Below are 50,356 nucleotides of genomic sequence, written 5' to 3'. Positions count from 1 at the left end.
ACGCCCGCCCCCCCCCCCCACCCCCCCCCCCCCCCGCCCCCCCCCCCCCCCCCCCCCCCCCCCCCCCCCCCCCCCCCCCCCCCCCCCCCCCCCCACTTCCGTGAAGCGGTCGCTTGGCCGTCTTGCTGATCGTTTCAGAATGAGGTTCGAAGTCGTCTCAAACCGATGATGCTGCAGGCGAGTTGGAGCAGTGCGAGGGGGACCGGCTCGTACCTCGTAGCGGGTCCGCAGGCGTTTGAACTGGTGGAGCCAGGCGAAGGTTCGCTCGACCTGGCCGGCACCACGGGCTCGTCCTGGCCTCGTGCACTACAGGTGATCGAAGACCGCCACCACCGAGGGGTGAGCGACCCTCACCGCCGCCCGGGCCTCACGCTGCATCCGCAAGAACACGGTGGGGCGCTCGGCCTCGCAGCACCACACCCGACTCGGTGAGCAGCCGGTACACCAGTCCGTGCGACCCGCCCGCGCGCGGCAGCAACGGCTACTGAGCTTGAACTGGTGATGTCGCAGGCCGGTTGATCACGTCGGCGTGCTGGCCAGCCCACGTGGGTCGCACCAGGCCTCGTAGTCGAAGGATTCGGGCACGCGAAGAAGGGCTCGGGTGCGTGCCGCCCAAGTGCTGACCCAGGCATCCCCGGTCGGCATCGCCTCGTCGATCAGCCAGCTCAGGCTCGCTTCGGGCATGGTCTTGAAGCGCGTGCGCACGGCGTCGCCGGCCAGGAGGTGAGGCAGCCGAGGAAGAAGTGGCGGTGAGGGCACTTCCTGTCAGCGGCGAGGTTCAGGAACAGCGGGCCGAAGGCTGGGCGCGTGGCGATGATGTCCCAGTCCTGGGAGACCGGGGGCTGCGCTTCAGCCGCGTAGGCCCAGGCGGTCATCTCCTCGGCCGTTGGATTGGCTACATCTTCGAAGGCGGGTTCTGGGCTCGCGGCGCCTATACAAGCGCAGCAACCTGATCACTGCCAGTGGCGCGCTGATCGACGGGAGGCCGGGACGGTGGCTCGCAGGGGTTCACCGGTTCGTCCACACCGAGGGCCAGGCCCGTGCCGGCAAGGCAGCCGTCGATCACTCGTAGGTGGGCAGTTGGAACACGGTGAGCCACTCGGCGTTCGCATCGATGAACTCCCGCATGCCCGCTGTCGGGTGGAGGCGGACGTTGTCCCAGACCAGCACGATCGGCCGCCGAGCTGGATGCGGGCGCGGACGATCAGGTCGCGGAAGTCGTGCCAACCGAAGCCCTTCGGTTCGTCCTTGCGGCCCCGGTATTCGCGGATCGCGTAGATCAGCCGCGACCGTTCGCCCGGCTTGTGGCAGGCCATGCCAGCCATCGACACCCGCCCGGAGCCCCGGCCTCTCACCTTCACGACCGGGGTCTGGCCGATCAGGCCCCAGGTCCTGACGCGCGTCGGAGTCATCGACTGCCCGGCCTCGTCCTCGAAGACAATCCAGGCGTTCCGCTCCGCCGCGACGCTCTTACCCGTGGCCAGGTCTCCTTCTTCCAAACCTCGACCGCGTCGTCGTCGCGCTCGATCGCCCGCCGGGCGGGTTGCTGCCAGCTCCAGCCGTGCCGCTTGAGCAGCCGCCAGGTGCCCTCAACCATGTAGGAGACATGGAACATCCGACCGATCAGCGTCTTGATCCGCGCCAGCGTCCACCGCTGGTCCACCCACCCGTGGGCCAGCGGACCGCGCTCCAACTCACGCTCCAGTCGCGCGATCTGGGTCTCACTGAGCCGAGGCTTGCCCGGCGACCCCTTCGACAGAACCCCGGCTTCTCCGCTCTCGTGCCAGGCTCGGCGCCACCGCTCGACCGACCGCACGCTGATTCGCAGGGCATCGGCGATCTCGGCGTTCTTCTGCGCTGTCTCGAAACGCTCCACGGCCTGGAGCCGTAGCCGCTCCCGCGTGGCCCTCTCGGCGTCGGTCAGCCCGCCGCCCTGCGCGTATCTCACACCCCAGGGCTACCTGCGCCGGCACCCAGCCGCCAGGCGAACGGCACCGACATCACTCATTCAAGCTCAGTAGCGCCTTCGGGCTGTCCACCCCGCCCCTGGAGCCGTGTCGGCACCGGCAGCAACGGGCCGGATGGCCGCCCACTCCGCATCGTCATGTCCGACGGATACCGGCGCACCCGATCGGGGTGATCGGCCGCGGTGCCGTAGCTGTGCGCGAGACAATCGCACGACACGGCAGGCGAGTTGAATGGACGGGCGCGGGCCCGTACAACAACGACAGTAGGGACAGGGCCTCCGGGAACGGCTCGGAACCGGGTAGCACCCCCGAGCCACCAGGAGGCCCTGCCTCCATGCACCTACCGCCGATCGACCCACGTTCAAAGGTCGGTTGACACGGCTTCTGACAACCACCCAGGGGGTTTGAAATGGCTGTTCCATGGGAGCTCTTGATATCCACCGCAGGTGGTGTCACCGCCACCATCGTGGGCGTCGTTGCAGGCGGGGTCGTTGGGCGGCGCAGCGAGAATCGAAAGTGGCTTCAGGAGACACAGACGTCCGCGTACGAGAGGTTCCTGCAAGCTTTCGGGGCCGTCGAGATGGAGCTGCGTGAGGCGTTCCTCGAACGGCGCAGACCTGAAGTCGCATGGGGACCGTTCAATGCATCGATCCAGTCGCTGAGCCTGGTGGCGAATCCCGAGGCGGCCGCAGCAGCTATCCAGCTCTGCGATGTCATCGAGGATTTCACCATTCTCTTCCACGATCGTCAGCCGGCGGATCTTGAGGAGCTCCGACCGATCCACGCCGCTTTGGAGCAGGGGCACTTGAAGTTCGTCAATGCGGCCCGACGCTCGCTCCATCCCTCGCAGGAACGTCTCACCCAGACACTCGGCGGTCCGTCGCCCTGGCGTGGTGTCGCCTTCGTGGACCAACTCCGACAGCAGTGAGGCTGAGTAGCACACCAAGGCTCTCCGTCGGTGCTTCTCCAGGGTGAGGACGGCCCTGCTCACCACCGGCAGGTCACTCAACCAGGACCCCTGCTCGACCTACACTTTCCAAGATCGGTTGAGATACGGCTTCTCACGGCGTCCGTCGGGTCGATGGCGATACTGGCGTGGTGATGATGGATGCTACGAACGCGTTGACTGTGATCAGGTCTCTTCAGGCGCAGGGTGTGGCGGTGTGGCTCGGGGACGGCGGCTGGGGAGTCGATGCTCTCCTCGGCGAGCAGACCAGGCCGCACAAGGATGTCGACCTGATCTTGCGGGTAGACCAGGTTCAGGACGCGGTCGGGGCCTTGCGGGGCCTGGGCTTCGCCGTGGCGGAGGGTCGCCTTTCCTCGTGCTTCGTCCTGCGCGATCAGGAGGGCAGGAGCGTTGACGTCCACCCTGTGGTGTTCGACGGGGAGGGCAACGGCAATTACACGATGAAGAACGGCGAGGTGTGGGTGTACGAGGCCGCCTGGTTCAGCGGGAACGGAACCCTTCAGGGCGAGCCGGTGCGGTGCCTGACAGCGCAGGGCCAGGTGGCATGTCACACGGGGTACGAGCTCGATGACGAGGACCGCCGGGACATGGCTGCCCTGCATGAGCGGTTCGGTGTGAACCTCCTGCCCGAGCAGCGGTTTCCGGTGCGATGAAGGGAGATCACGCCGCCGTGGGGTACTCGGTCCATTCCCGGATGGACGAGTCGGGAGCGAACCGGGCCTTGCCTGGCCGAGAGGTACGCCGTCGCGGCTGTCTGCGTGTCCGCCGGCGTCGGCCGTCTTCGCGGTGGGGCTCCGGCAGGATGCGGCGAGCGCAGCACCACGACGTCGTCCTCCACTGCTTGATCACCATCAACGAGCCTCACGGCGACCCAGCCCTTCGTTCCGGGCCGGATGCTGGCGTGTTTTCGCTAGCGGCTTCCGTCATGCCGTTATAGCGTGGTGATCAGCAGTCGTGGTTCCGAAGTTCCGTTCGCCCGTGATCGCGGTCACGGGCGTTCTTGCTGTTCAGCGCCTCTCCGGACCAGGGCGATCACCTCCCGGTCGCGCAGGGTGCGTGCCCGGTTTCCCCTCAAAGGAGACAGTCATGGCCAAGGGCACAGTGAAGTGGTTCAACAGCGAGAAGGGCTTCGGCTTCATCGAGCAGGAGGGCGGCGGCCCCGACGTCTTCGCCCACTACTCCAACATCGCCAGCCAGGGCTACCGCGAGCTGCAGGAGGGCCAGAAGGTAGAGTTCGACGTCACGCAGGGCCAGAAGGGCCCGCAGGCGGAGAACATCCGCCCCGCCTGATCGCGCGCCTCGGTAAGGGCCCGGCATCCCGGCTTCGGGACGCCGGGCCCTTGCCGTCTGCCGCAGTAGTCAGCGGGCCAGAGCCGATCGGTGTCTCACCTGTTCCAAGGAGCCAATCCCGCGGCGTGGTGCGGTCGCGGGTCGTGGTCATGGCGCAGACCCTCCCCCGGGCTGCCCGTCGGCAGCCCGGTGTTTGTTGATCGCCGGGAACGGCATCTGCGTGGAAGCCGGTGTTCGAAGTGCTCCCGGTCCTTTGACGCTACTCCCCGAAGTGGGCCCCGAACCGCTTTGCCGTCAGGCACTTTGGGCGTTCAGGCACAGCGGCAGCGGCGGCGCATCAGTCCCGGGAGTGCGACCCCGGCGCCTGCCGGCCACAGAAGGACAGGTTCGGGTTCCTTACGCAGGCCGGCCAGGGCCCCGGGCGCGTTTCCGTGCGGCGCCGGGGCCCTGGCATCAACGGGTTGGTCAGCGTTCGAGGAGGGCGATGCGGATGGCTCGTTCGACGTGTAGGGCGGTGTTCTCGTGGCCTGCGGCGTTGGGGTGGACCAGGGTGGCTCGCTTGCCGGTGGGAGTGCAGTCCAGCGGCGTGCCGGGGAGCTTGACGGGCCAGTAGTTCGCGGCGTCGCCGCAGATTCCCTCGACCCACTTGGTGTCCGCGCTCTGGCAGACGTCGTGGCCCACGCTGGAGGAGTAGACGTCGACGTAGCGGTCGCCGAAGAACGACGTGACTCGCTGGATCGTGTGGTTCAGCGGCTCGAGCACGTCGTCGCGGAGCCAGTCGATGTCGGCGTGGGTGATCGGGCCGAACTCGGTGAGGGCCAGGCGGTTGCAGTCACTGGCGTCCTGCGGCAGGACGGCCGGGTAGCCGACCGTGATCACCTTGGCGTTGGGCGCGGCCTGGTGGACCTGGGCCAGCATGTTGACGTACTCGTCCTGCACCCGGGCGAGCTTGTCCTGGATGCTCTCCTCCCCCGCGGGGGGATCGGTGTAGTAGTCGCGGCAGGACTTGCCGCTCGCACCCTGCTCGAGGCACTTCAGGAGCATGCCGCCGAAGGGCAGGCTGTTGCCGCCGACGCCGATGGTGACGACGTCTGTCTGGTCGTTGAGGTGCGCCCGCTGGATCTGCGGGCTCACTGCGGGCCAGCCGGCGGCGGGGGGTTGGACCGGGCTGATGGGCTTCTGCTCGGCCGTGGCGATGTCGGCGATGGTGGCGTTGCCGCAGCTGACGTTGGTCAGGTGGACAGGGGCGCCCGGCGGGAACTCGGTGAGCTCCCGGTCGACCACGCCGGGATAGGCGTCGGAAGTGCGGTCGCAGCCGTCCCGTGAAGGGTCACCCAGCGTGGGCTGCGGGTCGCCGACGAAGACGCCGGCGGTGTACGAGTCGCCCAGCGCAGCCCACTCGTACTGATCAGCCGCACCGGCGGGACCCGAGGACACCAGTGTGGACGCCGCCAGCGCGAGCCCCACGGCCAGTGCTCGCGTTCGTAAGCGAAAGACGGAGTGTCGCGCGGGCCCTCCCGGACCGGCCGGAGTTGTCGAGCCGAAGGCAGCCGCCAGTCGGCCTTTGGATGACGGACGCATCCGCGTTCTCCCCTCACTCAAAGTAGTCGTCCGACTACGTTGTGAAGGTACGTGAGGGCAGCCAACCGGCCGGCAGGTGCGCGGGGTAAACCACCCGGGCGAATTGCCATGGAGTGACGGTCATGGTGAGTGCGCCGGGTGGCCTCCCCTGAATCCGCTGACGGCATTGCATTCGTACCGTCTCGGCGCAGCGGCGGCTGCTGACTGAACGTCAAGTCGTTGGAGGGGGAGGCAATCGGCGCGGGCTGTCACGGGCCTGCACCGGCATCGGTTCCGTGGGGAGCCGGAGCATCTGGGCGACGTGTGCCTCTTGCACAGGCACCGCTCCGCCGGTTTCTGCCCGCGGCATGGTTCTGGCATGCACCAGTCAAATCTGTCACGCTTTCACCGGCAGTCGGCGCCCCTGTCCCCAGGAGGGTGCTGGCTGACCGTACCGATCACGCAAGCACCGTCCGTGGCCGCTCCGGCGCACCCCAGCCGGCCGGCGGTCTTCGAGCAGGCCGGGATCCCGGCCGCCGCAAAGGAGAAGCGTGTGAGATCGACCCCCCACAGGGCCCTCGGCGCCGGCGCGCTCATCGTCGCCGCGCTGGCCGCCCTCTCCCTCCCCACCACCCCCGCCGCCGCCCAGCCGACCGCGCGGCACAGTGCGGCAGCGACCTGCACTCCTGCCCAGGTGGTCGCCAACGGCGGCTTCGAGAGCGGGACTTCACCGTGGAGCCAGTCCGCGTCCACGGTGATCACCAGCCGGTCGGGTGAGAGTGCCCACGGCGGCAGCAGTTACGCCTGGCTGGACGGAGTCGGCAGCACCCACACCGACACCCTCAGCCAGAGCGTCACCATCCCCGCCGGCTGCTCCACCGCCACCCTCACCTTCTGGCTGCACATCGACACGGACGAGACGACCTCGTCCGTCGCCTACGACAAACTCACCACCAAGATCGGCGCCACCACGCTGGCCACCTACTCGAACCTCGACGACGCCACCGGCTATGTGCAGAAGTCGCTCGACGTCTCCGCGTACGCCGGGCAGACCGTGACCCTGTCCTTCACCGGCAGCGAGGACTCCAGCCTCCAGACCAGCTTCGTCCTGGACGACATCGCCCTCGCCACGTCCGGCGGCACCACCCCGCCCACGACCGACGCCACCCGCACCCCCGCGGCGCCCTCCTACACGGTGAACCTCAGCAGCGACACGAGCGGCACCGTCTGGACCGGGCACGAGAGCGTCAGCTTCACCAACGCCTCCGCCACCGCGCTCGGCGAGGTGTATCTGCGACTGTGGGACAACTACCACGGCACCTGTGACGCGATGCCCATCCGGGTCAGCAATGTCACCGGCGGCACCGCGGGCGCCCTCTCGGTGGACTGCACCGCGCTGAAGATCGACCTGCCGAGTCCGCTGAACCAGGGCCAGAGCGCCACCATCGGCTTCGACCTCGGCATCACCGTGCCCAGCGGCGCCGACCGCTTCGGCCACGACGGCGCCTACAGCTTCATCGGCAACGCCCTGCCGGTCCTCGCGGTCCGCGACAGTGCCGGCTGGCACCTGGACCCGTACACGAACAACGGCGAGTCCTTCTACTCCCTGGCCGCCGACTTCAAGGTGACCCTGGACCACCCCAGCGGCCTGCTGGTCCCGGCCACCGGCACCTCGACCGACACTCCCGGCTCCAGCGGCCGCACCGTCACCACGGCGACCGCGGCCAAGGTCCGTGACTTCGCCTGGGGCGCCGGGCCCTTCACGAAGATCTCCGGCAGCTCCGCGGCGGGCGTCCCGATCAACGTCTACTCCGTCTCGGGCATCAGCTCCTCCAGTGCCCAGTCCATGCTCAGCACCGCCAAGTCGGCCGTGGACGCCCACGCCGCCCGGTTCGGTGCCTACCCTTACGGCGAGCTGGACGCGGTGATCGACAACAACTACTGGTTCGGCGGAATGGAGTACCCGGGCTTCGTCCTCGACCTGGTCAGCACCACCGCCCTCACCCACGAGATCGGCCACCAGTGGTGGTACGGCATCGTCGGCGACGACGAGTACAACAGCCCCTGGCTGGACGAGGCGTTCACCGACTACGCCACCGACCTCGCCCTCGGCAAGACGGGCAGCAGCTGCTGGAGCGGCGTCTCCTGGGCCTCCAGCGCCGAGAAGATCACGAACTCCATGGCCTACTGGGACGCGCACTCCTCGCGCTACTCCACCGTGGTCTACGGCTACGGCAAGTGCGCCCTGCACGACCTGCGCCGCGTCCTCGGTGACACCGCCATGGCCAAGCTGCTGAAGGACTACGCGGCGGCGCACTGGTACGGCGTGTCCACCACGGCCGAGTTCAAGGCCGCCGCCCAGGCCGCCACGAGCACGGACCTGACCTCCTTCTGGTCCCAGCACCGCATCGAGGGCTGACCCGGCACCATCGGGGGCTGACCCCGCACACCGGCCCGGTCACGGCCGCCGCCACCCGTGGCCGGGCCACCCACATGGACCAACCCCGGCCCGCGACGGCACCGTTGGGCGGTATCCGGAATGCGGTACCGCCCGACTGCGGGTCAGATGGATTCCGTGCGACCTTCCATATCCCCCGGCTCCCGTGGCCCGCGCCTGGCCGTCACCGCTGCGCTGACCGGCCTGCTGCTGGCCCTGTCCACCCCAACGGCCCTGCCCTTGCCCGACCCCGTGACACCCGAGCGGGGCAGCGCCTTCATGGGCATGGGCGTCCTCGCGCACGACGGCGGCGAAGCCGTCGCCGATGACGCCCTCGCCGTCCGCGCCGCCCAGACCGAGGGCGTGGACGTCTCCAGCCACCAGCGCGAAGTCGACTGGCAGGCGCTGCGGGACGGCGGCGCCAGATGGGCGTACGCCAAGGCCACGGAGGGCACCTACTACACCAACCCCTACTTCGCCCAGCAGTACGACGGCTCCTACGACACCGGCATGGTGCGCGGCGCCTACCACTTCGCAACCCCCGACACCACCGGCGGCGCCGCCCAGGCCGACTACTTCGTCGACCACGGCGGCGGCTGGTCCAAGGACGGCAGGACGCTGCCCGGTGCCCTCGACATCGAGTGGAACCCGTACGGCGACGCCTGCTACGACAAGTCTCCGAGCGCGATGGTCGGCTGGATCCGCGACTTCCTGACCCGCTACAAGGCACGCACCGGCCGGGACGCGGTCATCTACACGGCCACCACTTGGTGGGACCAGTGCACCGGGGGCTACTCGGGCTTCGGCGCGAGCAACCCGCTGTGGATCGCCCGCTACGCCACCACGCCCGGACCCCTCCCCGCGGGCTGGACGTCGTACACCATGTGGCAGTACACCGCCACCGGCAAGACGGTGGGCGACCACGACCGCTTCAACGGCACCCAGACCCAGCTGGGCGCCTTCGCGACCGGCTGACGTCCCGGCCGGTGCCGGGACGCCGTCAGCTCCGGGTGCGGAGCGCGCGGGCCGGCTGCATCTGTCCGACGTAGCGCTCGTCCGCCGCCGGGCCGAATGCGGCCGGACCCCGAGCCGTCCATCTCCCGGCCCCTGATGTTCCGGCGCCCGTTCTCGGGGTCGGAACCGGGGTTCGATCAGGGCCGTTCCCCGATGGGCCGGGGTGGTTGTGCGGCGGAGACTCATGGCCGGGCGGTGATCATCCGTCCGGCCATCACGCACCCGGAGGGCACTGACGTGAACAGCTCCGCCCGTCGCACCCGTTGGATCACCCTGGCCGCCTGCGGCACGCTGACCATGACGCTGACCGCTGCGGTGGCCGCGCCCGCGCTCGCCGTATCGGGGCCGGTGGTGACGTCGGCGCCGGCGGCCGCCACCGCGCCGTTGCCGCGTCTGGACCCGGCCGTACTGCGGGCGGCCATCGCCGGGCTGCCCAACGAGGACGTCACCGGCGCGCTGGTGCGGATCACCGGCAGGGCGGGCCACTGGTCGGGCACGTCAGGTGTCGGCGACCTGGAGAACGGGGAGGGCGTCCCGCCCAACGCGTTCATCCGGATCGGCAGCATCTCCAAGGTGTTCACCGCCACGATCGTCCTCCAGCTCGCCGCCGAGCACCGGATCGACCTGGACCGGCCCGTGCAGCAGTACCTGCCGGGGGTCCTGCCCGCCGGCCTGCCGCCCGTCACCGTGGGCCAGTTGCTCAACCACACCAGCGGCCTGCCGCGCGGCGGTTCGAGCCCGGAGTTCGGCGACGGCAGCCCCGAGTGGTTCGCCGCCAACCGGCTGAGGAGCTTCACGCCGCAACAGGTGATCGACACGTTGGCCGGTCAGCCGATGCAGTTCGCGCCCGGCACGGCCCAGCAGTACAACGGCATGAACTACTACGTCGCCGGCGTGCTGATCGAGAGGGTCACCGGCCACACCTTCGCCGACGAGGTACGGACCCGGATCGCGCGCCCTCTCGGCCTGCGCGACACCTATGTTCCCGACGCCGACGACCCCCGCCTGCCCGGCCCGCACTCCCACGGCTATCTGACGGTCCAGTCCCCCGACGGCACCACACATCGGGTCGACGTCACCGAGCAGAGCCCCTGGCCGTGGGCCGAGGGCGGCATGATCTCCACGCCCGCCGACCTCGACCGCTTCATCACCGCGCTCTTCCGCGGCCGTCTGCTCCCGCGGGCGCAGCAGGCCATGCTCTTCGAGGTCCCCGACGTCCCCAGCAGTCACAGCAGCCAGTGCCGCACGGCGGCCGACGCCGGCCGGGCCTGCATGACCATGGGGCTGATGCGGGTCACGGCGTCCAACGGCGTGGTGGTGTGGGGCAAGACGGGCTCGCGCCCCGGCTGGACCAGCGGCGTGTTCGCCACCAAGGACCTCTCCCGCAAGATCGTCTACTCGGTCGACCCGACGAACCTCAACGGGACGGAGATGGCCCTGATCCAGCGCATCGCAGCGGCGTCGTTCGGAACGTTGGTCCCGGCGAAGAACTGACGGAGAAGGGGCGAGCGTATGCCCGTCGGCGGCGGCCCGTCGGCCGCTTGAGCCCCGTCGGCCGCGTCGGCCGTGGAGCTGTGTGAGCCTTGGCAGCCGGTCAGTGGCCCGTCGGGGGCTGGATGTAGTCCTCCAGACGGGCCACGGCGAAGCCCTGCTCCTGTATGTGCTTGAGCAGGTCGGCGAACATCTGCGTCATCGTGGTGCCCTTGAGCTCCGAAGGACCGCGGAAGTGGGCCAGGATGATGTCCCCGGGATGCAGCTTCTTGCCCGGGTCCTGGTACGTCATGTTGTGGATCTGCATGGACTCGCGCCACCAGACGATCGCCCTGGGCCCGCACTCCGCCACCGCCGCCTTGGTGCTGGCGTTGTACGCGCCGTAGGGGGGCCGGAACAGCAGCGGTGCGGTGCCGTACTCCCGGGTGAGGATCTTCTGGTCCCCGCACACCTCTTCCTTCTGGCGGGCCGGCGGGACCGTGTTCATCGGCGGGTGGTGCAGGGTGTGGTTCTGGACGTGGTTGCCCAGCTCCTGCAACTGCTTGAAGTAGCCGTAGTCGGACTTGATGACGTCGTTCATCAGGAACATCGTGAACGGGACCTTCAAGTCCCGCATCATCTCGATGAACCTGGGATCCTTCTCCTGCCCGTCGTCGATGGTGATGAAGACGACCTTCTGCGACGTCGGTATGTGCGTGAGGACCGGAACCGTACCGGAGGCGGAGAGCTTCACGGGCTTGTCGGCAGGCGGCTGCGGGGCCGAAGGCAACGGCGTCAGGCCCCACTTGCGCCAGAGCGTGGCCTCGGCGGCACGCGCGGCGGCGGTCGTACCGCCGGTGGCGGAGGGCCACGCCGGTGCGGGGGACGAGTGGGCTCCCGTGCCACCACCCGCGTCGCACCCGCCCGCAGCCAGGGCCGCCACGACCACACCCGCCAGCGCTCCGCAGAGCCTGCCCCGCTTGTTGTACCGCTTCACCGTGCCCGGTCTCCCCATAACTTCCGTGCTGCCGTGCCGCACGTGATCCCGTCGGGAAGGTAAGCCCGACTGTATGTAAAGAGGATCAATGGGGGAGGTTGGTTGCTGTCACACGGTGGAGGAGTTGCTCCGGGTCTCGGGCTACAGGCCCAGGTCGAGGGCCAGGCAGGAGTAGTACTGCCATGAACCCTCCGGGTTGTACGAGGCGTTCACGCCGCCGCCCTGGTCGGCCTTCACCTCTTCGGTCATGTCCTCGAAGCGGATGCGCTCGGGAAGGCTGCCGTAGCGCGTGTGCCGGGCTGCCGCGGCGGCGTCGCCGGGGAGTTCCTTGTTCATGGCCGTACTCCGCTTCCTCGTCCGGGAATGGCGTCCGCTTGTGTCTCCGGGGCCACTGTCAGCATCCCTTCGTTTGCGTCACCTGTCAAGGCGGTGACGCGGAGATGCCGGTCGCCGGGGCGGGGCGTGGGGCATGCCGTACGAGCCGGATCAGACGGTGATGGTCTTGTACTCGGTGTAGGTGCCGAGACCGACCGCGCCGTACTCGCGGCCGATGCCGCTGGCCTTGAAGCCGCCGAAGGGGCCGTCGAAGGCGATCGGGGCACCGTTGACCGTGACGGTGCCGGTGCGGATGCGACGGGCGAACGCCAGGGCGTGCTCCTCGTCGGCGGACCAGACGCCGCCGGACAGGCCGTACTCGGAGTCGTTGGCGATGCCGACGGCGTCGTCCTCGTCGTCGTAGGCGATGACGACCAGGACCGGGCCGAAGATCTCCTCCTGCGCGATGCGCATGGCGTTGTCGACGTCGGCGAAGACGGTCGGTGTGACGTAGTTGCCCTTCTCCAGGCCCTCGGGGATCTGCGGGCCGCCCGTGACCAGCCGGGCGCCCTCCTCGATGCCGAGCTGGATGTAGGTCCGCACCCGTTCCTGCTGGTCGGGGCGGATCATCGGGCCGATGAAGGTCTCCGGGTCGTTCGGGTCGCCGACCTTCAGCGACTCCACCAGCTCCTTCAGCGCGGCCACGACCTCCTCGTACCGGTTGCGCGGGGCGAGGACGCGGGTCTGGGCGATGCACGACTCGCCGTTGTTGAGCAGCGAGCCGAACTTCAGGCCCGCGACCGCCTTCGCGATGTCGGCGTCCGGCAGGATGACGGCGGCTGACTTGCCGCCCAGCTCCAGGCTGACCCGCTTGAGCTGCTCCCCCGCGATCGAGGCGATACGGCGGCCGGCGCGGGTGGAGCCGGTGAACGCGATCTTGTCGACGTCCGGGTGCGAGACCAGGTACTCGCTGGTCTCCCGGTCCGCGGGCAGCACGCTGATCACGCCCTCGGGCAGACCTGTCCGTTCCAACAGCTCGGCCAGGAAACCCATGCTCAGCGAGTTCTCCGGGGACACCTTGAGGACCACGGAATTGCCGGCGGCCAGAGCGGGGATGATCTTCGAAGTCGCCGAGGAGAAAGGCGAGTTCCACGGGATGACGGCGGCCACGACGCCTACCGCCTCACGGCGCACCACACTGCGCACCGGCGAGGACGGGTCGGAGGGCGTCAGGGTCTCCTCCCAGGCGAACTCCTCCGCCGCCTTCAGGTAGGCGTTCGCCTGCCGCGTCAGGCCGGGCTGCCCGGCGCGGGTGAACCATCTCGCGGAGCCGTTCTCCATGGAGATCAGCTCCGCGATCCGCTCGGCGTTCTCCTCGCGCAGGGCGTTGAACCGCCGCAGGAGCGCGATCCGCTCCGCCGGCGGGGTCAGCCGCCACTCCCCCGCCTCGAAGGACGTCCGTGCCGCGGCCACCGCGCGGTCGACGTCCGCCGGGTGGGCCTGCGCCGCACGGCCGATCAGCGTCTGGTCGTGCGGCGAGGCGATGTCCAGCAGGTCCGTGGTGCTCGGCTCCGTCCAAGAGCCCCCGATGAAGAGCTTGTTGTAGGTGATCACGCGCTGCCTCTTTCCCGGCCGACTTAATTGTCACTTCAATGTAGCACTTATGCTTGATAGCTACACGCACATATGCTCATTCTGGCGATCGTCACCTGCTTGACTGGTGACGATTGAGTGTGCGAAGGTCAGCGGGCCGCACAGAGGCGGCGTGGTGGACGCGTTCGACGGAGGGGTTCGAGATGATCAACAGGCGTGCCTTCAGCAAGGCCGTCGGCCTGGGCACCGGCGCGGTCGCGGTCTCACTGGCCGGGGTGCAGGCCCAGGCGTCCGCCGCGAGCGCCACGTACCGGGCGGGCGGCAGGTCCGCTCCCACCGTGCCCGATGTCTCCCCCGGCACCCGCACGAGCTTCCCCACGCTGAAGCACGTCAAGGCGGGCGTCCTGGACATCGGTTACGCAGAAGCCGGGCCGGCCCACGGCCCGGTCGTCATCTGCCTGCACGGCTGGCCGTACGACATCCACAGCTTCGTCGACGTCGCCCCGCTGCTGGCCGACCTCGGCTACCGCGTCATCGTTCCCTACCTGCGCGGGCACGGCTCCACCCGCTTCCTGTCGCAGAGCACCCCCCGCACCGCGGAGCAGTCCGCCATCGCGCTCGACATCATCGCCCTGATGGACGCGCTGAAGATCCACAAGGCGGTGCTCGCCGGCTTCGACTGGGGCTCGCGCACCGCCGACATCATCGCCGCCCTGTGGCCCGAGCGCGTCAAGTCCCTTGTCTCGACCAGCGGTTATCTCATCACCGACCGCAAGATGCAGCTGACACCCGCGGCCCCCGCCGTCGAGCACAACTGGTGGTACCAGTGGTACTTCGCCACCGACCGCGGCAAGCAGGCCATGGAGGACGTCGAGGACCGCATCGCCCTGTGCCGCTATGTGTGGACCCTCGTCTCGCCCAACTGGAACTTCGACGACGCCACGTTCCAGCGCACCGCAGAGGCCTTCAAGAACCCCGACTACGCCGCCGTCGTCCTGTTCAACTACCGCTGGCGCATCGGCCTCGTCGACGGGGAACGCCGCTACGACCGCTACGAGGCGCTGCTCGCGGCGCAGCCCCCCATCCACGTCCCGACCATCACCCTCGATCCGGCCCTCGACCCCTTCACCGCCCCCGGCGACGGCACCGGCTACCGCACGCACTTCACCGGGCCGTACGAGCACCGCACCATCGCGGACATCGGCCACAACCTGCCGCAGGAGGCGCCCAGCGTCTTCGCCCAGGCAGTCGTGGACGCCGACCACCTCGGGAGCCGGTGATGACTCGGTTCCGGCGAGGGAACCGCCCATCTGCTGGAACACCTGAAGGGAGATCTGTCGTGGTGAGCATCGAAGGCGGACGGAAGTCAAGGGTGGGGGGTGTGATCTCAACGCTGACGGCGGGGCTCGCGCTCGGCGCGCTCGCCCTCAGCGGCACCGCCGACGGCGCGACCAAGAACACCGAGCCTGCCCGAGCCGGCGGACACGCCAAGCCCACCATCGTCCTGGAGCACGGCGCTTTCGCCGACGGATCCAGCTGGAACGGCGTCATGGCCGACCTGCGCGCCGACGGCTACCCCGTCGTCGCCGCCGCCGACCCGCTGCGCGGCCCGTCCTCCGACGCCGCCGCCCTGCGCTCCCTGCTGGGCCACATCAAGGGCCCGAAGATCCTGGTCGGCCACTCCTACGGCGGCAGCGTCATCAGCGAGGCCGCCGCCGGCGACCCCGACGTCAAGGCCCTCGTCTACGTCGCCGCCTTCCTCCCCACCCCCGGGGAGACGGCCCTGGAACTCACCGGCAAGTACCCGGGATCCACCCTTCCCGACGCCCTCGATCCCGTCACCTACCGACAGGCCGACGGCACCACCGTCACCGACCTGTACATCCAACGGTCCAAGTTCCGGCACCAGTTCGCCGCCGACGTCCCCGTCGATCAGGCCGCCCTCATGGCCGCCGCACAGCGTCCCATCGCCCAGGCCGCCCTCGAGGAGAAGGCCACCGCCGCCGCCTGGAAGACAAAGCCCAGCTGGGACATCGTCACCACCGAGGACCTCAACATCCCAGCGGCCGTCCAGCGCTTCATGGCCCACCGCGCCCACGCCCACACCACCGAGGTGGCCGCCTCGCACTCCGTCGCCGTCTCCCATCCCCACCTCGTCGCCGACGTCATCGAACGAGCCGCCCGCACCACCGTCCGCTGACCCCGCACCTCGGGTCGGCACGGGGTCGTCCACGACGGCGGTCGTCTGCCGGTGCGCGACGTGCTCAGTCCGCCAGCGCGTAGAACCGGATCGGGGAGTTCGGCTCGAAACCGATCCTCGGGTACACGGGGGCTCCGGCGGCGGTCGCGTGCAGGGTCGCCCGGGTCAGTCCCGTGGCGCGGGCGCCCTCGTACAGCGCCTTGCGTGTCACCGCCTCGCCGTACCCGCGGCGCTGCTGGTGGGGTTCGGTGGCCACGAGCACCACGAACAGGCGGCCCTGCGCCTCGACGGTCGCGGCGCACGCGACGGGAACGCCGTCCCGCAGCGCCAGGTAGGCGTACGCGTCCCGCTTCCACAGCGTGGAGCCGGCCAAGCCGTCGCGGCCGTCCTCCAGGTCGAAGCCGTAGGCGCGCGCGTTGATGTCCGCGTAGGCCCGCAGGTGTTCGTCGGTGATCACCCGCTCGAAGGTGAGATCCGGGTGGCGGGGTTCGGGGATGGGCAGCAGGTCGCCGGCCATGCCGGTGCCGGGGAAGGCGTGGACCAGGCCCGCGCGCGGCGCCGCCTGTTCCAGCGCCGCGCGCGCCTCGTCCGTGAGGAGGTCCTCGAAGAGCCACAGGAAGCCCGGCCGCCCCTTCGACCGCATGATGTCCGCGGCCTGGCCCAGGCGTTCATGCAGCAGCGCCGCGTCCGTCCCGGTCTCGGTCAGGGTGATGGCGTTCCAGAAGGCGAAGCGGCAGTCGGCCCAGCGGACGGCAAGGCCCGGCAGGTCGCGTACGTCCGCTTGCTCGTCCCTGTCGAGCACCATCGCGCGCCAGACCGTGGACAGTTGGTCCACCGATTCGACCGCGGCCGCGAGATCCTTCACCGCTGCTCCTTCACGTTGTCGTGAGTGCGCACGTCCCACGCCATCCAATGATCGGCGTCCTACGCCGTCCAATGATCGGCGTCCTACGCCGTCCAACGATCAGCGTCCTACGCCGTCCAACGATCGGCATCCGGCGGGCGTGCCGGTCGCATCGGCCATTGGCTCGCATCGGTCTTTGGCTCGCATCGGCCTGTCGGTCGGGCACGTCTGTGTGACAATTACTGCCCTACGCTCAACAAAAGAGGGGTTCTTGACAGCGGAGGTTCCACAGTCTGCGGCTAGACTCGGTGTGGTGAGAGCTGACGCAGTACGCAACATCGAGGCCGTTCTGACCACCGGAGCGCGCATGCTGGCCGCCGACCCCGGCGCGAGCATCGCGAGCATCGCCGCCGAGGCCGGCGTGGACCGGCGTACCGTCTACCGGCGTTTCGCCTCCCGCGAGGAACTGCTCGCCGCCATCTACGCATCCCGCCTCACGGCTATCGAACAGGCCATCGAGGACGCGCGGTTGCGCGAGGCCCCCGTCGCCGTCGCGCTCCACCGCTACGTCGAGAACATCATCGTCGTCAACCGCACCTGGCCCGTCGACCTCACGCGCATGCTCGCCGACGACACCGTCCGCGCCCGCCGCGACGCGGCCGTCCGCGAGGTCGACGCCTTCCTGGAGCGCGCCGTCGACGAAGGCCTGCTGCGCCCCGGCCTCCCGCCGGGGTGGGCGAGCGGCCTGCTCCCCCAGCTGATGCACCTGGTGACCCGGCAGCTGCCCGAACTGAGCCCGGGGCAGGCGGCGGACGTCGTCGTCGACACCCTGCTGCACGGCCTCGGAGCATCCTGACCCGGCAAACCGGGACTACAGCGTCGGGGCGCCAGGGCGCGCCGGGCGCGGATGGGCGGCCGGCTCAGGGGCAGGCAGTCCCGTAGACAGGTGTGTGCGGCCCTCGGGCGGCGCGGCGTCAGGGCGTCGAGGTCGCTATGGCCACGTGGCCGCTCTGGGACCGGGGAGTCTTCGCTCCCGGCTTCTTCGGGGCGATCGTGCGCGGGTCGACCGCTTCGCCCGGCGCTCCCTCGCGGTAGAGACCGTCGGGCAGGCTGTCCCGGTCGTGAGGCAGCAGGAAGAACACCCTGCGCTTGTACAGGCCGCTGTCCGGATCCGGGGAGGCGTCCTCGTCCAGCAGCGCGTATCCGACCATGCGGCCGTCGCGCGCGTACGGCGGCTTGGTGTTGCGCCGCCTGGTCTTGTCCAGAGCCTGACGGACGTAGTCGAGCCCTTCGAGGTTCTCCAGCCACACCACCTCGGCCTCGTGGATGAGGTCGCTCTCGGTCAACAGCGAACTCATGGCTGCAGCCTCTCCTTCATCGGCGTACTCCCCGGCCAGGGCCCATGGCCGGGGGTCTCTCCCTGTCGTTCCGGCCCGCGCGTCGCCGGGGAATGGGCCACTTCGCGAGGGCCACCGCATCCGGAGGCCCGTCCACCATCGTAGAGCGCACCGCGACGACGGTGTAGGCCGCGTGACGGAGTACGCAGGGCCGTGGAGGTGGTCACGGGTGCTCCAGCAGGGCGATGCCGGGGTAGTACTTCCGGCCGTTCGACTTGATCATGTCGTTTGGGGAAGCCACGCCGACCTCCTGGCGGACACGGTTGGCGAAGGCCCGGGGCGTCGCCGGCCGGATCCCTTCCCCGGCGTTGCACCACGAGCTGTACTCCGCGTAGAGCAGCCCCTGCTCCACCCGCAGATCCTTCCCCGCCTCCCCGTCACGTGTGCAGCATTCGGCGAGGAAACGCCCGATGTGGTCCTCGGTGGTGGCGTACGCCGTCGTGGCGATACGCACCCTGTCCGGGCCCTCCAGGGGGTCCCTGGTGCGCAGATAGCGCTGCGCACCCTCGATGAGCCACTGGAGGATGCCCGGCCCTTCGTCGCGGACCAGCTCGAAGGCGAGGTTGTCGATCCTGCGGTGGGCCGGGACGGTCCGGGTGAAGGGCAGCAGACGGATGCGCCGCCAGAACGCGAAGCCGCCCGTGGAGACCTCCGGACGGTGGTTGCCCAGCAGCCACAGGTGGTGGGTGGGGGTGAAGGAGAAGTAGTCCTGCCGCATGCGGCGGGCCTTGATCTTGTCGCCGCCCGTCAGGAGCCGGACACGGGCCTCGTCGAACTTGTCGTTGGGCTTCAGCTCGCTGCACACGATCAGGCGGCGACCGTGCAGCTCGGTGAGCTCGGTGGAGTGCTCCGAGAAGGCGCCACGGTCCATCAGGAAGCCGGGCGGAGCGGCGTCGGCGTAGTCCCCGAGGATCTGGATCATGATGTCGAGCAGTACGGACTTGCCGTTCTTGCCCTCACCGTGGAGGAAGGGCAGCACCTGTGCGCCCACGTCGCCGGTGATCGAGTAGCCGAGCAGCAGGTGCAGGAAGGCGATCATCTCGCGGCCCTCGTCGTCGTCCCCGAAGGTGTCGGCGAGGAACCTGTGCCAGCGCGGGGTCTCCATCGCCTGCGGGGCGACACTGGTGGCACGGGAGTGGAAGTCACGTGTGGGGTCCGGCTTGCGAAGATGGCCACTGTGCAGGTCGACCACCCCGACAGGAGTGCACAACGCGTAGGGATCGCCGTCCAGTCGGTCGGGGTCCACCGAGATGTCCGGTGACGCCTTCGCCTGGGTCAGCAGGGCCTTCAGGCCGGTGGTCGACAGCGTTCGCCGCTTGTGGTGCGCGAGTTCGCGGTCGCTGAACACTCCGCGCGGGTCGCTGACGGCCATGTCCTCCGCCATCTCCCCCGCCGCCCACAGAGCGGCCTTCTCGCCTCCCCCGCGCTTCCACCGGTAGCCGTCCCAGGCGAACCAGCCCAGCCCTTCGACATGCCGGAACTGGTCGCGGTGCATCTGCACGAACAGGCGGGCGTTTCCCCGGTCCGAAAGGGACGGAGGCAGCAACAGGGGCGAGGGCGAAGGGGCTTGCCCGAACGAGGGGACGGTCTCGTGCACGGAGCCCTGGGCAGGCAGGCGGGCGGGCCCGGCGACCACACCCGCCGACTCCAGGTCGAGCATCTGCTGAGCGGCCGCCTGCGGGTCGAAACGCGGTGTGCCTTCGGCACTGCTGCTCATGGACGTCCTTTGAGGTGGAGAGGGCGAACGGACCCTACGGCAAGGGCGTCGTCGACGATCTTTTCATTCCGGGTCTGCTGCCACGGCCGGGCGTAGCCGGCGACACGGACAAGGCGATCACGAATGGCGGCGTGGTCCAGGTGCCCCGCCCCGACGAGGCCGCCGGCTGTGTAGGCGGCTCGATTCAACTTCTCGGTGAAACCAGTCCCTTCCGGAGCGGCCGCGCATTCGGCGACGACTGCGATCAGAGGCTCGATGAGCAGCTCGGCGGAGGCGGTACGGCGCTGTCGGCGCGCCGCGGGGATGGGGGTGGGCGCGGTGCCGGTCCCGTTGTCCGTGGGGAGAGGGTGGGTCGGGACGGCGGCTGCCGAAGCGGGGGCTGTCGGAGCAGGGGCTGTCGGAGCGGCGGTGGGCCGGGGCTCGATCACGTGTCCTGTACGCCGTAGCTCGCGCTGGAGCCATTCCGGCAGGGGGGCGGGGCGGCGAGCCGTCCCCTCCGCGCGGTAGACACCCTTTGGGGTGCGGGTGCCGGGGGCCACGATGTAGCCGCCGTCGGCGCGTACGTCGACCTGCCAGGCCAGGGCTGTGTGCCGGGCCGAGCCGGTGGAACACCTGTAGCGCGTGGTGGGGTTTGGGTTGCGGTACCAGACGTGCAGGCCGCCCGAGGGGGTGCGCACTCGCAAGGTGGTCTCGTCCTCGGCGGGAGAGGTTTCACGCCGGTAGGCGGCCAGCAGCGCAAGGGTGTCGAAACCTGAGGCCAGGCCGGCCAGCTGGACCTGGGCGGGGATGACGACCCCGGGGAGGAGACGCCCCCTGTCGGGCACGGGGGCCTCGTGGGCGTCGATGTCGATGACGAGGAGGTCGGCGGGACCGCAGGCGACTCCGACTCCCGCAGCCGGGATCTCTGCCCACCAGCGCTCGATGCGGTCGGAGTCCGTCGTCGCAGAGTGGAAGCCGTGGCAGGGGCGTCCTGCGGGCAGGCAGGGGCAGGATGCGGGTTCGTGTCTACGCCCTGCGCACGCGGGGCAGTTCGCGACAGGAGTTTTCCGCCCGGGAGTGAGGGGGTGGACCGGCCAGCCCTGCGCGGCACACCAGCGGGCGACGGCTCTCGGCGACCCGGGGGCCACTCCGGCTGCACTGCTGCGGCTGTCGTCTTGGCGCGGCACAGGGATCGTCCTCGTCACTTCTCGTCTGCCCGATCACTTCACACACCTGGCACGGAGGTTGGCCCGGCCAGGGACCGAAGGGACTCTGATGCGAAAGGAGTCTAAGGCCCGCTCATCGAAAAGGCGGTGTCTCTCCGACCCGCGTGCCGTTCTATCAGCTTCGTGGTCCCTTGGGTCCCTGGGGAGGGGCGGGAGACGGCAGCAGAGGGAGCAAGGGGGAGGGACTGACGGAGGATCGGCCCGGGACCGGCCTGGGGCGAGGTTCCGGGCTGCAAGGGACCAGGCTTCGAGGGACCAAAGGGGCCAGGGACCGAGGCGCAGGGGCTGGGAAATGGGGCAGTCCCTGAGGGGGTGGCGGGTATCTGTGCAGGTCAGAGCGTTTTCCTCAGATCAGCCAGGGACTGGAGGGACTTAACTTCGCAATTATGAGCTGTAGTAGAGAGTTGTGTTGTATGCGCGCGCGTGTACGAATACATGTCTTCTCTACGTCATAATTGCGGAGTTGAGTCCCTACAGTCCCTACCAGCTCCTGCCGCAAGCCTCTGACCTGCGGAAATAGCAGGGACTGAAGGCCAGGGACCGAAAGAGCGGCAGTCCCTCGGCCCCTGCAGTCAGGCCCTGTCAGGGCTTGGGTCCCTCCCTGCTGGGGCGTTCCCGTGCGGGCCGGTCCTGCGTGTCCCCCTGGCAGGGGCCAGGGACCGAACGGCTTTGGTCCCTGGCGTTGCTTTTCCCGGGCGGACCGGGACTCTCGGCGTGCATTTTTGGACGAGCTCGGTGTGGCTTGGGCGCCCCGGCTATTACGTCGTAATAGGTCGACAGGTGGTCGTTCTCGGCTCGGCAGCGCAGAGAACAGGTGCGGGCTCTCGACGATCAGCGTCTGACCTGACGCCTCTTCCCATCCGAGGGCAGGGGGCTGAGCATGAGTCGATCACTGCACGGTCGGTTCGTGGACCGCCGACCGTCCCCTCAGGGCTGGTCTCACCACCCGGCCCCTCGATTCTCCTGCCGCCGGCAGGACCGCGACCAGATCCCTCACCCCGCTCACCACCAAGACGACGTATGCCCTCTACGGCTGGACCAAGGACAACTCGTGGTCATCGAGGAGCGTCTCCTTCACTCCGAGCGACCGGGACCGGCTCTCCCCAGGGAAAGTCCGCTACGACAAGATCTCGGACAATGGCGATGAATCGGCAGTCACTGTCCCCATGGCGGAGTTCAAAGCGAGGGCTTGCCAGAACGGGTAATGCCACGGTGGCTACGGCCAAGTGGAGGCCCTCCTCTCGCAGTGGCTGGTGTGATCACGGCGTCGCAGTCGTCCTGGACAACCCCGGTTCACCGGGCTGGCACTCGGCGTTTCGGGAAGCTGGTTACGATGCCGCGTCGTGAGGGCGCGGACGCGGTCCGCAAGGGCCAGCTGTCAGGCCTTCCGCTGGAGGACCGGCGCTTGCTGGTTACGGCGTACTGACGAACGGACTTGACGATGCGCCAGCTCGCGCCGCTGTTCGGGGTGTCGAGGGTCGGCGGGCGGACTGCATCATCGACCGCCTCGGACCGACGCTCAGCCGTCCAGCCCTGCAAGCGTTAGCCATAGGCGCCGTGCTCACTGTGGACGGCACGTTGGTCCCCACGCGCGACCACACCAGTGCCGTGCGGTCGCAGAACTATCGGTACTCCCCCAACCACCAGGTCGTCATCGACGCCGGCCCCCGTCTGCGTCGGGGAGCCGCGGACCTATTACGGCGTAATAGCCCAGCCGGGCACTCCCCCGGTGCTTTGGACCGGATGCTGATGAGGTGGGCTCGGTGTCTCAAGCTATTACGGCGTAATAGCTTGGTCTGTCTCCGCGCAGATGGGATGCGATGGAGCCGCCTTGAGCGCGCTGAGCCCGGCGCCGGCTCGAGGCAGCTGTGCCGGAGAATCGTTCTGAGCGAAGAATCGAACTGTTCGAAGAACGGTACCGGTAGGAGACGTCGCGCCTCGTGTGCGGAGGTCGGTCGTTCAGGAGTGCTGCGGATCTGCGCGGCCGTGGCGTGGCTTCCAGAGGTTGGACCCTCGCCACGGGACCCCGGCACGTTTGTCTGGACGTCAGTCGAAGGCGTCCCACGGATCGCCCCTCATTGACGTGACGTACATGTGGTGCGATCCGCAGAGCGTCTCAGGTGGCCCTCCGGAAAGGAACCACGACCCGCTCCCCCAGCTGCCCCGGGGTCAAGCGGTAGTACTTGATGTGACCGATCTTCTCCGTCTGCTCGAGCCAGCCCAGCTCGATGACCTGCTTACGCGTTCGCGAGAAGACGGGCGGTGCCATACCGACCAGCTTGGCAAGCTGAGCAGCCGTTTCCAGAACGGCACCGGAACGATCGGTCGGATGCAGAGCGTAGAGCATGACGACGAGGCGCTGGTTGGCGGTCATGCCGGCCGTGGCCTCCAGCAGCTTGAGGTTCTGCTGCCTGTCGTCGCTGGTCACTTTGCCTCCCACCGTGCTGGCGTGTTCTCGTCGAAGCCCGGGATGTCTGGTGGATTACATGATTTCACCGCTTCACGCTGTTCCACGCCTGTGCCGTGGAACGCGATGTAAGGACTGATGCGGTAGAGGTTGTAATTGCCGATACGACCACGGACGACCAGGATGCGGTGTTTGGTCAGCTTCCTGTTGATTTTCCCCACGGCATCGGTCGACATGCCCACCCGTTTGGCGATGTCCGCTCCCGTGGCCCTCAACGGCTCCATCCCTTCCGGGGAGACACCGATCCACCAGAGCACCAGGAACTTCTGACTGGGTGTGAAGGCCGTCGACTCGGTGATGGCCTCGACCCTGGCTTTGTCGACCTGCGTGTGCTTACCGGAGAAGGCGTATGGCGCATAGAGGACCGGCTCGCCCGTGTCGGCGTCGACCAGTCTGCGTGCTGCTCCCAACAGGCCCTCCGTGCATGGGTCATTGCCGCACTGTTCGTTGAAGGCAGCACCTTGAGCTGCCTTCATGAACTTAACGTACATGAGCAGGAAGTCAATCAACTCCGCCTGTCGGCCGTGTCGCGTGCGCCGGGGACACGACCCACTCACTCGGGCACTGGGGCGTGAGCCCCGTGAGACATGTACGTGACGTCAATCTACCGCTGCTGCAGAACAGTGGTACTCAGTTCCTGTGGACGTGGTGGCAGTCCCTACGAACCGTGTGGCAGTTCCTTCGACAGTGGTGGCAGTCCGACAGAACCGACTGCCACGATCTGCGGAACCGGGACCCAGTTCCGCAGATCCGCCTCTGCTGTCACAGGAACTGCCCGGCAGTTCGCACGGACTGGGGCACCGGCCCTGTTTGCGCAGGTCAGAGTGGGTTCTGCAGGTGTCGCTCTCTCTTCTTACAACCACTGCCGGACCGGGGTTCCTGTAGTGGCCTCAGGCCCGTCGAAGGCACGGACACATTGATCGGGCACCCCTTCCTCCCCTGCTGCTCCCGCACCACAGAAAGTCAGCCACGACGTGCCGGTACGGGCGCGGGCAGGCGCGCGTATGCCTCCATCAGCCCCCACCGGCCCCAGCCACGCCATCCCTTCTGTGCGGCCAGGTGGCGGGACAGCGGCTGTTGATGCCTCAGGTGCGGCACTGTGACTGCCCAGGGTGCGAGTGCCAGTCACCCGGCGCCTCACCGAACCCCGTCGGCGCGCCCGAGCCGGAGAGCGCCCCATGAGGCAGCCGGCGATCTCGGTCGTCCGGTGTGCGCCCGACGCCGAGCCTCCTCACTTATTACGCCGTAATAGGTGAGCAGATCCAGAGCATGCCGCTGTGGCGGCACGATGCCGGTCAGTGCACCAGTAGGTCGATCACGCCCGTCAGGTCCTCTTTGCCGCTGCCCTCGGTCAGGCGGCGGCGCATCAGCTCGAAGTAGGGGCTGAGCAGTTCAGGGCTGACACTCTGCTGCTCGGCGGTGCTCAGGAGAGTCGGCGTGCCGGCCACCTGCATGGCGAGGTTGGAGACGACCCCCTTGGTGTAGTCGCCGCTCCGCAGTTGGTCGGCGGTCTGGTGAACGGCCGGGGCCATCGCGACGAGCCAGTCGGCGAGCAGCGGGGCGAGCGCCGCGGGGTCGATGTCCTCCTTGCGGATCAGGGCGAAGGCATGCGCGGCACCGGCGAACATGCCGTACATGGCGCTGAGCAGAGCCACGTCGTGCAGGGCCGCGAAGCCCGCGTCCTCGCCGACGTAGGTAGTGCCGGCCGGGACGAGCAGAGTCTCCTTGTGCCGCTCGAACAGCTCTGGCGAGCCGCTGTAGAAGACGTAGCCGCCCGCTTCCGGGACGCCGATCATCGGAGGGACGGCCATGATTCCGCCGTCCAGGTAGCGGGCGCCGCGCTCGCGGGCCCACTCGGCGCGGGCACGGGCCTGGGCGGGAGTGCTGGTGGTCAGGTTGACCAGGTCCCGGCCGGACAGGTCGGTGCCGGCCAGCACCTCGTCGACCGAGGCATCGTCCAGCAGACAGACGACGATCAGGGTGTTCGCTGCGACCGCATCAGCGGCATTGGCCGCGACTCGTGCGTCCTCGGCGGCGAGAGCCGCGGCGCGGGCCGGGGTGCGGTTCCAGACGGTGAGCGGGTGACCGGCGGCAAGCCAGGTGCGGGCCAGTGCGGTACCCATCGCGCCGAGGCCCAGCAGTGTGACGGGAGTCTTCTCAACAGTGTTCTGCGTCATGCCGATTAGGCTGGTCACAGGCCCGGAGATGATCAAGTACGCACTTGGTGGTGGGTGGTTACCCCGGGGTGAGCAAGCACGTCGGAAGGGTGGGGCATGGCGACGCTGAACCGGCCGGGCACGCCAGACGGACACGTCTGCGGGATCGACACCGCGATGGAGGTGATCGGCGGCAAGTGGAAGGTGCTGATCCTCTGGGCGCTCCACGAGCACCCCTGCCGTCGCTTCGGGGAACTGCGTCGACTGCTTCCGGGGATCACTGAGAAGGTGCTGGCCTCTCACCTGCGTGAGCTGGAGGCGGACGGTGTCGTGCACCGCGTCTCCTACGAGGAGGTGCCGCCCCGCGTCGAGTACTCGCTGACCGAGGACGGCAAGCGTCTCAACGACGCACTCCAGCCGCTGGCTGCCTGGGGTCGCGACCGGCCGACCACTCGGGGGCTCGAGGAGAAGGCGGGCTAGGTTCTGTTGTGCCCCTGCTGGTCAGAGTCAGTCGTTGATGGCGGCGACCAGCAAGGTGGCTTCCAGCGGACGGCGGTTTCTCGTATCTCGAGCCCCGGCCGGAACTGCGGCTGCCATCGGCAGAACAGGTCGTAGACCCTGTCCCGCGGGCCGTATCGCTCGGCCACGTCGCGCCAGGGCGTTCCGGCGCGGATGCGCCACCGGATGCCGTCGATCAGCTGCCGCCTGCCCATATCGGCGGCCGCCCCGGTTTTTCCCGCGTGGCATCCGCCTTCACAACAGACAGACCCCCCTGGACCCCTAGGCCTAGTTGACCGGCCGCCCGTCCCGGACACCGCCTGGGGCGGGCGGAGCTATTACGCCGTAATAGCTCGAGCGACTCACGTCCAGATTGCGTCACCGTCTTGACCGGTGACGAACAGCACTGCCATGATTGCGTCACCGCCTCCACCGGTGACGCAACGAGCGTCTCTCGGTGCGGGATGTGATCTGATTTCTCGACCCAGATGGGGAGCACCAGTCATGGCAGTCAGCTACACCGCCGCCGTCGACGTCGACGGAGAGGGCCGCAACGGCGGTCACGTTCGGTCTTCCGACGGTCTGTTGGAGACCGGTCTCGCCCTGCCCAAGGAGCTCGGCGGCGCCGGAACGGCGACCAACCCCGAGCAACTGCTGGCCGCCGGCTGGGCCGCTTGCTTCCTCGGTGCCCTCCGCCGCGCCGCCACCCTGCGCAAGATCCGGCTGACCAGCACCACCATCACGGCCGAGATCACGCTCACCCACGGCGACGACGGCGAGTTCTCCCTCTCCGCGGTCCTCAGCCCCGTTCTGGGCGGCGTGGACCAGGCCACCGCCGAGGAGTTGGCGCACGCCGCCCACCAGATCTGCCCGTACTCCAAGGCCACGCGCGACAACATCCCCGTCACCATCAAGGCCGGCACGGCCTGATCCGCCGAGCGAAGAGTGAGGGCATGACATGGCCTTCGAGGCGTACGCATCCCCGTGGCAACGCACACATCGTCGTGCGGCCGCACACCTACCCCTCCCGGTGTACGCCGAGCAGCCGGCCCCGCGTGCGGACAGCACGGGGGAGTGGACATGGCCCGACGACACGCAGCTGTGGAGTTGGGCGGGGAGCGCGGTGCTGTCGGGACACGGCCCGGCGGCCTCGGCCTTCCTGTGACGGCCGGCCCGGGGCATAGCGCGCACCTTCCCCAACGGAATGAGAGCAGCGGGGAGACGGCGGGGGAGAGGGTGGGGGACCGGAGTGGGGGAGACCGTGGGCTCAGGACGGTCGCTGGGCGTTGTCCATCAGTCGGCTCTCCCACGCCCAGGCCGCGATCTCGACCCGGTTGCGGACCTGAAGCTTGTTCTGGATCGACGCCAGGTGGCTTTTGACTGTGCTCAGCGAGACGAACAGCTCGGCGGCGATCTCCTGGTTGGTGCGACCTCGCGCGATGGCTCGGGTCACTTCCATCTCGCGCTCCGAGAGCGGTTGTTTCGGCTTCGGCACGGTCGCCCTCCGGGCCGGGGCGAGGTTGCGCAGCAGCCGCAGGGTGATCGACGGAGAGATGAGGGCGTCGCCGGCGCTCGCCGCGCGGACCGCCTCAAGACAGCGGAATCCTCCGCTGCCTGAGTCCGAGGGGCCAGGAGCGAGAGCAGGGTCGGCCGTCCGAGCGGGCCCAGGTCGCGCGTGCTGGCAGCGATCATCTTCGTGGCGACCTCGGGCTGTACGTGGAGCCAACTCCCTCCGGGCTTCCGGCTGTCGGGGGTGAACCGCCTTCCGGGTTCACCAAGTGAACCAAGGTCAGAGTGTGGGCCGACTCCACCGGCCTGGTCCTGGACGACCTCGGTGCCCGGGGCGGCCTGGACTGGTCGCGGTGCATGTTCGATTCCGTCAGCGTCCGGGCCCCCAAAGAGGACAGGGCTCCGAGCAGGACCACGCCTCGCTGTGTCCGCGGACGCGGGGCAGTCGGCCGACTGCGTCGGAGCGTCCACGGGGGCGCCGTGGACGGGGGCGGCCAGCCAGTCGGCGGGTTCGGCGTCGGTCATGAGCAGCGCCTGAGCCGGGTGGGCGTCGAGTCCTGAACGACGTGGGCGCGGCCCGGGCGGCCTCCAGGAGGCCCGCGTAGAGCGTCTGCCGGCCTGGGTTCCGCAGGCCGCCCGCTCGCTTATTCGTAGACCCACAGCCGGGGGGCCACCCCTTCAGGGGTGTTCCGGGCTATACGGATGCGTGCGAGGCCTCCGGCCCCTACCGTCGAAGCAGGCGGGCCGTGAGCCAGGCGTCTGCGCTGCGCCTACTCACTTGTCAGGCTGTGGGCGGCCCATCGAGAAGGAAGCGTGACGCCATGCGTTCCCGACGTACGAGGGTAGGTGCCGCACTGAGCGCGGCCGTCGGGCTGATTCTGCTCGCCGTCGGCTGCTCCGGCACAGCGAGCGCGGAAAAACCTGCCAACAACACGCAGGACAGCGGCACCGGTGGGCCGGTCGTGCTGTCGCTGGCGACGCCGATGGGCGCGAGCGACGAGTTCCGCGCGTTCCTGCAGAACGTGAGGACACTGTCCCACGACTCGATCCAGATCTCCGCCGAGTTCAACGCCCACCATGAGGAGGGACCGGACTTCGAGGAGCAACTGCTTGCTGACGTGCAGTCCGGACGGGTCGACCTGGCCGCCCTCGGCAGTCGGGTCTTCGACATCGGTCGGGCGCCTTCCCTGGGCGCCCTGACTGCGCCGCTGCTGATCAACAGCTTCGACGCCGAGGAGAAGGTCCTCGGCGCACCGGTCGCCGAGCGCATGATCCGCGAGGTCGACGGCGACGGTCTCACCGGCGTGGGCCTGCTCCCGGGCAGCCTGCGCCGCCCCTTCGGCGCAGGGACACCCCTGCTGGGTCCGGCGGACTACAAGGGACGCACGATCGGCATCCAGGAGTCCAAGGTCGCCGACTCCACCGTTCGCGCCCTCGGAGCGAAACCGCAATGGTTCGGCGCGGGCGCCTCGGTGGCCGGTTTCGACGGATTCGAGCAACAGCTCGTCTCTGTCAACGGCAGCCGTTACGACGAAGCGGGGATGATCGGCACCTCCAACGTCGTTCTGTGGCCGCGCCCCATCGTCCTGGTCGCCAACACCAAGGCCATCGAGCGGCTCGGCGAGGACCAGCGCAAGCTGTTGCAGGACGCGGCGCGACAAGCAGTGCACGGCGCCGGCGCGGACTTGCGCGAACAGGAGCACAGGGCCCTGGAGAGCCTCTGCGCCCGGGGCCAGAAGTTCGCCGCCGCGAACCCGGCCCAATTGGCCGCACTGCGCAAGACGGTGCAGCCGGTGTACGACCAGCTCTCCCGCGACCGGCGGACCAAGGAGTACCTCGACACCGTCAGCGCCCTGGTGCGGGATGTACCGGCCGAGCCGCCCCTGTCCTGCAAGAACTGACGCCTGCGACGAAACGGCTCGGACCTCTGGGTTGGCCCCGATTCTTTCGGCCCGGGACACCGTGCAGACCTTCTGCCGCGGCAGCTACGGCGCCGCCTGGCGGGCCGGGCAGAGCGACGACCACCGGTCCGTCGAGAGCGCGGTCAGCCTCGACGGCGCGCTCGTCGGCCGGCCCACGGCCGCGCTCGGGCAGGACGGGCGGCTGAGCCTGTTCGTGGCCGGCACCGACAAGGCCCTGTGGGTGGCGGGGGCGCCCTCGCAGGGGGAACAGACGAGGCTGTGGGCGTCCCTTCCCGGCCGGTGTCACATGCTGCCGGGCCGAGGGAGGGGGCTGTCAGCGTGGGGGAGCGGCGGGGGCGGTCTTCTTGCGGGCGCGGTAGGCCTTGGCCTTGATCTTGTTGCCGCAGGACTCCATGCCGCACCACTGGCGTCGCATGCCGTGGGAGCGGTCGATGTAGATCCGGGTGCACTCCGGGTTGCCGCACTCCTTCAGCAGGGGGACGTCCGGGCCGCTGAGCAGTTCGATGGCCTGGCGTGCGACGGTCGCGAGGGCCTGCCCGGGGGTCGCCTCGTTGTGCCGGCCGGTCCTGGTGAGCTGCGGCGTCACCGGGGTCTCGCGGGCGGCGCCGTTGACGACGGTGAGCGCCTCGGCGTCGAACTCCTCACCGAGGCGGCGGTCGGTGACGAGGCGGTAGACGGCTTCGCGCACGGTGGTCGCCGCCCGGACGTCTTCGTCGTCGGCGGGCGTGATCGTGTCCACGAGTCCGGATTCCAGGTACCAGGCGTTCAGCCGTTCCGGGGTCACGAACATCTCGAACCGGGTCGAGCGGCGCGCCCGCAGGGTCGCCGCGAAGTCGAGCGCCGGGTGGCCGCATACGAAAACATGGTCGAGGTTCACGTCACCATCCTGACAGGTGACTGTCGAGGGAGCAAGAATCGTCCACGGCTCGGGCAGGAATACCTGGTCAGCCTGGTCACCTGGTCAGGCGGGCCGCCGTGCCGGGTCCACAGCCCGGCTGGGCGGGTGTCCGGCGCGGCGGCTTTCGGTCGTTCAGTTCCGGGGACAGGGGGTGCAGCTGCGGCCTGTTGACCTTCGCTTGCCGGTCCGGTCCTCTGCGCCGAGCTCACACCGCCGGGGCCCCGGTCTCCTTGAGTGTGCCGTCGGCCAGGCGCAGCCAGCGGTCGACTCCGATCGCGGCGAGGAACCGCTCGTCGTGGCTGACCACCATGAAGGCGCCCTGGTAGGAGTTGAGCGCGCTCTCCAGCTGGCCCGCGCTGACCAGGTCGAGGTTGTTGGTCGGCTCGTCGAGCAGGAGCAGGTGGGGTGCCGGTTCGGCGCACAGCACACAGGCCAGGGTGGCGCGCAGCCGTTCGCCGCCGGAGAGCACGCCGACCGGCAGGTGCGCCCGGGCGCCCCGGAAGAGGAAGCGGGCGAGCAGGTTCATCCGCTCCGCCTCGGGCCGCCGGGGCGCGAAAGCGGCGAAGTTCTCCGCGACGGTGCGGTCCACGTCCAGCAGGTCCAGGCGCTGCGAGAGATAGGCGATGCGGCCGTCGTTGCGCTTGATCTCCCCGCTGTCCGGGGTGAGGTCGCCGGTGACCAGCCGCAGCAGGGTGGTCTTCCCCGCGCCGTTCGGCCCGGTCAGCGCGATGCGCTCGGGGCCGCGGACACTCAGGTCGACGCCCTGGCCGGCGAACACCGCCCGGCCGGCGTGGTGGACCTGCATTCCCTCGCCGAGGAAGAGGTTGCGTCCGGCGGGCACGTGGGTGTCGGGCAGTTCCAGGGTGAGGCGCTGTTCGTCGCGTAGGGCACGCCCGGCCTCGTCGAGGCGGGCCTTGGCCTCGCCGACCCGGGAGGCGTGCATCGTGCCGGACCTGCCGGCGGCCTCCTGAGCACCCCGCTTCATGGTGCCGGCGAAGATGCGCGGCAGCCCAGCGTTCTTGAGGTTCTTGGCGGCGTTGCTCGCGCGGCGCTCGGCGCGTTCGCGGGCCTGCTGCATCTCCCGCTTCTCCCGCTTGAGTTCCTGCTCCGCGTTGCGGACGTTCTTCTCGGCGACCTCCTGCTCGGCGCGCACGGCTTCCTCGTAGTCGCTGAAGTTGCCGCCGTACAGGCGCAGTTCGCTGCTGCCGAGTTCGGCGATGCGCTCCATGCGGTCGAGCAGCGCCCGGTCGTGGCTGACCAGCAGCAGGCAGCCGTTGAAGTCCTCGAGCACGTCGTAGAGCTTGTGCCGGGCCTCCAGGTCGAGGTTGTTGGTCGGCTCGTCGAGCAGCAGTACGTCGGGGCGCTTGAGCAGCTGGGCGGCGAGGCCGAGGGAGACGACCTGGCCGCCGCTGAGCGTGCTCAGGCTGCGGTCCAGGGCGAGGCCGGCGAGGCCCAGGCGGTCGAGCTGGGCGCGGGTGCGCTCCTCGATGTCCCAGTCGTCGCCGATGGTGGCGAAGTGCGCCTCGCTCACGTCCCCCGACTCCACGGCGTCCAGCGCGCGGATCACGTCGGCCACGCCGAGCACTTCGGCGACGGTGAGGTCCCCGGTCAGGGGGAGGCTCTGCGGGAGGTGGGCGAGCGTGCCGTTGACCGTCAAGGAGCCGGTGAGGGGCTTGAGTTCGCCGGCGATCAGCTTGAGCAGGGTGCTCTTGCCGGAGCCGTTGGGGGCGACCAGGCCGGTGCGGCCGGTGGTCACGGTGAAGGACAGGTCGTGGAAGACGGGGGTGTCGTCCGGCCAGGCGAAGGAGAGGGTCGAGCAGACGATGGCAGCGTCGGACATGAAGGCAACCTCGTGAGGAACTGAGGGCAGAGCATGGCGAGCATGCACCTCTGCCCTGGGCAGACGTGGAGAAGGAAAAGGGGTACGACGAAAAGGACCACGTCGGCGGCGCTCCTGCGCACCGGCCGGTGGCCGTCAGGTCCGGATCTCACCCGGAGATGTCGTCGTCACCCACCACGTCTGCGACTCCTCGATACACGGTCTTCGTCGCTCCGAGATTAGCAGTTCGCCTCTTCCCGTCCCGTCGGCCAGGGTGGGCGCGCCATTCTCGTCACCGTTCAAACAGGTGACGATCACACGGCATCGATGTTCGCTCCACACGCTTGGTAACGTCTGTTACCATCCCGGTATGGCCAAGACACAGCTGGGCGCACGAGTCGACGACGAGATCGCGGAGCTGGCCAGGGCCCGCGCCAAGGACCGGGGGCTGAGCCTGGGGGACTACATCGCGTCCCTCGTCCGGGACGACGCCGACGGCATGCGCCGGCGGGGACTGGACGCGGCGCGCCGCTTCCTCGACGAGCACCAAGCGCTGTTCGATGAGGCGGAAGACGCCGGACAGCGTCCCGCGGGAGCCCACGCCGCCTGATGGATCTCCACATCGACGTCCCCTGGATCCTTCAGGTCGCCGAACTCGCGGGCGCGGACGACCCGGCCCCCGACGACTACGGCGTCCCCGTGGCCGCCGTCGCCTGTCACCGGGCCGAGCTCCTCGACCAGCCCGTCTACGACGGCCCCTACGCCCGTGCGGCCGCCCTGGTGCACGTCCTGGGCCGTTGCCGCTGGCTGGAGCGCTCCAACATGGCCGTGGCCGCGGCGACGGGCGTCATGTATCTGGAAGCCTCCGGCATCCCGGTCAAGCCCACCCGCGAGGACGCGATCGCGCTGCGCGACCTCCTGCGCGACCCCGCCTGCACCGCCGGGAGGATCGCCGCCCTCCTGCGCACCTGGTCGCCGTCCCGCTGACGGCACTGCCCGCCTCACCGGCCGCACGCCGCTCGTGCGCGGAAGGGCGCCGAAGAGTCCCCGCACGCCCGGGTGGCGGACATACGGCAGAGCCCCGCTCCGGCACGTGGGAGGAGCGGGGCGGACGGCGGCCCACCGGTCAGTCGACCTGAGCGGCGATCTGGTCCACGAGGCGCTGCGCCAGCTCGGCGAGCCGGGCGGGGTCGCGCTGAAGCGCCTTGACGCTCAGGAAGTCGATGAGGTCGAAGAACGTGTCGTCGCTCGGGATCTTCTGGTCCAGCAGCATCGCGATGTACCCGGGCTCGTCGTACGGCAGGGGTCGGGCCGGGCGCGCGTTGGCGGCCGCCGACTCACTGCCGCCGGAAGCGGACTCGGCCGTGCGCGGTGGGGCGACCGGCTGAGACGCCTTCGCCGGCACGGTCGGTGACACGGTGTCGGACGCCTCGAACGGGGCGGCTTCCCGGCCCTGCTCAGGCACGTCCACCGGGGCAGGGGAGGCCTGGACCGGGTCGACGGTGGCCGCCTGGGGCTGTGGCGCCTGCACCGGGTCCGCCTGGGGCTGCCGTGCCCGGACCGGGTCGACGGTGTCCGCCGGGGTCGGCGGCGCCTGCACCGGCACCGTCGGCGGTTGGGCCTGCAAGCTCGGGTCGGCGGCCTCGGTGGTCTGTGCGGCACCGGACGAGGACGCGTCGCCCTGCGCGGCCGGGCCGGGACCGGTCGGCGGTTCCTCCTGGCGAGCAACCTTGCGGGCCGCCTTCTCTGCTTCCTTGCGGGCGCGTTCGGCCTTGAGCGCTTCGAGGGCCGCCATCTGCTGGTCGGCCGGCTTGTTGCCGACGGCGCGCAGCAGGTCGATGGGCTCCTGGCCGATCAGGGCCTGGAGTTCGGGGACGAGCGTGAGCAGGGCCAGCCGCTGGGAGACCCAGCCCTGCGAGCGGTGCAGTCGCTTGGCGAGGGCCGTCTGGCTGCCGTGGATGGCAAGCAGCCGCTGAAGAGCACGGGCCTCGTCGAGTTCCTCGAGGTCCTGCCGGTGGATGTTGGCCACCAGCGCGGACTCCAAGAGCTCCTCCGACGTGCTGCCCTGGTCGTCGCTCACCATGACCTTGACGGTGGCGAGGCCGGCTTCGCGGGCGGCGGCGAGGCGGCTGCTGCCGTCGATGACGACGTGCGTGGCGTTCGGCTCGAGATCGTTCGCACGGTCCGGGTTGGCCGCCAGATAGGCGTCGCGGTTCATGACCGTGATGGCCTGCTTCTGGCCGTGCGTCTTCAGGCTTCCCGCGAGATCCGTGAGATCGCCCAGCTGCGAGCGGGGGTTGTCGGGATTGGGGCTGATGCGGTGGACGGGCAGTTCGCTCGGGGGAGCGACTCCGTCGGTCGGTACGCCGGTCGCCGCCGCCACGGCCTGCCGACGTGCGCTGACGGGCCGGGCGCCGAAGCGTCCGGCGCCCAGCTGGTCGGCCTTGCTCATGAGATCTCCCGGGCCAGTGCGCGCATTCCGATGGCCTGCTGGGACCTGGGGGCGTAGGACAGCAGTGGCTGCTTCATACGGACCGCTTCCTTCTGTTCCTTCAGGTCGCCGATCAGTCCCACCACCCTCGGATCCTTTATGTCGACCCAGCCCTGGAGCGAGGAGGTGGCGATGTAACCGCGGCGGGAGTCGTAGAGGTTGACGACGATGCCGAGGTAGCCGATGTCGATCTGGAGGTCGTCGCGCAGGTCGTCGATCTGCGTGGTGAGCAGCTCGTAGGCATCGGCGGAACTGTCCTCCGCCTGCACCACGATGAGGGCGCCGGACTGCCCGGGCTTCTCGCCGTCGCGGCGCCTGCCGTAGTAGGCGGCGGCGTCCATGCTCAGGCCGAGGCTGGGCGGGCAGTCGACGATGATGACGTCGTAGTCCGCCTCCAGCGGGGCGAGGGCCCGCTCCAGCGCGGCCTCACGGGCCCGTACGGCGGACAGGCGCACGTCCAGGAGGAAGGCGTCGTTGCAGGCGGGCAGCAGATGGAGCCGGCCGCCGAAGGTCTCCTCGTCGATGGACACGATGAGGTCGCGCAGATCGCCCTTGGGGTCGCCCGCCATGTGGTTGGTGAGGCTGTCACCGTTCATCGGCAGGGGAGCGGCGCCGAGTTGGTTGGTGAGGTGGCACTGGGGGTCGAAGTCCACGAGCAGGACCCGCATGCCCAGGCCGGGCAGGTTCTCCACCTCCAGGGGCTCGTCCTCGGCCTCCTCGCCCTCGTTCTGCGCCTCGCTCGCCCGCAGGGCCTTGGCGAGCGCCTTGGACACGCGGACGGAGTGCAGGGCGTTGGGGGACTCGGCGAGCGCCTCGCCGACGCCGGCCGTGATGGCGGTCTTGCCCACCCCGCCTTTCTGGTTGCAGACGATGATGCGGCGGGTGACGGCGGGCCGCTCGACGTCGGGCGCGGGGTTGGAGTCGAGCCACAGCTTCACCGACTGGGCGAGTCCCTGGATGAGGGAGACGTTGCGGTCCGCGGCCACCTGGCGGAAGGTCTCCCACTGGCCGGGCGGAAGGAAGGTGGAGAAGGAGTCGGCGCCCGCGGTGTCGACGGTTTCGGTGGCCGAGGCGAGCGCGCACCAGTCCCTGATGCCCTGTTCGACGGCCGCCTGGATCTCGACGCCGTGCTGGGCGGCTCTGATTTTCAGGTCCTGCCGGATCTGGCCCGGCAGCTTGGAGACGACCTTGTCGCGATCGCCGGAGGAGGCTGGAGAACTCATGGGGATACCTTACTAACGCTCGTGATCGTTTGTGTCATTGACGCGTTAGTTAGGTCGACTTCCTTGTTCCTCGGCAGGGTTGCGTCGTGCTCATCGTCGCAGCCGCGGTGCCCGAATCGACACCAGTTGTCCCAACTGTGCGGCGCGTGGCGGGCTATTACGGCGTAATAGCCCGCCCGTGTCGGCCGGGTTGCCGGCCTCCGGGTGCTCCACCGCGGCGGGTGTGCCGGGCATGGGCAGCGTCTGCCCGCTGCGACTGCCGAGCGCCCGTCCCCTGGAGGGACCGCCCGGTGGTCGAGCCCGGAGAGGCCCCGGTGCGCCCTGTACTCTCGGACCGGCAGACGTGTGCGTGAGGGCCTTGCCACATGTGTACGGGGTGAGGAGTCGAGGTGCCGGATAGAAACATCGAGTTCGGCAGATACGGTGCCCGCGGCATCAAGGGCCACGAGGCGGTCGCCCGCCAGCTGGATGCGCTCGCCAACTTCGTCGCCACCCCCGTCACAGCGCGTCGGGGCCTGCTGGCGCGCCTGCACTACCTGACGCGTACCCCGCATGCCCGGCAGTCGGCGCGCGAGGCCGGCCTGACGGTGACGGACCGGACCCTCAAGGCGTGGCTGGACGGCAGGCGCAGTCCGTCGAGGCAGAACCTCGAGCGGATCGAGACGGCGTACCGGGCGGTGCGGCGGCACAACGTGGCCCGCTACCTGCTGGCGCGCCTCAATCGTGCGGGCCGGGGCACGCGGGTGGAGTTCCACCCGCTCGATCAGTCCCAGGTCCTGGGGCCCCGTCAGCGCGCGGTGTCCTTCCGCACCCTGAACGTGCGTCACTGGGACCGTATCGTCCAGGCCTGGGCCGACGACGACATGACGGCCCTGGACGACGCCTGGATCAACGACGCAGTGGTGGACCTCGGCTCCGAATGGGGCCAGTACGAGTACGTCACCAACATCGGCTTCGCTGCCTGACGAGGTCCGCGTTCGCCGGTGTGGGCCCGGGCCGGGAGCCGGCGCGGGGCGTGACTCCGCAGTGGCCCGCCAGGTCCGCGGCACGACGCCGGAAGGCGGCTGCGGCGGACGGCTCGCCGAGCAGGGCCAGAGCCAGGGCCAGGGCCTTGCCGAGATCGGCGTAGGCGCGGGCCGGTTCGACGCGGTCGCCCGAGGCCCGCAGCAGCGGCACCGCCCGGGACAGGGCACCGCCCGGGACAGGGTCACGGGTCGGCGCGCACCTCACCCGGCGGTGATGGCGGCCATGACGCCGCACGCTCCTGTCCAGCATCGGTGCAGAGTCGCTTGAGTCGCTCGGGGTGCCCCACGCCGGAGCCGGATTCATGAGCAGCGACCCACCACGAGCTACCGGGTCGAGCCCCGGTAGCTGCCTGGCAGCAGGAAAAGCACAGGTCAGGACCGGCATCGGAGCCGTGCAGCGACTGAAGCGACTCACGGCCCGGTATATGAGGACGGTCGTGGAAGCATGCGTGTGCGCGTACAGACGTCATAGGTGGGACTTGAGTCGCTTCAGTCGCTCCTTCGTCGGCGGCAAGGCTGCGACCTGGGGTTTTCTGAAGCAACCGAGGAGCTACCGACGGGTGCTCGGTCGCCGTGGGCGTTTCTTGGGTCGCTGGCGTCAACTGCCGGTGCCGGATGGCTTTGTCGCTCACTTGGCCCCACCTTTGTCATCGTTTCGCTACTGTGTTCTCATCCTTGAGTCGCTTCGGTCGCTGACGGGGGAACACATGACCGATGAGCTGCGGGTTTTGCGCAGCGACTCACTGCGGTCCGCTGCTGCCGGAGCGGGCGCCTCGCACTCCCAGGCCATCGCGCGGTGGTGTGCCGGCCGCGGCTGGCCGGTCCATCCGCTGGCCCCGGGACGCAAGACGCCCGCGGGCAACTGCGGGCTCTGCCGTGAGCCCGGGCACACGTACCGGGGATGCCGCTGTCCGGCTGCTGGGCGCTGGTGCCACGGATTTCGGGCCGCCACGGCGGACCTCGCCCGCATCGAGCGGTGGTGGGACGACCATCCGGAGTTCGGGGTCGGGGTCGCCTGCGGGCCCGCGGGGCTGGTCGTCATCGACATCGACGCCCACCCCCGGCCGTTGCCCGGACGTGACCGTCTGCTGCCCGGCATCGACATCGCCGAGACCGTCGACCTGACCGGGCTCGCCGACGGCTTCCACACGATCGGGGTCCTGGCCGCGCTGCGTGGTGCGACGTCGCCCGCGGACGACGAGACGACGCTGCGGGTGCGCACGCCCTCCGGCGGCCTGCACGTGTGGTACCGGGCCGTGGGCGGGCGTCGATGGCAGTGCTCCTCGGGCTCCGGTGGCGGACGGGCACTGGCCTGGCAGGTCGACGTACGGGCGCACGGCGGGTACATCGTCGCTCCGGGCACCGTGACCGGGGCCGGCACGTACGAGGCCGTGGGCACCGCACGCGAGCCCGCACCGCTGCCCGCCTGGCTCGCGCGGGAACTGGAGCGCACCGGCCATCTGCCGCCCCCCGGCCGGTCCGTGAGCCGGCCGGTGCCGCCCCGCGCCCGGCAGGCCGTCGTCGCCGCAGGAGGCGGCCGCGGTGGCGCAGGCCGGATCCTGGCCTCCGTACTGGCGGAGGTGACCGCTTGTGGTGCCGTCCCGGAGGGAGCGGGATTCACCGAGAAGCTCAACCGGGCGGCGTACACCGCCGGCGGGCTCGTCGCCGGGGGCCTGCTGGACGACGACGAGGCCGAGCGGATCCTGTGGGTAGCGGCGCTGCAGGCGCGGCCCGGGCAGGAGCGGCGTTGTCGCGCGGTCATCCGCGGCGGCCTGAGCGCGGGCCGCGCCCGCCCGCTCTCCCCGGGAGGACGCCGGTGACGCGTGGCCACGGCGACACCCTCTTCGACGCCGCCACGGTCGCCGCCCAGATCCTGGCCCAGTCCGCGCCCCGGAACCGTATGAAGGAGCAGGGCGCCGGCGGACCCGCCGGTGAGGCGACCACCGACGGGCTGCTGCCCGACACGCTGAGCGATCGTGGCAACGCCAAGCTCTTCGTGCGTCTCTACGCCAACGACTACCGGCACGTGCCGGGACTCGGCTGGTTCCGCTGGGACAGCACCCGCTGGCAGGTCGACGAGGACGACACGGTGTTGTGGGCCGCCGGGGACCTGGCGGAATCCATCGCCACCACGGACCCGCGCGGCGTGTTCAGCGCGACCGCGCTGCAGCAGCACCGCCGCCGCGCCCTGAGCACCAGCGGCATCAACGCGATGCTCACCCAGGCCAGGTCCGCGCCCGGCATGGTGCTCAACGCGACGCTGCTGGACGCCGATCCGTACGCGTTGTGCACGCCCGGCGGGATCGTCGACCTGTGCACCGGGCTGCTGCGCGCGCCGGACCCCGACAAGGACTTCCACTCCCGCTCCACCACCGCGGCCCCCGAGTCGATGCCGACGCCCCGCTGGGACCGGTTCCTCACCGACACCTTCGGCGGCGGCCCGGAAGGCGCCGAGATGATCGACTTCCTGCATCTGCTGCTGGGTTACTCCATCACCGGCGATGTCGGCGCGCAGGTGATGCCGTTCCTGTTCGGCTCCGGCAAGAACGGCAAGTCGGTGCTGCTCGACGTGGTGATGAGGCTCATCGGCGACTACGCGGACGCCGCGCCCCCCGGGTTCCTCATGGCCCGCCCCTACGAGGGACACCCCACCGACCTGGCCGAACTCCACGGCCGCCGGATCATCATGTGCAGCGAGGTCAAGCCGGGGGACCGGTTCGACGAGGCGCGGGTGAAACTGCTGACCGGCGGTGACCGCATCAAGGCGCGCCGCATGAGGCAGGACTTCTTCAGCTTCCGGCCCACGCACAAGCTGTGGCTGCTGGGCAACCACCGGCCCGAAGTGGGCACCGGCGGCTTCGCCTTCTGGCGCCGGATGCGGCTGATTCCCTTCGAGCGCGTCGTCGCCGACCACCGCAAGATCGACAATCTGGCGGACGTCCTCGTCACCGAGGAGGGTCCCGGCATCCTCAACTGGCTCATCGCGGGCGCCCAGCGCTACCTGAACGGCCAGAAGGACCTCAGCGGGCCCGAACGGGTGCGTATCGCCACGACCGCCTACGCCGAGACCGAGGACCACACCGGCCGGTTCCTCGGTGAGTCCTGCACCCTGCGGCCCGGGCTGCGCGTGGAGCAGGCGCAGCTCTACGCGGTGTACCGGGCGTGGTGTCAGCAGGAGGGTGCGCCGGCCGTCTCGGCACGTGCCTTCGCCGCCCGGGTCCGTGAAATGGTAGGACTGGTGTCTCCGAAGGGGATGATCCTTTCCAACCAGCGGAAGTACTACCCGGGCATCGGTCTGGTCGCCGACGAGGAGACGGTATGAGTGCCCTCATCGCAGAGGACGAACTCGCCCACGAGGTCGACCTCGTCTGGCTGGAGGACGTCGCAGGGCTCGACTACGTCCGCCAGAGCCTGGACCGGCTGCCGACCCGGCGCGGCAGGCCCGCCTACCATCGCGACGGCCGTATGGTCGGCTACGCCCTGCTGGGACCCGAGGCCAAACCGTCCCGTTCCTCGGGGACCTTCCGCCGCCGGGTCTTCTGGCTGCTGCCGCACGATCGCGACACCGACCCCGAGGGGCTGTACGCCACCGCCGCGCCGGCCGAGGCCGTGGACCCGCGCACCGTGGCGCCGGGCAGCAAGGGACGCAAGACCGAGCGGTCCGAGGGCGGCCCGCCGTCCTCCGCGATGCGGGAGCTCGGCATACGGCTGCCGCTGTGAACGTCGCGTGGGCCGCGGTGCGTCGGTACCGCGGCCCACGCCGGACGTGCTCAATGTGCGTGTCGTCTGTCGTCCCTGAAGGTGCCTGCACTGTCGTCAGGGTGCTCCGCCCCTCCGCCGGGGAGCCGTCCTGACGGACAGTGGTGAGGCGGCGCCGGAACGCCGGTCGTGGTCAGCTGAGCAGACCGGTCAGGACGGACGTGAAGACCGGCTCGCCGTTCTGGCGTCCCGTCACTTCCACGGTCACCTGGTCGTGTTCCTGGGACGCGGCGAAGACCGCTTCGATGACGCACGGCTCGTTCAGCTCCGCGTAGCGGTGGAAGACGGTGGAGATCGCGGACGGCACCACCGTCATGGGAGCCACCAGCGCGCTCGCGGCTTGCCGCGCCGCCTCCAGCAGGACCATGCCGGGGTGATGGTCGCCGGTGTGGTCGAACAGCACCGGGTGGGTGGGGTCCGGATTCAGCAGCCATCGGTGCGGCCCGTCTGCCGGTGACAGCACCACGTCTGCGGCCCGGGCCCGCCCGACGGCGGACGGCGGCAGCGTTTCGCGCGGGATCCCGCGCGGCGCGCTCGCGTCGCAGGTGAGCCGGGTGCCGCGCAGCCGGCGGTAGACGGCGGGCGAGATGACGGTGAACCGGCCACCACCGACGGCGATCGCCTCGCCGTCGCGCCGTATGGACAGCTCCATGCGGAACCCGGTGGCCCTGCTGCCCCGGCGGGTGATGTCCGTGCAGGTCGCGGTCAGTTCCACGTCGGTGGGGGAGTGGCCGATCTCCAGCCGGTCGAGCTCCGTGCTGAACCCCAGTTCCCACATGACGAAGTGATGGCCGAGGGGTACGCCGAGTTCGGCGTGCGCGAGGAACAGCCCGGCCTGGCGAAACGTCTCTGCAGTCAGCAGCGGGTCGTGTCCCGTGCCGTCGGCGGACTGGAAGAAGGTGTGGGCCCGGGGCCACTGCCCCGAGAGGGCGAAGTGGGACTCACTCTGCTTGGTGCAGCCGGTGAGGAAGACCTCGGCCAGGCAGGCCCGGTGAACGTACTCCTTGGGAACCGTGGTGGTCAGGCGGGGCAGAGCGGGTCTCAGTTGGTCGGTCTGAGGCCAAGTCAGGTACATCTGCGTCTCCCGGAGCGAGTGCTGGGAACGGCGGGAAGTCAAAGAGCCGTCATGTAAGATACGGACCTACCGGTTTTATTCTCAATCGGAACCCGGGCAAAAGAACGGTCAAGGGGTTCGGATTCCGTGGTTCCGGAAGTGAGGGCCAGAGATGCAGGGCAGCGGCGCACTGGATCCGTTGATCTGAAGCCGACCGGCGTCACATTCTTTGGAATTTATGCTTCCGGTACGTCCCGCCGTGGCAATATCTCACGCGACTCGCACAGCCCGCTTCGAAATCCGCATCATCCGACCGGCCTTCAGGGGGAAGCCGAACGATGGAAGAACCAACCGTGCCTGCTGTCCTGGACCCCAGTGGTCGGGACGTCCACACCGAAGGTGCCTGCCTCAGAGCGCGTGGCCCGGCCGCCCGCGTCCACCTGCCGGGCGGGGTGCCGGCCTGGGCGGTCACCCGGCACGAGCTCATCAAGCGCCTGATGACCGACCCGCGGGTGTCCAAGGACGCCTACCGGCACTGGCCCGCCTGGATGAGCGGAGAGGTCGACGACTCGTGGCCGCTGGCCATGTGGGTCTCGGTACGGAACATGCTCACCGCCTACGGCGAGGAGCACAGGCGGCTGCGCCGGCTGGTGGCTCCGGCCTTCACCGCACGGCGTACCGCACTGCTCCAGACGAGGATCACGCAGATCGTCGCAGAGCTGATAGAGCGGCTGGCGAACGTCCCGCCCGGCCATGTCGTGGACCTGCGCAAGGAGTTCTGCTTCGCCCTGCCCATCCAGGTCATCTCCGAGCTGCTCGGCCTCGACGAAACGGGCTGGCAGGACCTGCACCGGGTGGTGGACGTCCTGTTCACCACGACGACCACCTCCGAGGCGGCACAGGCCAACCAGGCGGAGCTGTACGCGCTGCTCACCGGCCTCGTGGACGACAAACGGCGCTCTCCCGGAGCGGACATGACGAGCGAGCTCATCGCGGTACGGGACGAGGAGGGTTCGGGGCTCACCGAGAAGGAGCTCGTCGACACCCTGCTGCTGATCATCGGCGCCGGTCACGAGACCACCGTCAACCTCCTGGACCAGGCGATCACCGCCCTGCTCACCCACCCCGAACAGCTGCGTCTGGCCCGGCAAGGCGACGTCTCCTGGGAGGCGGTGGTGGACGAGACCCTGCGCTCCCAGGCGCCGGTCGCCAACATCCCGCTGCGCTTCGCGGTCGACGACATCGACTACGGCGACGTACGCATCGCCCAGGGCGAGGCCATCCTGCTGTCCCTCGCGGCTGCCGGGCGCGATCCGGAACAGCACGGGCCGGACGCGGACAGCTTCGACGCCACCCGCCCGACCAGCAGGGACCATCTGGCCTTCGGACACGGGGTGCACCACTGCCTGGGCCGGCCCCTGGCGATGACCGAGGTGACCACGGCCCTGCCGGCCCTCTTCGCCCGCTTCCCGCACATTCGGCTGGCCGTGCCCCCGCAGGAGCTGCGCCCTCTCGAGTCCTTCATCTCCAGCGGCCACCGCGAACTTCCGGTGGTCCTCACCCCGGGTGCCCCGCGATGAGCCGCGCCTTCGAGGAGGACAACGACATGCCCGCCACGCTGCCCCACCTTCGCCTCGCCGCGGTGAACATCGACGGCGTCCTGCTGAACGACACCTTCAGCCCCGTCATCCGGCACATGGTTCTCGAACGGGGCGGTGAGTACACCGCCGAAGTCGAGTACGGGCTGTTCTCCCAGTCCCAGCTCGTGGCCGCCCGGACGTTCGCCGAGGCCGCGAAGGTGACGCTGAGCCCACAGGAACTGCTGGACCTCTACCTCCAGGAGCGCGAGCGCTACCTGGCCCGCACCCCGGTCCGGGTGCTCGACGGCGCCGCCGACCTGCTCACCCGGCTGAGGGGGCTCGGACTGCGGGTGGTGTGCTACGGCGGGCTGGACAAGACGCACTTCGACCGCCATCTCGGCCACCTCGCCCACTTCTTCGACGGTCCGGGCTATGTGTGCACCGACCGCTTCCGCCCCGGGATCCGGGAGATCACCCGGGAGATCTTCCAGCTGCCCTACGACCGGGTGCTGTTCATCGACGACGTGGCCAGGGTCGCGGAAGAAGCACGCCGGCTCGGCGTTCCCTTCATCGGCCGTCCCGGCGACTTCGAGCACGGGCACCAGCACTCCCTCATGCGGCGGATGGGCGTACGGCACGTCGTGCGCGGCCTGCGGGAGATCGACGAGGAACTGCTGCGGACCGTGGACGGCGAAGCGGCGACGGGGATCTTCCGACCGGACGGTGAGCCGTGCGCCGCCCCAGGCCGGGCGGGAGCAGAACATGTCTGACACAGCCGCCCCCTTGAGGGACAAGGTCGTGGTCATCACCGGTGCCAGCAGCGGTATCGGCGCGGCCGCCGCCCACGTCTTCGCCCGGCAGGGCGCCCGCCTGGTGCTGTCCGCGCGCCGCGAGGAACGGCTCCGGGAACTCGCCGACTGCCTGCGTGAGCAGGGCGCGACGGTCAGTCACGTCGTCGCCGACGTCTCGCGCGGCGACGACGCCCGGGCACTGGTCGAGCACGCCATGGCCCGGTACGGCAGGCTCGACGCGGCTTTCAACAACGCCGGGACCGCCATCGAGAAGACGCCCTTGCACCTCACGGACGACGACTCCTACGAACAGGTCATGGCCACCAACGTGCGCGGCGTGTGGAACTGCCTGCGTCACGAGATCGCCGCGATGCTCACCTGTGGGGGAGGCGCGATCGTCAACACCAGCAGCGTCGGCGGGCTGATCGCCTCCTCGGTGGCCGCGCCGTACATCGCTTCCAAGCACGCCGTCATCGGCCTGACGAAGGCGGCCGCGGTCGAGTACGCCGCCCACGACATCCGGGTCAACGCGATAGCGCCCGGACTCGCCCGCTCCGAGATGGTCGACGAGTGGTTCACGCGCCACCCCGACGCCGAGGAAAAAGCCCTGCGTTCGGCGCCGCAGCAGCGGGCGGCCGATCCGGAGGAGGTCGCGGAAGCAGCCGCGTGGCTGTGCAGCGACCGGGCGTCCTTCGTGACCGGCGCGACCTTGGCCGTGGACGGAGGACGGACCGCCTGGTGACCGCCGGGGCGGCAGCGGCCGTCCCGGACGGGCAGGAGGGCCGGGGCATCCGATCGTGGCTGCCCCGCACGCCCCTTGACACGCGCGTTTGCCCTTGTCCCACCAAAACGTACCCGCTCTGCTCTTTTCCGCGGCGCTATGCGGTAAGGTACGAGCTGTTTGGTTTAATTTTCAGCTTGAGGAGGGTCCATGGCGCAGCAGGAACGAGCTGTCCGGACCCGGCGCGCTGTTCTGGAGGCTGCCGCAGCAGTCTTCGCAGAGCGTGGGTACGCGGCAGCCACGATCGGCGAAATCCTCAACCGGGCCGGGGTGACCAAGGGCGCCCTGTACTTCCATTTCGACTCCAAAGCGGCCCTGGCCCAAGGGGTGCTGCAGGCGCAGATCAGCAACGACTACCACGTGTCCAGGGAGTTGAAGCTGCAGGAGTGGGTGGACGCGGGCATGACCCTGGCCAAGCGCCTGCCGCAGGAGCCGATGCTGCTCGCGGGCGTCCGGCTCTCCGCCGATCTGCAGAGCCGTGACGCCTTCGGCAGCGCATGGCCCGCCTGGACCGAAGTCACCACGTCTTTCCTGACCGAGGCCAAGGAGCGCGGCGAGGTGCTCCCGCACGTCGTGCCCGCGGAGACCGCGCAGGTCTTCCTCGGGGCGTGGATCGGCGTGCAGTACGTCTCGCAGGCCATGGCCGGCTGGGCGGACCTGGAGGTGCGCATGTCGGCGCTGTTCAACCACATCCTGCCCGCCATCACCGCGCCGGCCGTCCTGGTCAGGCTCGACACGGCCCCCGACCGGGGAGCCCGCGTCATAGCCGAGGTGCGCGAGCGGTCCTCGTCCCTGGCAGGCGCCGGCAAGTGACGCTCCCGCCGGTGTCGGAGCAGCATTCCGCTTGTCCGCCCTGTCCGCCTCGGACGTCGCAGCGCGGGTAGCCGTACCCGTCCCCGTCCACCAGCCCGGCAGGGCATCTTTCCCCGCCTAAAACAAACCATCTATGCGGTTTGATAAGGTAGGGTGTGTCTCCGATGAACGGCGCGCCATGCGTGAAGAGGTGAGCCGTGGGCTGCAAGGCCGGTCCCCGAAACCGACCCAGGGAGGATCGGATGGTAAAGCAGGAGCGTGCCGCTCGGACACGCCGGGCGCTGATCCAGGCGGCGGCGGAGACCTTCGCCGGCGAGGGCTACGTGCCGGCGTCTCTTCCGGTCATCAGCGAACGGGCCGGCGTGAGCAAGGGGGCCCTGCACTTCCACTTCGAGAACAAGGACGCGCTGGCCCGCGCCGTGGAGGACGAGGCGGCGCGGGCGGTGGAGCAGATCATCGACTCCGCGCAACAGCGGCCGGGCCTGACGCGGCTGGAGCTGCTGGCCGACGTGGTGCGCGCACTGATGTCCCGCATCGCCACCGACGTGGTCGTGCGGGCCGGACTGCAGATGGACGGCGATGTCACGCGCAAGGGAAGTCCCGCCCTCTCCCGGCACTGGCAGGCCTGGGTGGATGAGGTCCTGCAGCAGGCCGAGGAGGAGGGTGAGTTGGCCCAGGGCGTCTCCTGGCGTGCGATGGCGACGACCGTCGTCGCCGCGACGGTCGGTCTGCGCGTACTGGCCGCTCAGGACGAGGCCTGGCGCTCTGCGGACCGGGTGGAGCAGGTGTGGACCGTGCTGCTGCCCGGACGGGCTCACGACGGTCCGCCGGAGTCCGAGGGGTTTCTTTACTCCCCGTGAAAACATCTTGTGCATGCTGGTTCTTCGTACCGGAACCGAGCCTGGCTCTGTGCATCAAACCGGACAAATTGGGTGAAGAGTAGCTATATAGATCCGCTCAGGGAAATTAAACAATCCAGCCGGTTTGATATTGACAAACCGCCTGGATTGTTTTTCAATCGTTGACCTACCCGCTTTTCAGGCGAGATCGACTGCGCCGACGGGACGACAGGGGGATTGGCGTGGACATTCAGGTACTGGGCGCCCTGGGAGTGCGGGAGGGTGGAGTCTCCATCACTCCCACCGCGCCGAAGGCCCGGCAGGTACTCGCTCTGCTGGCGCTGCACGCCGACCAGGTGGTGCCCGTTTCCGCGCTGGTCGAGGAGCTCTGGGCGGACCGACCGCCGCGCAGCGCACGCACCACGTTGCAGACGTACGTGCTGCAGCTGCGCGAACTCATAACCGCCGCCCTCGCTCAGGACACCACCGACCCGGTGACCGCCAAGGACGTCCTGGTGACCTGCCCGAGCGGGTACCGGCTGAACACCCGGGGCGGGGCCAGCGACGTGCGCGACTTCGAACGACTCGCCGGTCTCGGCTACCGGGCCATGGACGCCGGCGACCACCCGCGTGCCGCGCGGCTGCTGCGCGAGGCCCTCGGCCTGTGGACCGGCACTCCCTTCGCCGACGTCCAGTCGGGCTCCCAGCTGGACATCGAGTCCAGGCGCCTTCAGGAGAGCCGGCTGTGCGCCCTCGACCAGCGCATCGAGGCGGACCTGCGGCTGGGCCGGCACCGCGAGCTGCTCGCCGAACTCACCGTGCTGGTCAGCCAGTACCGCACCCACGAGAACCTGCACGCCCAGTTCATGCTGGCGCTGCAGCGGTCGGGACGGCGCAGCGAGGCGCTCGACGTGTACCGCAGGCTGCGCACCACGCTCGTGCGCGAGCTCGGCATCGAGCCCTCCGCGGCGCTGCGCCGCTTGCAGCGCTCCATCCTGCTGGCCGGTCCGGAACAGACGGCGGACACCCCCGAAAAGGCGCCTCGGCTGGCGTCGGCGGTGGGATGAGCTGCTAAGCACTAGCAGATCGCCCGAGCGCCGCAACAGCGCCCCGATGAATCGAGTGCAGGCGTGCTCGACAGGGGCTCAAGGATGCGGGTGCCACCGATTTTCGGCCGTTACGGTGCCAGTCAGGCGCACCCGCCTCTTCGAACACGCAGTCGGGGAGAAGAAGACGCTAAGGGGGAAAAGAAACCATGAGGATTCAGGTACTGGGCCCATTGAACGCCGAGATCAGCGGTGTCTCAGTGGTGCCGACGGCGAGCAAGCCCCGGCAGATCCTGTCGCTGCTCGCGCTGTATCCCGGCCGTGTCATGCCCGTTCCGACCCTGATGGAGGAGATCTGGGGAGCCGACCCGCCGGTCAGCGCCCTCACCACACTGCAGACGTACATCTTGCAACTGCGCCGGCGACTGGGCACCGCAATGGGACCCGACTCGCCGCGCAGCGCCAAGGAGGTGCTGGCCACCCGGCACGGCGGCTACCTGCTGCAGATCCCGCGGGAAAGCGTGGACGCCCACGTGTACGAGCGGCTGGTCTGCGCGGGACGGGCGGCCTTCGAGGCCGGTGACGACGCCCGCGCCGCCGAAACGCTGCGCCAGGCGCTGGACATGTGGCAGGGCCCGGCACTGGTCGACGTAAGGGTCGGTTCGATCCTGTCCATCGAGACCCTCCGTCTGGAGGAGAGCAGACTGGTCACCGTGGAGCGGCGCATCGACGCCGACCTCCGGCTGGGCAAGCACACCGAACTGCTCGCCGAGCTCAAGGACCTGGTCGTCCGTCACCCGCAGCACGAGGGTCTGCACTCGCAGGCCATGGTGGCCCTGTACCGGTCCGGCCGGCAGGCCGCGGCACTCGACGTCTACCGGCAGCTGCGCATCCGGCTCATCGAGGAGCTGGGCGTGGAGCCGTCACCCCAGTTGCAGCGCCTGCACCAGGCCATGCTCACCGTCGACCCCGCGCTCGACGTGGCCGCAGGTCCCCGCCGCGGCTCGACCTTCGATCTGTACGCATCCTGACGCGCGCGGCCGCCTGCGACTGTCGAGCCTGCCTCTAGCACCGTCGGCAAGCCTGATGGGGCCCGTGAACACACCAGGGGGCCAAGGAGGGGCGGACATGGCGGACACAGCGCCACCCGTACGGCTGTACTGCTTCGCACACGCGGGGGCCGGAGTCTCCGCCTTCAACGGCTGGGCCCGCACCATCGGCCCCGACGTCGAGACCGTGCCCGTTCTGCTGCCGGGCCGTGAGCGGCGGCGCCGCGAACCGCGCCTGACGGACCGGGCGGCACTCCTCACCGAACTGCTGGACCAGGTCAGGCCCGAACCCGGCCAGACGTTCATCCTGTACGGGCACAGCCTGGGAGCCATGGTGGCCCACACCCTCACCCAGGCCCTGCACGAACAGGGACGCCCCCTTCCCGCGCTGCTCGCCCTCGGGGCCTGCCCGCCGCCGGACGAGCCCAGCGAACTCTCCGACGCGTGCGGCACCGTCGACGACCGGCTGCTGCGCCGGCTCCACGCCATGGGAGCCGTGCCCGACGGAGCCGAGCCGGACGGCTACTGGCACCGGGCGGCGCTGCCGGTGCTGCGCGACGACCTGCGCCTGGCGCACGCGCTGCGGGTCTTCGCCCGCAGCACGGCCGGCACCCGTGGCCGGGTACCGGTGCCGCTGCTGGCCGTCGCGGGGGACCGCGACCCGCTGGCGCCGCCCCCGGTGGTCGACGGCTGGCGCAGATGGTCCGCCGGGCCGGTGGTGACCCGCACCGTCCGCGGTGACCACTTCTTCGTACGAGGTGACGTGCTGCCCCGGCTCATCGGCCGGGCCGGCCGCGTCGTACGGCGGCTGGCCACCGTGCCCTTCCAGGACGGGCACGCCACACCGGCCACACCGCACGGCGGCCCACTGATGCCGGGCCGGCGAGCCGTCCCGGTCGGGTGACACCGCCCGAGCCCCCGCACCGATCCACTCACCCGCTGAATGTGTCCGGCACGAGAAGAGAGAGAGTCACCATCATGCAACCCCTCGACATAAAGGACCTGGTCGTTCTGCTGCGCACCAACGCCGGTGACAGCGACACCTTCGACCTGGACGGCGATGTGCTGGACGTGCCGTTCGACGAGCTCAACTACGACTCGCTGGCGCTGCTGCAGGTCACCGGTGCCATCGAGCGCGACTACGACGTCGCCCTCGACGAGGAGGCCCTGGAAGAGGCCGAGACCCCGCGCCAGTACCTGCAGGTCGTCAACCAGGTGCTCGCCTCGTCCCAGGCGGCCTGAGCCCGGCATCCCCGGATGCCCTGCCGCGATCCGCGACGCCCGTAGGGGCGGTCCCCTCCAGGACCGCCCCTACGGGCGTCGCCCGTGCTGCTGCCTGCCGTCCGGGTCAGTCGATACCGCGGACGATGTGCACTTCCGTGGCGTCGTCGTCCTCGTCCGCCCCTGCCAGAAGCAGCGGTGGGGCGAGCACCGGAGTCAGAAACCGGGCGTGACGCGAGGGGGCGAGGCGGAGGTGCTCCTCGCGGCTTTCGTGGCGGGTGTCGTACACGCTGTCCTCCTTCTGCGGCGGCAGCCCGGGCGGTCGCGTCCGGCCCGGGCCGCGCCCTTTCAGTAGCGGTAGTGGTCCGCCTTGTAGGGGCCGTCGACGTCGACGCCGATGTACGCGGCCTGTTCCGGGCGCAGCGTGGTGAGCTTGACGCCG

Annotated in this window: 49 protein-coding genes and 4 pseudogenes; 29 read left to right on the top strand and 24 right to left on the bottom strand. The window is 69.7% G+C overall.

The window, feature by feature from the left end; genetic code table 11:
* Nucleotides 1-134 precede the first annotated feature (134 nt).
* The 3 genes and pseudogenes from ACZ67Q_RS38270 to ACZ67Q_RS38260 all read right to left on the bottom strand — a co-directional run.
* Nucleotides 135-300 (bottom strand): annotated as a pseudogene (locus ACZ67Q_RS38270) (IS5/IS1182 family transposase); the annotation flags it as partial.
* Between the two features lie 219 nt (nucleotides 301-519).
* Complete coding sequence (locus tag ACZ67Q_RS38265; protein ID WP_471191889.1) at nucleotides 520-705, bottom strand: hypothetical protein; 186 nt, start codon at nucleotides 703-705, stop codon at nucleotides 520-522.
* A gap of 363 nt (nucleotides 706-1,068) precedes the next feature.
* Nucleotides 1,069-1,948 (bottom strand): annotated as a pseudogene (locus ACZ67Q_RS38260) (IS630 family transposase); the annotation flags it as partial.
* 449 nt (nucleotides 1,949-2,397) lie between these two features.
* Between ACZ67Q_RS38260 and ACZ67Q_RS38255 the strand changes: the two are divergent.
* From ACZ67Q_RS38255 to ACZ67Q_RS38245, 3 genes are all read left to right on the top strand, one after another.
* Nucleotides 2,398-2,895, top strand: a complete 498-nt coding sequence (locus tag ACZ67Q_RS38255; RefSeq protein ID WP_471191886.1) for a hypothetical protein — start codon at nucleotides 2,398-2,400, stop codon at nucleotides 2,893-2,895.
* Nucleotides 2,896-3,068: 173 nt separating this feature from the next.
* On the top strand, nucleotides 3,069-3,587 hold the full coding sequence (locus ACZ67Q_RS38250; protein WP_471191928.1) for a nucleotidyltransferase domain-containing protein: 519 nt from the start codon (nucleotides 3,069-3,071) through the stop codon (nucleotides 3,585-3,587).
* A 433-nt stretch (nucleotides 3,588-4,020) separates the two neighbouring features.
* Entirely contained in the window at nucleotides 4,021-4,224 is a 204-nt protein-coding gene (locus ACZ67Q_RS38245) for a cold-shock protein (RefSeq protein ID WP_014670069.1), read from the top strand.
* 465 nt (nucleotides 4,225-4,689) lie between these two features.
* Here the strand turns inward: ACZ67Q_RS38245 and ACZ67Q_RS38240 are convergent, their stop codons facing one another.
* On the bottom strand, nucleotides 4,690-5,691 hold the full coding sequence (locus tag ACZ67Q_RS38240; protein ID WP_471191883.1) for an SGNH/GDSL hydrolase family protein: 1,002 nt from the start codon (nucleotides 5,689-5,691) through the stop codon (nucleotides 4,690-4,692).
* 646 nt (nucleotides 5,692-6,337) lie between these two features.
* Here ACZ67Q_RS38240 and ACZ67Q_RS38235 point away from each other — a divergent pair.
* The 3 genes from ACZ67Q_RS38235 (at nucleotide 6,338) to ACZ67Q_RS38225 (ending at nucleotide 10,729) form a co-directional block, all read left to right on the top strand.
* Nucleotides 6,338-8,203 carry a M1 family metallopeptidase gene (locus ACZ67Q_RS38235; RefSeq protein WP_471191880.1) on the top strand — a complete coding sequence of 622 codons (1,866 nt, stop codon included), beginning with the start codon at nucleotides 6,338-6,340 and terminating at the stop codon, nucleotides 8,201-8,203.
* 147 nt (nucleotides 8,204-8,350) lie between these two features.
* Nucleotides 8,351-9,196, top strand: a complete 846-nt coding sequence (locus ACZ67Q_RS38230) for a lysozyme (protein WP_471191877.1) — start codon at nucleotides 8,351-8,353, stop codon at nucleotides 9,194-9,196.
* Nucleotides 9,197-9,472: 276 nt separating this feature from the next.
* A complete protein-coding gene (locus ACZ67Q_RS38225; RefSeq protein ID WP_471191874.1) occupies nucleotides 9,473-10,729 on the top strand; it encodes a serine hydrolase domain-containing protein in 1,257 nt (418 codons plus the stop codon).
* A 100-nt stretch (nucleotides 10,730-10,829) separates the two neighbouring features.
* Here the strand turns inward: ACZ67Q_RS38225 and ACZ67Q_RS38220 are convergent, their stop codons facing one another.
* From ACZ67Q_RS38220 to ACZ67Q_RS38210, 3 genes are all read right to left on the bottom strand, one after another.
* Nucleotides 10,830-11,702, bottom strand: a complete 873-nt coding sequence (locus ACZ67Q_RS38220) for a polysaccharide deacetylase family protein (RefSeq protein ID WP_471191872.1) — start codon at nucleotides 11,700-11,702, stop codon at nucleotides 10,830-10,832.
* Nucleotides 11,703-11,843: 141 nt separating this feature from the next.
* The gene (locus ACZ67Q_RS38215; RefSeq protein ID WP_471191869.1) at nucleotides 11,844-12,038 is read right to left on the bottom strand and encodes a hypothetical protein; all 195 of its coding nucleotides are present in this window, start codon (nucleotides 12,036-12,038) and stop codon (nucleotides 11,844-11,846) included.
* A gap of 150 nt (nucleotides 12,039-12,188) precedes the next feature.
* Nucleotides 12,189-13,631 (bottom strand): aldehyde dehydrogenase, encoded by a 1,443-nt coding sequence (locus ACZ67Q_RS38210; protein WP_471191866.1) that lies wholly within the window; start codon nucleotides 13,629-13,631, stop codon nucleotides 12,189-12,191.
* 182 nt (nucleotides 13,632-13,813) lie between these two features.
* Here ACZ67Q_RS38210 and ACZ67Q_RS38205 point away from each other — a divergent pair, with 182 nt between their 5' ends.
* The gene (locus ACZ67Q_RS38205) at nucleotides 13,814-14,890 is read left to right on the top strand and encodes an alpha/beta fold hydrolase (RefSeq protein ID WP_471191863.1); all 1,077 of its coding nucleotides are present in this window, start codon (nucleotides 13,814-13,816) and stop codon (nucleotides 14,888-14,890) included.
* Nucleotides 14,891-14,949: 59 nt separating this feature from the next.
* Complete coding sequence (locus ACZ67Q_RS38200; RefSeq protein WP_471191860.1) at nucleotides 14,950-15,810, top strand: alpha/beta fold hydrolase; 861 nt, start codon at nucleotides 14,950-14,952, stop codon at nucleotides 15,808-15,810.
* 64 nt (nucleotides 15,811-15,874) lie between these two features.
* Here the strand turns inward: ACZ67Q_RS38200 and ACZ67Q_RS38195 are convergent, their stop codons facing one another.
* A complete protein-coding gene (locus ACZ67Q_RS38195) occupies nucleotides 15,875-16,615 on the bottom strand; it encodes a GNAT family N-acetyltransferase (protein ID WP_471191926.1) in 741 nt (246 codons plus the stop codon).
* 406 nt (nucleotides 16,616-17,021) lie between these two features.
* Between ACZ67Q_RS38195 and ACZ67Q_RS38190 the strand changes: the two genes are divergently transcribed.
* On the top strand, nucleotides 17,022-17,510 hold the full coding sequence (locus ACZ67Q_RS38190) for a TetR/AcrR family transcriptional regulator (protein ID WP_471191924.1): 489 nt from the start codon (nucleotides 17,022-17,024) through the stop codon (nucleotides 17,508-17,510).
* 118 nt (nucleotides 17,511-17,628) lie between these two features.
* Here ACZ67Q_RS38190 and ACZ67Q_RS38185 read toward each other — a convergent pair whose 3' ends face one another.
* The 3 genes from ACZ67Q_RS38185 to ACZ67Q_RS38175 form a co-directional block, all read right to left on the bottom strand.
* Nucleotides 17,629-18,012: a DUF6009 family protein gene (locus tag ACZ67Q_RS38185; protein WP_469815834.1), complete on the bottom strand. Its 384-nt coding sequence runs from the start codon at nucleotides 18,010-18,012 to the stop codon at nucleotides 17,629-17,631.
* Between the two features lie 202 nt (nucleotides 18,013-18,214).
* Entirely contained in the window at nucleotides 18,215-19,768 is a 1,554-nt protein-coding gene (locus ACZ67Q_RS38180; RefSeq protein WP_471191857.1) for a DNA primase family protein, read from the bottom strand.
* A complete protein-coding gene (locus tag ACZ67Q_RS38175; RefSeq protein ID WP_471191922.1) occupies nucleotides 19,765-20,895 on the bottom strand; it encodes a bifunctional DNA primase/polymerase in 1,131 nt (376 codons plus the stop codon). The genes ACZ67Q_RS38180 and ACZ67Q_RS38175 overlap by 4 nt, the downstream gene beginning before the upstream one ends.
* Before the next feature lie 1,324 nt (nucleotides 20,896-22,219).
* Here ACZ67Q_RS38175 and ACZ67Q_RS38170 point away from each other — a divergent pair.
* Nucleotides 22,220-22,647: pseudogene (locus ACZ67Q_RS38170) on the top strand (helix-turn-helix domain-containing protein); the annotation flags it as partial.
* Between the two features lie 442 nt (nucleotides 22,648-23,089).
* On the opposite strand, the gene ACZ67Q_RS38165 reads toward ACZ67Q_RS38170, so the two are convergent.
* The 3 genes from ACZ67Q_RS38165 to ACZ67Q_RS38155 all read right to left on the bottom strand — a co-directional run bounded on the left by ACZ67Q_RS38165 (nucleotide 23,090) and on the right by ACZ67Q_RS38155 (nucleotide 25,617).
* Nucleotides 23,090-23,401, bottom strand: coding sequence for a cyclic nucleotide-binding domain-containing protein (locus tag ACZ67Q_RS38165; RefSeq protein WP_361621145.1), 312 nt, complete (start codon nucleotides 23,399-23,401; stop codon nucleotides 23,090-23,092).
* Nucleotides 23,398-23,850: a MarR family transcriptional regulator gene (locus tag ACZ67Q_RS38160; protein WP_361622284.1), complete on the bottom strand. Its 453-nt coding sequence runs from the start codon at nucleotides 23,848-23,850 to the stop codon at nucleotides 23,398-23,400. Before ACZ67Q_RS38160 ends, ACZ67Q_RS38165 begins: the two co-directional genes overlap by 4 nt.
* An 885-nt stretch (nucleotides 23,851-24,735) precedes the next feature.
* The gene (locus ACZ67Q_RS38155; protein ID WP_471191855.1) at nucleotides 24,736-25,617 is read right to left on the bottom strand and encodes an NAD(P)-dependent oxidoreductase; all 882 of its coding nucleotides are present in this window, start codon (nucleotides 25,615-25,617) and stop codon (nucleotides 24,736-24,738) included.
* 96 nt (nucleotides 25,618-25,713) lie between these two features.
* Here ACZ67Q_RS38155 and ACZ67Q_RS38150 point away from each other — a divergent pair, with 96 nt between their 5' ends.
* Nucleotides 25,714-26,076, top strand: a complete 363-nt coding sequence (locus tag ACZ67Q_RS38150) for a winged helix-turn-helix transcriptional regulator (RefSeq protein WP_471191852.1) — start codon at nucleotides 25,714-25,716, stop codon at nucleotides 26,074-26,076.
* Here the strand turns inward: ACZ67Q_RS38150 and ACZ67Q_RS38145 are convergent.
* Nucleotides 26,073-26,309, bottom strand: coding sequence for a transposase (locus tag ACZ67Q_RS38145; RefSeq protein WP_471191849.1), 237 nt, complete (start codon nucleotides 26,307-26,309; stop codon nucleotides 26,073-26,075). The two genes, ACZ67Q_RS38150 and ACZ67Q_RS38145, sit on opposite strands and share 4 nt — an antisense overlap.
* Before the next feature lie 289 nt (nucleotides 26,310-26,598).
* Here ACZ67Q_RS38145 and ACZ67Q_RS38140 point away from each other — a divergent pair, with 289 nt between their 5' ends.
* Nucleotides 26,599-27,024, top strand: a complete 426-nt coding sequence (locus ACZ67Q_RS38140; RefSeq protein WP_471191846.1) for an organic hydroperoxide resistance protein — start codon at nucleotides 26,599-26,601, stop codon at nucleotides 27,022-27,024.
* Between the two features lie 337 nt (nucleotides 27,025-27,361).
* Here the strand turns inward: ACZ67Q_RS38140 and ACZ67Q_RS38135 are convergent, their stop codons facing one another.
* A complete protein-coding gene (locus ACZ67Q_RS38135; RefSeq protein ID WP_471191843.1) occupies nucleotides 27,362-27,589 on the bottom strand; it encodes a response regulator transcription factor in 228 nt (75 codons plus the stop codon).
* A gap of 835 nt (nucleotides 27,590-28,424) precedes the next feature.
* Between ACZ67Q_RS38135 and ACZ67Q_RS38130 the strand changes: the two genes are divergently transcribed.
* On the top strand, nucleotides 28,425-29,504 hold the full coding sequence (locus ACZ67Q_RS38130) for a TRAP transporter substrate-binding protein (RefSeq protein WP_471191840.1): 1,080 nt from the start codon (nucleotides 28,425-28,427) through the stop codon (nucleotides 29,502-29,504).
* Nucleotides 29,467-29,790 (top strand): annotated as a pseudogene (locus ACZ67Q_RS38125) (DUF8189 domain-containing protein); the annotation flags it as partial. The gene ACZ67Q_RS38130 and the pseudogene ACZ67Q_RS38125, both read left to right, overlap by 38 nt.
* Nucleotides 29,791-29,838: 48 nt before the next feature.
* Here ACZ67Q_RS38125 and ACZ67Q_RS38120 read toward each other — a convergent pair.
* Entirely contained in the window at nucleotides 29,839-30,402 is a 564-nt protein-coding gene (locus ACZ67Q_RS38120; protein WP_471191838.1) for a CGNR zinc finger domain-containing protein, read from the bottom strand.
* Between the two features lie 226 nt (nucleotides 30,403-30,628).
* A complete protein-coding gene (gene abc-f / locus ACZ67Q_RS38115) occupies nucleotides 30,629-32,263 on the bottom strand; it encodes a ribosomal protection-like ABC-F family protein (RefSeq protein WP_471191835.1) in 1,635 nt (544 codons plus the stop codon).
* Nucleotides 32,264-32,612: 349 nt separating this feature from the next.
* Between abc-f and ACZ67Q_RS38110 the strand changes: the two genes are divergently transcribed.
* Both ACZ67Q_RS38110 and ACZ67Q_RS38105 read left to right on the top strand, forming a co-directional pair.
* A complete protein-coding gene (locus ACZ67Q_RS38110; protein WP_471191833.1) occupies nucleotides 32,613-32,852 on the top strand; it encodes a hypothetical protein in 240 nt (79 codons plus the stop codon).
* Nucleotides 32,852-33,229 carry a fic family toxin-antitoxin system, toxin component gene (locus ACZ67Q_RS38105; RefSeq protein ID WP_361621160.1) on the top strand — a complete coding sequence of 126 codons (378 nt, stop codon included), beginning with the start codon at nucleotides 32,852-32,854 and terminating at the stop codon, nucleotides 33,227-33,229. Before ACZ67Q_RS38110 ends, ACZ67Q_RS38105 begins: the two co-directional genes overlap by 1 nt.
* Before the next feature lie 139 nt (nucleotides 33,230-33,368).
* Here the strand turns inward: ACZ67Q_RS38105 and ACZ67Q_RS38100 are convergent, their stop codons facing one another.
* Both ACZ67Q_RS38100 and ACZ67Q_RS38095 read right to left on the bottom strand, forming a co-directional pair.
* A complete protein-coding gene (locus ACZ67Q_RS38100; protein ID WP_471191830.1) occupies nucleotides 33,369-34,694 on the bottom strand; it encodes a ParB/RepB/Spo0J family partition protein in 1,326 nt (441 codons plus the stop codon).
* Nucleotides 34,691-35,956, bottom strand: coding sequence for a ParA family protein (locus ACZ67Q_RS38095; protein WP_471191827.1), 1,266 nt, complete (start codon nucleotides 35,954-35,956; stop codon nucleotides 34,691-34,693). The genes ACZ67Q_RS38100 and ACZ67Q_RS38095 overlap by 4 nt, the downstream gene beginning before the upstream one ends.
* A gap of 389 nt (nucleotides 35,957-36,345) precedes the next feature.
* Between ACZ67Q_RS38095 and ACZ67Q_RS38090 the strand changes: the two genes are divergently transcribed.
* Nucleotides 36,346-36,921 carry a transcriptional regulator gene (locus tag ACZ67Q_RS38090; RefSeq protein ID WP_471191824.1) on the top strand — a complete coding sequence of 192 codons (576 nt, stop codon included), beginning with the start codon at nucleotides 36,346-36,348 and terminating at the stop codon, nucleotides 36,919-36,921.
* Here the strand turns inward: ACZ67Q_RS38090 and ACZ67Q_RS38085 are convergent.
* Nucleotides 36,896-37,231: a hypothetical protein gene (locus tag ACZ67Q_RS38085; protein ID WP_471191821.1), complete on the bottom strand. Its 336-nt coding sequence runs from the start codon at nucleotides 37,229-37,231 to the stop codon at nucleotides 36,896-36,898. The two genes, ACZ67Q_RS38090 and ACZ67Q_RS38085, sit on opposite strands and share 26 nt — an antisense overlap.
* Before the next feature lie 457 nt (nucleotides 37,232-37,688).
* Here ACZ67Q_RS38085 and ACZ67Q_RS38080 point away from each other — a divergent pair, with 457 nt between their 5' ends.
* From ACZ67Q_RS38080 to ACZ67Q_RS38070, 3 genes are all read left to right on the top strand, one after another.
* Nucleotides 37,689-38,801 (top strand): bifunctional DNA primase/polymerase, encoded by a 1,113-nt coding sequence (locus ACZ67Q_RS38080; protein ID WP_471191818.1) that lies wholly within the window; start codon nucleotides 37,689-37,691, stop codon nucleotides 38,799-38,801.
* Between the two features lie 80 nt (nucleotides 38,802-38,881).
* Nucleotides 38,882-40,303: a DNA primase family protein gene (locus tag ACZ67Q_RS38075; protein WP_471191906.1), complete on the top strand. Its 1,422-nt coding sequence runs from the start codon at nucleotides 38,882-38,884 to the stop codon at nucleotides 40,301-40,303.
* Nucleotides 40,300-40,701 (top strand): DUF6009 family protein, encoded by a 402-nt coding sequence (locus ACZ67Q_RS38070; protein ID WP_471191815.1) that lies wholly within the window; start codon nucleotides 40,300-40,302, stop codon nucleotides 40,699-40,701. The genes ACZ67Q_RS38075 and ACZ67Q_RS38070 overlap by 4 nt, the downstream gene beginning before the upstream one ends.
* 172 nt (nucleotides 40,702-40,873) lie before the next feature.
* Here the strand turns inward: ACZ67Q_RS38070 and ACZ67Q_RS38065 are convergent, their stop codons facing one another.
* Nucleotides 40,874-41,815 carry a ScbA/BarX family gamma-butyrolactone biosynthesis protein gene (locus tag ACZ67Q_RS38065; RefSeq protein WP_471191812.1) on the bottom strand — a complete coding sequence of 314 codons (942 nt, stop codon included), beginning with the start codon at nucleotides 41,813-41,815 and terminating at the stop codon, nucleotides 40,874-40,876.
* Nucleotides 41,816-42,132: 317 nt separating this feature from the next.
* On the opposite strand from ACZ67Q_RS38065, the gene ACZ67Q_RS38060 reads away from it, so the two are divergent.
* From ACZ67Q_RS38060 to ACZ67Q_RS38020, 9 genes are all read left to right on the top strand, one after another.
* Nucleotides 42,133-43,374, top strand: a complete 1,242-nt coding sequence (locus ACZ67Q_RS38060; RefSeq protein ID WP_471191809.1) for a cytochrome P450 family protein — start codon at nucleotides 42,133-42,135, stop codon at nucleotides 43,372-43,374.
* Between the two features lie 26 nt (nucleotides 43,375-43,400).
* Nucleotides 43,401-44,144: an HAD family hydrolase gene (locus tag ACZ67Q_RS38055; protein ID WP_471191903.1), complete on the top strand. Its 744-nt coding sequence runs from the start codon at nucleotides 43,401-43,403 to the stop codon at nucleotides 44,142-44,144.
* Nucleotides 44,137-44,907: an SDR family NAD(P)-dependent oxidoreductase gene (locus ACZ67Q_RS38050; RefSeq protein WP_471191806.1), complete on the top strand. Its 771-nt coding sequence runs from the start codon at nucleotides 44,137-44,139 to the stop codon at nucleotides 44,905-44,907. The genes ACZ67Q_RS38055 and ACZ67Q_RS38050 overlap by 8 nt, the downstream gene beginning before the upstream one ends.
* 189 nt (nucleotides 44,908-45,096) lie before the next feature.
* Complete coding sequence (locus ACZ67Q_RS38045; RefSeq protein ID WP_471191803.1) at nucleotides 45,097-45,759, top strand: ScbR family autoregulator-binding transcription factor; 663 nt, start codon at nucleotides 45,097-45,099, stop codon at nucleotides 45,757-45,759.
* Nucleotides 45,760-46,001: 242 nt separating this feature from the next.
* Nucleotides 46,002-46,619, top strand: coding sequence for a ScbR family autoregulator-binding transcription factor (locus tag ACZ67Q_RS38040; RefSeq protein WP_471191800.1), 618 nt, complete (start codon nucleotides 46,002-46,004; stop codon nucleotides 46,617-46,619).
* A 221-nt stretch (nucleotides 46,620-46,840) separates the two neighbouring features.
* Complete coding sequence (locus ACZ67Q_RS38035; protein WP_471191797.1) at nucleotides 46,841-47,665, top strand: AfsR/SARP family transcriptional regulator; 825 nt, start codon at nucleotides 46,841-46,843, stop codon at nucleotides 47,663-47,665.
* A gap of 188 nt (nucleotides 47,666-47,853) precedes the next feature.
* Complete coding sequence (locus ACZ67Q_RS38030) at nucleotides 47,854-48,675, top strand: AfsR/SARP family transcriptional regulator (protein WP_471191794.1); 822 nt, start codon at nucleotides 47,854-47,856, stop codon at nucleotides 48,673-48,675.
* 97 nt (nucleotides 48,676-48,772) lie between these two features.
* On the top strand, nucleotides 48,773-49,597 hold the full coding sequence (locus ACZ67Q_RS38025) for a thioesterase II family protein (protein ID WP_471191791.1): 825 nt from the start codon (nucleotides 48,773-48,775) through the stop codon (nucleotides 49,595-49,597).
* 74 nt (nucleotides 49,598-49,671) lie between these two features.
* Nucleotides 49,672-49,935, top strand: coding sequence for a phosphopantetheine-binding protein (locus ACZ67Q_RS38020; protein WP_471191788.1), 264 nt, complete (start codon nucleotides 49,672-49,674; stop codon nucleotides 49,933-49,935).
* Nucleotides 49,936-50,041: 106 nt separating this feature from the next.
* Here ACZ67Q_RS38020 and ACZ67Q_RS38015 read toward each other — a convergent pair whose 3' ends face one another.
* Nucleotides 50,042-50,203, bottom strand: coding sequence for a hypothetical protein (locus ACZ67Q_RS38015; RefSeq protein WP_471191785.1), 162 nt, complete (start codon nucleotides 50,201-50,203; stop codon nucleotides 50,042-50,044).
* Nucleotides 50,204-50,262: 59 nt separating this feature from the next.
* Nucleotides 50,263-50,356: adenosylhomocysteinase (locus ACZ67Q_RS38010; RefSeq protein WP_363269630.1), on the bottom strand; the 94-nt coding region annotated here is incomplete at its 5' end.

It is taken from the genome of Streptomyces sp. NPDC036813 (assembly GCF_055609245.1).
The sequence above is the reverse complement of the archived record's forward strand: the minus strand, read 5'-3'. Positions and strand labels throughout refer to the sequence as shown.

What these genes read in the sequence shown, in the direction of transcription:
- ACZ67Q_RS38025 (WP_471191791.1), top strand. Translation starts at nt 48,773, where the DNA reads ATGGCGGACACAGCGCCACCCGTACGGCTGTACTGCTTCGCACACGCG.
- ACZ67Q_RS38155 (WP_471191855.1), bottom strand. Translation starts at nt 25,617, where the DNA reads ATGACGCAGAACACTGTTGAGAAGACTCCCGTCACACTGCTGGGCCTC.
- ACZ67Q_RS38020 (WP_471191788.1), top strand. Translation starts at nt 49,672, where the DNA reads ATGCAACCCCTCGACATAAAGGACCTGGTCGTTCTGCTGCGCACCAAC.
- ACZ67Q_RS38190 (WP_471191924.1), top strand. Translation starts at nt 17,022, where the DNA reads ATGCTGGCCGCCGACCCCGGCGCGAGCATCGCGAGCATCGCCGCCGAG.
- ACZ67Q_RS38030 (WP_471191794.1), top strand. Translation starts at nt 47,854, where the DNA reads ATGAGGATTCAGGTACTGGGCCCATTGAACGCCGAGATCAGCGGTGTC.
- ACZ67Q_RS38085 (WP_471191821.1), bottom strand. Translation starts at nt 37,231, where the DNA reads ATGCTGGACAGGAGCGTGCGGCGTCATGGCCGCCATCACCGCCGGGTG.
- ACZ67Q_RS38105 (WP_361621160.1), top strand. Translation starts at nt 32,852, where the DNA reads ATGGATCTCCACATCGACGTCCCCTGGATCCTTCAGGTCGCCGAACTC.
- ACZ67Q_RS38140 (WP_471191846.1), top strand. Translation starts at nt 26,599, where the DNA reads ATGGCAGTCAGCTACACCGCCGCCGTCGACGTCGACGGAGAGGGCCGC.
- ACZ67Q_RS38070 (WP_471191815.1), top strand. Translation starts at nt 40,300, where the DNA reads ATGAGTGCCCTCATCGCAGAGGACGAACTCGCCCACGAGGTCGACCTC.
- ACZ67Q_RS38245 (WP_014670069.1), top strand. Translation starts at nt 4,021, where the DNA reads ATGGCCAAGGGCACAGTGAAGTGGTTCAACAGCGAGAAGGGCTTCGGC.
- ACZ67Q_RS38055 (WP_471191903.1), top strand. Translation starts at nt 43,401, where the DNA reads ATGCCCGCCACGCTGCCCCACCTTCGCCTCGCCGCGGTGAACATCGAC.
- ACZ67Q_RS38250 (WP_471191928.1), top strand. Translation starts at nt 3,069, where the DNA reads ATGATGGATGCTACGAACGCGTTGACTGTGATCAGGTCTCTTCAGGCG.
- ACZ67Q_RS38195 (WP_471191926.1), bottom strand. Translation starts at nt 16,615, where the DNA reads ATGGTGCTCGACAGGGACGAGCAAGCGGACGTACGCGACCTGCCGGGC.
- ACZ67Q_RS38065 (WP_471191812.1), bottom strand. Translation starts at nt 41,815, where the DNA reads ATGTACCTGACTTGGCCTCAGACCGACCAACTGAGACCCGCTCTGCCC.
- ACZ67Q_RS38150 (WP_471191852.1), top strand. Translation starts at nt 25,714, where the DNA reads ATGGCGACGCTGAACCGGCCGGGCACGCCAGACGGACACGTCTGCGGG.
- ACZ67Q_RS38045 (WP_471191803.1), top strand. Translation starts at nt 45,097, where the DNA reads ATGGCGCAGCAGGAACGAGCTGTCCGGACCCGGCGCGCTGTTCTGGAG.
- ACZ67Q_RS38110 (WP_471191833.1), top strand. Translation starts at nt 32,613, where the DNA reads ATGGCCAAGACACAGCTGGGCGCACGAGTCGACGACGAGATCGCGGAG.
- ACZ67Q_RS38205 (WP_471191863.1), top strand. Translation starts at nt 13,814, where the DNA reads ATGATCAACAGGCGTGCCTTCAGCAAGGCCGTCGGCCTGGGCACCGGC.
- ACZ67Q_RS38145 (WP_471191849.1), bottom strand. Translation starts at nt 26,309, where the DNA reads ATGGGCAGGCGGCAGCTGATCGACGGCATCCGGTGGCGCATCCGCGCC.
- ACZ67Q_RS38215 (WP_471191869.1), bottom strand. Translation starts at nt 12,038, where the DNA reads ATGAACAAGGAACTCCCCGGCGACGCCGCCGCGGCAGCCCGGCACACG.
- ACZ67Q_RS38050 (WP_471191806.1), top strand. Translation starts at nt 44,137, where the DNA reads ATGTCTGACACAGCCGCCCCCTTGAGGGACAAGGTCGTGGTCATCACC.
- ACZ67Q_RS38060 (WP_471191809.1), top strand. Translation starts at nt 42,133, where the DNA reads ATGGAAGAACCAACCGTGCCTGCTGTCCTGGACCCCAGTGGTCGGGAC.
- abc-f (WP_471191835.1), bottom strand. Translation starts at nt 32,263, where the DNA reads ATGTCCGACGCTGCCATCGTCTGCTCGACCCTCTCCTTCGCCTGGCCG.
- ACZ67Q_RS38180 (WP_471191857.1), bottom strand. Translation starts at nt 19,768, where the DNA reads ATGAGCAGCAGTGCCGAAGGCACACCGCGTTTCGACCCGCAGGCGGCC.
- ACZ67Q_RS38095 (WP_471191827.1), bottom strand. Translation starts at nt 35,956, where the DNA reads ATGAGTTCTCCAGCCTCCTCCGGCGATCGCGACAAGGTCGTCTCCAAG.
- ACZ67Q_RS38080 (WP_471191818.1), top strand. Translation starts at nt 37,689, where the DNA reads ATGACCGATGAGCTGCGGGTTTTGCGCAGCGACTCACTGCGGTCCGCT.
- ACZ67Q_RS38040 (WP_471191800.1), top strand. Translation starts at nt 46,002, where the DNA reads ATGGTAAAGCAGGAGCGTGCCGCTCGGACACGCCGGGCGCTGATCCAG.
- ACZ67Q_RS38185 (WP_469815834.1), bottom strand. Translation starts at nt 18,012, where the DNA reads ATGAGTTCGCTGTTGACCGAGAGCGACCTCATCCACGAGGCCGAGGTG.
- ACZ67Q_RS38100 (WP_471191830.1), bottom strand. Translation starts at nt 34,694, where the DNA reads ATGAGCAAGGCCGACCAGCTGGGCGCCGGACGCTTCGGCGCCCGGCCC.
- ACZ67Q_RS38230 (WP_471191877.1), top strand. Translation starts at nt 8,351, where the DNA reads ATGGATTCCGTGCGACCTTCCATATCCCCCGGCTCCCGTGGCCCGCGC.
- ACZ67Q_RS38130 (WP_471191840.1), top strand. Translation starts at nt 28,425, where the DNA reads ATGCGTTCCCGACGTACGAGGGTAGGTGCCGCACTGAGCGCGGCCGTC.
- ACZ67Q_RS38075 (WP_471191906.1), top strand. Translation starts at nt 38,882, where the DNA reads ATGAAGGAGCAGGGCGCCGGCGGACCCGCCGGTGAGGCGACCACCGAC.